Here is a 57,330-nt window from a genome sequence, read left to right as displayed (position 1 = left end):
TGCCCAGTGACCGATCGGCCCAGGCTTCGTTCCCCCGTACGGGGGAAGCGGAACTGAACTGAACCGAGGTGTTCACCATGACGGCCCCGCCGGACAACGATGTGCTGTGGGCACGGGCCCTGCACTTCTCGCACCACGGCTCGCCCGGACTCACGGGTGTCTCCCTCGGTGTGCGCGAGGGCGAGATCCTCGCCGTCAGCGGCCCGCGCGGCAGCGGCAAGTCCACCCTGCTGCGGCTGCTGTCCGGGCAGCTGCTGCCCGAGCCCGGCGGCGAGGTGTGGTTCGACAGCACCCCCGTGCACTCCATGAGCGCCCTCGCCCGGGAACGGCTGCGCCGCGACCGGTTCGGCTGGATCGAACCACGGCCCGGTCTGGTCCCCGAACTCAGCGCCTGGGAGAACGTCGCCCTGCCGCTGATGCTCGCCGGGGCGCCCCGCCGCGAGGCGAAGGCCGCCGCGCTGGAATGGCTGGCCCGCCTCGACATCGCCGCCCTCGCCCGCAAACGGCCGCACGCCCTGCTCCAGGCCCAGCGCCAGCGGATCGCGTTCGCACGGGCCCTGGTCGGGACCCCGGCGGTGCTGTTCGCCGACGAACCCACCGCCCCGCTGCACCTCGCCGACCGCGCCCATGTCCTGCGGACCCTGACCACCGCGGCCCGCTCGCACGGCATCGCCGTGGTGCTCGCCACCCACGACCCGGACACCACCGCCCTCGCGGACCGTACGGTGTCCCTGCTCGACGGCCGCCTCGTCACCACCGTCCACCTCCCCGGCGGAGGGACGGCCCAGGTGCCGGACGACGACCCGGACCCGGGTACGGACCACGGCACGGGCGGCGACCCGGACCACGGCACGGAAGGCCGGGCCGCGTGCTCGCTCTCCGTCTAGCGCGCGGCGCCCGCCCCTCCGTCCAGGCCCGCAGGCTCCTGGTCACGGTCGCGTCCGCGGGCACCGGATTCCTGCTGCTGTGCACCTTCGGCTACGCCCTCGGGCACCCCGGGGCCGCGTTCGGCTCCTCCCTGCGGCTCGCCTGGTGCGCCGCCCCGCTCGCCGCCACCGTGTACCTCGCGGTGGCCGTCGCCCGCACCGATCCGGCGACCCGGCCCCGGCCCGGACTCTCCGCGGTGGGCCTCGGCCCCGGCCGCCGCTCCGTCCTCGCCGCGGTGTCCACGGCCGCCGCCTGCGCCCTCGGCTCACTGATCGCGCTGACCGTCTTCCTCCATCTGCGCGGTGACCTCGGCGCACTGCCCCTCGGCGGGGCGGCCGGCGCGCTGCTCGCCGCCGACCAGGACCTGCCGTTCGCCGCCACCCTCACCCTGCTCACCCTCGTACCCGTGACCGCGTCCGTCACGGCCGCCCTCCTGCTGCGCCCACGCCCCGGGCGTCCCGCCGCCACCGGCCGGCCCGGGAGCCGCGCCGCGACCCGTGACCCGGGCGACGACACCGACCCCGACCGGCCCCTGCTGCCCTCGGCGACACCCACCGGGCTGCCCTGGGGCGTGGCGCTGCTCGCGGCGGGCCTCGCCGTGGAGTCGTACGCGAGCCGGTCGGACGCCGCGCTCGGGCTACGGCTGCCGGGCGGACTGGCGAGCGGCCCGCTGGGCGTCCTCGTGGGATGGGCCTGCACGGCGGTCGGGCTCGCGCTGGCGGGTCCCGCCCTGGTCCACGGCTGCGGCCGCGCCCTTCAGGCCGTACGGCCGGGGGCGGTACGGCTGCTGGCGGGCCGGGTCCTCCAGCAGGAGGCCCGGCGCATCGGCCGTCCCCTCGGGGTGGTGTGCGCGGTGGTGTCGGGCGCGTTCGCCGCCGCGGCGCTTTACACGGGCTCCGAGCCCGACACCGGGCCGCTGAGCGCGCTCGGCGCGGTGCTCGTGGTGGGGTGCGCGCTCGCCGCGCTCGTCCTCGCGGCGGTCGAGGCGAAGCACGCCCGGTCGCAGACCACGGCGGCGCTGCTGCGGCTGGGCGCGCCCGCGGTCGTGCTGCGGGCCGCGGTCGCGTTGCGGGCCGCGGCCCTGTGCGCGCTGTTCGCTCCGCTGACGTGGGGGATCGCGGAGCTGGCCGCCGCGCCGTTGGGCCGCTGATCCCCGTCCGGGGAGGTTCGCCAGTGCCCGTCGCCTTCGCTTGCGCTTCTGAGGTCTGCCCGGGTGGGCGTACTTCGTTCCTGTGCCGTCGCTCGGTGGGTGCGCAGTTCCCCGCGGGTCGCCTTCGCTTGCGCTTCCGAGGTCTGCCCGGGTGGGCGTACTTCGTTCCTGCGCCGTCGCTCGGTGGGTGCGCAGTTCCCCGCGCCCCTGGGGTCCCACACCTGGACGTAAGTGTTGCTGCGTCGTCGCTCCGTGGGTGCGCAGTTCCCCGCGCCCCTGGGGTCCCACACCTGGACGTAAGTGTTGCTGCGCCGTCGCTCCGTGGGTGCGCAGTTCCCCGCGCCCCTGGGGTCCCACACCTGGGCGCAATTGTTGCTGTGCCGTCGCTCCGTGGGTTCTGCGCAGTTCCCCGCGCCCCTGATGGGGCGCCCCCTGCGCAGTTGTTCGGCTGATGGGGCGTCCCTTGTGTTAGCCGCGTTAGCCGTTCTGCTGCGGGTGGCTTGATCCGACGGGGCTCAGGGAGTCGTGTTGTCCGGTTTGGTGTGGAGGATCTCGCGGGCCTGGTCCGCGGCGCGGGCGATGCTCTCGGCGACGAAGTCGACGAAGCGGGCGATGTTCTCCAGGCGGGCGGCGGCCGGGGTGTCGGGGCCGAGGACGCCGACGCCCTGCCGGGCGACCTCGCCGAGGTGGGCGGTCGATCGGGCGCCGGCCATCGTGGACTGGTACATGACGTCGTTGTCGACGATGTAGCGCTCGCGGCGGCGCTCGTCACGTTCCCGGCGGATGAGGCCCTGGCTTTCGAGGAACGTGACCGCTTTGGAGACGGACGCCGGGCTGATCCGCAGGCCCGCGGCGAGTTCGGCGGCGGTGAGGCTGCCGGCGTCCGTGGTGTAGAGGTTGACCAGCACCCGCGCCGTCATCTTGGGCAGGCCCGATTGCATGAAGACGGTCGTGAACGTCTCCTCGTACGCGCGGACGGCTTCGGCATCGCGCCCGTGGGCCTGCGGCGACGTGCCGGGATCCCCGGGCGCGGCCTTCCTGCGGCGATGGGCGCGGTGTTCGGTGGCGCGGTGGGCGAGTTCGGCACGGTAGGCGCCGGGGCCGCCGTTGCGCATCACCTCACGCGTGATCGTCGAGGTCGGACGGCCGAGACGCCTGGCGATCTCCGCGTAGGCGAGCCCGTCGGCCAGCCCCAGCGCGATCTGCTGACGTTCCTGCTGAGTAAGTCTGCCTCCAGGCATCGCGATCCCCTTCGTGGTCTGTCGATGCCTCCAGGGTAGCGTTCACCCGCAATCCATTGCAACGACCCGAGAGAGATTCATTGCATTAGATTCCAAATCATTGCAACGAAAACACCACTCTCACCTGCATGAACAACACTTCTACGCAACGAGTCACTTGCCGCTTCCGGAAAGGCAACGTAGCTTTTCCCTCATCGGAAACAACGAGCCGAAGGAAGACATCATGCAGAAGTTCGACACCCCCGCCCCCGTGACCGCCGTCCTCACCATCCCCGCCGGCCGCGTCCGCTTCATCGCCGCCGACCGGTCCGACACCACGGTCGAGGTCCTCCCCGCGAACGCCGCCAAGAGCCGCGACGTGCAGGCGGCGGAGCAGACCGAGGTCGCGTACGACGACGGTGTCCTGCGGATCAAGGCCCCGGAGGCGAAGAACCAGATCCTCGGCTCTTCCGGGTCCGTCGAGGTGACCGTCCAGCTTCCCGCCGGCTCCCGCGTCGAGGGAAAGGCGGCCCTCGTCGAGTTCCGGGGCGTCGGACGGCTCGGCGACGTCTCCTTCGAGGGCGCGCAGGGCTCGGTCAAGCTCGACGAGGCCGCGAGCGCCCGGCTGAGCCTCCAGTCCGGCGATGTCTCGGTCGGCCGTCTGGGCGGCTCCGCGGAGATCAGCACCCAGAAGGGCGACCTCCGTATCACCGAGGCCGTGCGCGGCGCGGTCACGCTGCGCACCGAGTCCGGCGAGATCTCGGTCGGCGCCGCACGCGGGGTCTCCGCGTCGCTGAACGCCGACACCTCCTACGGCCGGATCGACAACGCGCTGAGGAACACCGACGGTGCCGACGCCGCCCTGACCATCCACGCGACCACCGCCTACGGCGACATCAGCGCCCGGAGCCTGTAAGAGGAGCGCCTCCGCGGCGGTTCGGTCGGGAACCACCCTCCCGGCGCGGTCGCCCGGCTACGGGAGGGGGTGGGCGGGAATCTCTGCCCGCAGACTCCGACGCCACCGGTACGGCAAGGACATGTCGTACCGAGCGCGTTGGAGCGAGGACGGAGAATCCCGACCGGCACCGACCCGAAGAACAAACAGAACGCGCCCCAAAGGGGCGCGGGGAACTGCGCAAAGACGAGAACCGCCCCGCACCCGAAGAGCGACCCGAAGGGGCAGCATCCAGGGGCGCGGGGAACTGCGCAAACCCACCGAGCGACGGCACAGGAACAAGTACGCCCGCACAGGAAACAAAGGCGACCCACCAGCCAGGACCGGCCAGGTCACACGCGGCCCGCGTACTCCCAGAAGTCCCGCATGACCGCCGGAGGACGCGGTCCGGTCATCGCGACCTGGGTGAGCAGGATCCCGACCGCCCCCGTCGCGGGCACGACATGCGCGGTCGTCCCGGTACCGCCGGACCAGCCGTACCGCCCGGGGACGTTCCACGGTTCGACCGCGAGGACGTCCACGGTGCCGCCGTACCCCCAGCCCTGGCCCTCCAGGAAGAGGGCGCCCTCCGAGCGCTGCGCGGCGGTGAGGTGGTCCGTGCGCATCGTGCGTACCGAGACGGGGTCCAGCACCCGGAGGCCGTCGTCCGCGACCCCTCCCGCGAGCAGCATCCGGCAGAAGGCCCACCAGTCGTCGAGGGTGGAGACCAGTCCGCCCGCTCCGGACGGGAAGGCGGGTGGACGGCTCCACAGCCCGTCCCGCGCGTCCTTCAGTACGAGCCCACCGGCTTCGGCGGGTTCGTAGAAGCTGGTGAACCGGTCGAGCTTCGCGGGCGGTACATGGAACGCGGTGTCGGTCATCCCGAGCGGTTCGAACAGCCGCTCCGCCAGGTATTCGGGGAGCGGACAACCGGCGGCCCGGGCCACGAGGACGCCCTGGATGTCGGAGCTGGTGTGGTACAGCCAGGTCGTCCCGGGCTGGGCGAGCAGGGGGATGCGGGCGAGCCGGGCCGGCCATTCGTCGGGCGTCAGCACCATGTCGGGGTGGGGCAGGCCCTGGTACAGCTCGGTGATCAGCGGGGTGACCGCGGGCAGGGTGAAGTCCGACGGGAAGCCCCATCCGGCCCGCGAGCTCAGCAGGTCCTCGACGGTGATCGGCCGTTCGGCCGGCACCACGTCCTCCAGCGGACCGCGCTGGTCCCGGACGACGGCCGGGGAGGCCAGTTCCGGCAGCCAGGTGCCGACCGGGTCGTCGGGCGCCAGCTTCCCGTCCTCGATCAGGGTCATGACCGCGGCGGCGGTGACCAGCTTGCTGAGCGAGGCGATCCGGAAGAGGCTGTCCCGCGCCATCGGGGCGGTGCCCTCGGTGTCGGCCGTACCGGCCACCGCGATCTCGGTCCGGCCGCCGCGTGCCACCAGGGCGACGGCTCCCGGCACCGAGCCCTCGGCCACCCGGGCTTCCAGCAACGCGCTCAGTGGGGACGTGGACTCCGGCATACGCGCGGTCCTCTCACTCGTCGGTCGGGGTCCGCGGCTCGGCCCCCATCTCACCGTAAGGACTCGAAGCCCGGCCCGAACTGATCGCCGCTGGCGTATCCACGCCAGTCGCGGCGGACCGGTGCCGGGTCGCGTGGACACGGGACCGTCGCGCGGGTCAGCCGAAGGTGGCGACGTCCAGCCAGAGGTCCAGGAGGGCGCGGTCGCCGGTGACCGTGACCCGGCCGTCGTCCAGCGGGCGGCGGCGGTAGAAGGCGAGCAGCACATCGGTGAGCGGTCCGCTCAGCTCGACCGTGGCGGAACCGCTGCCCCGCCGCCAGCGGAACCCGTCGTCCTCGAAGGTGATGAGCCAGTGGGCGTCGAGGCCGTCCGGCGCGTCCGTGGCCCGCAGCAGCAGGCTCCGGCCGGAGCCACTCAGTTCGGGTGCCCGTTCGGCCTGCTCGCTGCGCTGGATGAAGTGGACGATCTCCAGCCACTCGTCGAGCGCGTCCGCCGCCACCTCCGGGCGGACCTCGAACGGCAGTCCCGCCGCGAGGGTCGCGTCCGCGCGGTGCACGACCAGTTCATGGGTCATCCGGCGGGCCCAGAACCCGGCCGTCCGCTCCCAGCCCCACGTCCATACGGGGGTGTCCGGTCCGGCGCCCCCGAGGGCGTCCGCCAACTCGGCGGCGGTCTGCGCCAGCCAGGCGTCAAGGGCTTCGACGGTGGACCCGGCGGGTCCCGCGGCCCCGGGGACCGTCTCCTCGGGGATGTTCTCCTGAGCCCGCTCCCGCACCAGATGTGTGGCCCAGCGGACGGCGCCGCCGGTGTGCCGCACCAGGTCGTCGAGGGTCCAGTCGGGGCAGGTCGGCACCTGGCGCGTCAGATCGGCGCCCGAGGCGAGCACCAGCCGCAACCGGTCGATCTCCCGGACGATCTCCTCGCGGTGGCGGACGTATCCGAGCCCCGTCGCGGGGACATCCAGGTTCTGCTCATCACTCGAACTGATCATGCGGGGCACCCTACGCACCCGTCCCCCCGGGACCCAGCGGTTTACCCGAGGACGGGGAGTCGCGCGGATTCCGTACGGCTCACCCGAGGACGACCGTCTCCGTCACCTCGAACGTCACACCGACCCGCCCGCCCTGCTCGGGCGCGTCCCGCAGTCCGCACGCGGCCTCCAGCTCGGGCCCCGACTCCGGCTGGAGGCGTACCGCGACATGCGTCCCCCGGAAGGTCCGCGCCGTGACCACGCACGCCAGCCCCGCGTCGGGGGCGACCAGCCGGACCCCGGCGGGCCGCACCAGCAGCGGGCGCCGACCCGCCGCCGTCCCCTCCGGTACGGGCACCTTGCCCCAGGGGGTGTCGGCCCACGGGCCGCTCACCGTCGCGGGGACGATGTTCCCGAAGCCGAGGAAGCGGGCCACGAACTCGTCCGCCGGGCGCTGCCACACGGCGAGCGGTGTCCCGCTCTGGGCGACCCGTCCGTCCCGCATGACGACGACCCTGTCGGCCAGCGCGAACGCCTCGCCCTGGTCGTGCGTGACCGCCAGTACCGTGGTGCCCAGCGCGGTGAACAGGTCCCGCAGCTCCACCACCAGACGCTCCCGCAGGGTCCGGTCGAGCTGCCCGAGGGGCTCGTCCAGCAGCAGCAGCCGGGGACTCGGCGCCAGCGCGCGGGCGAGCGCCACCCGCTGCTGCTCACCCCCGGACAGCGAGGCCACCGCCCGGTGTGCGGCACCCGGCAGCCCCACCAGGGACAGCAGCTCCGCCACCCGGGCGTCCCGCTCGGCGCGCCCCGCCCCCCGCACCCGCGGCCCGAACGCGACGTTCCCGCCGACATCGCGGTGTGCGAAGAGCTGATGGTCCTGGAACATCAGGCCCACCCCCCGGCGGTGCGCGGGCACCCCCGACTGGTCGCGGCCCCCGAGCAGCACCTGTCCGGCGTCCAGCTCCTGGAGTCCCGCGACCACCCGCAGCAGGGTCGACTTGCCGCTGCCGCTGGGGCCGAGGACGCACACGATCTCGTGCTCGGCGACATCCAGGGTGACGGAGTCGAGCGCGGCCCGGTCGCCGAAGCGGACGGTCGCCTCCGCGAGCCGCAGCGCGGACGCCGCCTCACTCGCCACCGCCGGGTCGCCGTCGGTGCGGTCGGTCCGGTCGGTCATCAGAATTCTCCCGCTTGGTCGGTCCGGAGCCGTTCCAGGACGAGCAGCGACACGGCGCACACCACCATCAGCAGCGTCGACAGGGCCATGGCCTGGCCGTAGTTGAGTTCCCCGGCGCGGCCGAGGAGCCGGGCGACGGCGACGGGCAGCGTCGGCTCGTCGGGCCGCGCGATGAACACCGTCGCGCCGAACTCCCCGAGCGACACCGCGAACGCGAACCCCGCCGCGATCAGCAGCGCCCGCCGTACCAGCGGCAGATCGACCTCGCGCCAGGCACGCCACGGGGACGCCCCCAGCACGGCGGCGGCCTCCCGCAGCCGTTCGTCGACCGACCGCAGCACCGGCAGCATCGTCCGCACCACGAACGGCACCCCGACGAGGGCCTGGGCGAGGGGCACCAGCCACCAGGAGGCCCGCAGATCCAGCGGCGGCTCGTCGAGGGTGATCAGGAAGCCGAAGCCGACGGTGACCGCGGACACCCCGAGCGGCAGCATCAGCAGCGCGTCGAACCCGCGCACCAGCCGTCCGGCGCGCCGGGTCAGGGCCGCCGCCGCGAGTCCGCCGACGACCAGCGCGATGGCGGTGGCGGCGAGCGCGTACAGCAGGGAGTTGCCGATGGCGTTGATCGGCGGCACCAGGAACGCGCCGCCCTCGGCGGAGGTCAGAGCGCGGTAGTAGGTGAGGGTGAGGCCGCCGTCGGCGTCCTGGAACGAGCGGGCGACGAGGACGGCGAGCGGCAGCAGGATCAGGGCGGCGACCGTCGCGAGGACCCCGGCGAGCAGCGCCCACTGCCCGGGGCCGCGCGGACGGCGCGCGGTGGTCGCGGCGTCGACCAGCCGCAGGGCGTCCTGCCTGCGCCGCACCGTCCAGGCGTGGACCAGCAGGATCAGTACGACGGCCGCGAACTGTACGAGGGTGAGCACCGCGGCGGCGGAGAGGTCGAAGATCTGCGAGGTCTGCCGGTAGATCTCCACCTCCAGCGTGGAGTACGCGGGTCCGCCGAGGATCTGGACGACACCGAAGGAGGTGAAGGTGAAGAGGAAGACCATCAGGGTGGCCCCCGCGACGGCGGGCCGCAGCGCGGGCAGGGTGACCCGCCGCCAGGCGGTGAACCGGGACGCGCCGAGGACCCGGGCGGCCTCCTCCTGCCGCGGGTCGAGCTGCGCCCACAGCCCGCCGACGGTACGGACCACGACGGCGTAGTTGAAGAAGACGTGGGCGAGCAGGATCGCCCACACGGTGGTGTCGAGCCGGACGCCCGCCGTCTCGTCCAGCAGTCCGCCCCGGCCGAGGAGTGCGAGGAACGCCGATCCGGCGACGACCGTGGGCAGCACGAACGGCACGGTCACCACGGCCCGCAGCACCTGCTTGCCGGGGAACGAGAACCGGGCGAAGACATACGCGCCGGGCAGCGCGATCAGCAGGGTGAGGGCGGTCGAAGCGAGCGCCTGCCAGGTGGTGAACCAGAGCACCTCACGGATCTCGGGCTGGGCCAGCACCTCACCGATACGCCCGAGTTCCCAGGCTCCGGCGGGCCGCAGCCCGCGCGCGACGATCGCGGTGACGGGGTAGGCGAAGAACACCGCGAAGAACACGACGGGCAGGGCCATCAGCCCGAACCGCAGGGCGCTCCCCCGGCGCCGGGCCCGCCGGGAGGCGGGGCCCGGGCGCACGCCGCGACGGGGCCCGGGGCGCTCGGCCCCGGCCCCGCCGCCGCCGTCCTCGACGGGGGCGTGCCGGTCGTCGGCTACTTCACTACGAGCGAGGTCCACTGCTTGACCCACTGGTCGCGGTTGTCGGCGATGCGCTGCGGGTCCATCGTCAGCGGCGCGTCGACCTTCACGGCGTACTTGGCGAAGTCGGCCGGGGGCTTCACGTCCTTGTGGACCGGGTCGACGAACATGTTCAGCGGCATGTCCTCCTGGAAGGCCTTCTCACTGAGGAAGTCCAGCAGCGCCTTGCCGCCCTCGGGGTTCTTGGCGCCCGCGAGCAGGCCCGCGTACTCCGCCTGCTGGAAGCAGGTGCCCTTGGCCACCCCGGTCGGCGCCTCGGCGGGCTTGGGGTCGGAGTAGATCGCCTCGACGGGCGGCGAGGACGCGTACGACACGACGAGCGGACGGTCGCCGCCCGCCTTCTTGCCGCCCGCGGAGCCGGAGAACTCCTCGTTGTACGCCTGGTCCCAGCCGTCGACGACCTTGACGCCGTTGTCCTTGAGCTTCTTCCAGTAGTCGGGCCACTCCACGTTGCCCTCCTGGGCGACGGTGCCTATCAGGAAGCCGAGGCCGGGCGAGGAGGTGGCGGGGTTCTCGACCACGAGGAGGTTCTTGTACTCGGGCTTCACCAGGTCGGCGAAGGTCTCCGGCGGGGTGATGTCCTTGTCGGCGAAGTACTTCTTGTCGTAGTTGACGCAGATCTCGCCGGTGTCGACCAGGGTGACGCGGTCCTTCTTGTCGAGCAGGGGCCGCTTGGCCAGCAGGACGCTGTCGGCGCCGTGCGCCTCGTAGACCTCGAAGAGGTCGTTGTCGAGGCCGCGGGACAGCAGGGTGTTGTCGATGCCGAAGAAGACGTCGCCCTGCGGGTTGCCCTTGGTGAGGATGGCCTTGTTGACGGCGACGCCCGCGTCCCCGTCCTCCAGGACCTTCAGCTTGTACCCGGACTCCGCCTCGAACTCCTCCAGGACCTTCTCGGAGGCGGCGAAGGAGCTGTGGCTGACGAGGGTGACCGTCTTGGAACCGCTGCCGTGCGAGTCGCCGCTGGAGCTCTCGGCGCACGCGGAGAGCGTGACGATACCGAGTCCGGCCGCGACGGCCGCTGCGGTGACCTTCTTGGTGGTGCTCACGTGGTTCTTCCTCCTGGGGGCGGACCAGGAAGAGACGCGGCCCTGTCCGCGCACCCGGACGGGGTGCGCGGACAGGGCGCAACAGCTTGAGTGGTGACCGAACTTCCTACCCGGAATGACCCGGGCGAGGTTCAGAGGGTCTGCGGCCCACCGGTGACCCGGCTGCCGCACTCTCAGCGCTGTGGCGCTCCCCTGTCGGAAAAATGCAGTTGTCTGTGTACGGGTGTGTCGGTGTACGGACCCTATGCGGGTGTACGGCCCAAGCGTACCGGTCTAACGTTCGGACGCCGCCAGCTGTCCACAGGCGCCGTCGATCTCCTGGCCCCGGGTGTCGCGGACGGTGACCGGCACGCCGTGCGCGGCGATGGCTTCCACGAACGCCTTCTCGTCCTCGGGACGGGACGCCGTCCACTTCGAGCCCGGTGTCGGGTTCAGCGGGATGAGGTTGACGTGCACCCGCTTCCCCTTGAGCAGCCGGCCGAGGCGGTCACCGCGCCACGCCTGGTCGTTGATGTCGCGGATCAGCGCGTACTCGATGGAGATCCGGCGGCCCGACTTCTCCGCGTACTCCCAGCCCGCGTCCAGCACCTCGCGGACGTTCCAGCGGGTGTTGACCGGGACGAGCGTGTCGCGCAGTTCGTCGTCGGGGGCGTGCAGGGAGATCGCGAGACGGCATGTGAAGCCCTCGTCGGCGAACCGGTGGATCGCGGGGACGAGACCGACCGTGGACACCGTGATCCCGCGCTGCGACAGCCCGAGGCCGTCCGGCTCGGGGTCGGTGAGCCGGCGGATCGCCCCGACGACGCGGTTGTAGTTGGCCAGCGGCTCTCCCATGCCCATGAACACGATGTTCGACAGCCGGGCGGGGCCACCGGGGATCTCCCCGTCCCGCAGGGCCCGGACGCCGTCCACGATCTGGTGCACGATCTCCGCCGTGGACAGATTGCGGTCGAGACCGGCCTGGCCGGTGGCGCAGAACGGGCAGTTCATCCCGCATCCGGCCTGGGAGCTGATGCACATCGTGACCCGGTCGGGGTAGCGCATCAGGACGGACTCGACGAGGGTGCCGTCGAAGAGGCGCCACAGCGTCTTACGGGTGGTGTCGTCGTCACAGCTGATGTGCCGCACCACCGACATCAGGTCCGGGAGGAGCGCCTCCTGGAGCTTGTCGCGCGCTCCGGCGGGGATGTCGGTCCACTGCGCGGGGTCATGGGCGTACCGCGCGAAGTAGTGCTGCGACAGCTGCTTGGCGCGGAACGGCTTCTCGCCGATCGCGGCGACGGCGTCCTTGCGCTCGGCGGGCGAGAGGTCGGCGAGGTGCCGCGGGGGCTTCTTGGCTCCGCGCGGGGTGACGAAAGTGAGTTCTCCGGGCTTGGGCATGGTGCATCCAGTGTCGCAGAGAAACGGTGAGGGGTCGGCCGCCCTGTGGACAACCGACCCCTCAGCAAGCTTTCCGCAGGTCAGACGTGCTGCGTGCGAACCGTTCCGTCAGCCTTGTCCGACGAAGACCACCAGCAGCAGCCAGACCACCGGGGCGGTCGGCAGGAGCGAGTCCAGCCGGTCCATGATGCCGCCGTGGCCCGGCAGCAGGGTGCCCATGTCCTTGATGCCGAGGTCCCGCTTGATCATCGACTCGCCGAGGTCGCCGAGCGTGGCACTCACGGCGACCGCGAGGCCCAGCAGCAGCCCCTGCCACCAGGTGCCGCCGTCGATGAGGAACTCCATGCACAGGGCGCCCGCGGCCATCGCGAACCCGATCGCCCCGAACAGGCCCTCCCGGGTCTTGCCGGGGCTGATGCGCGGGGCGAGCTTGTGCCTGCCGAAGCGCCAGCCGACCGCGTAGGCACCGGTGTCGCTGACCACGGTGAGCACGAGGAACGTCAGGACCCGCCAGTCACCGTCGTCCGCGGTGAGCATCAGCGCCACGAACGTCGCCAGGAACGGTACGTAGAACGCGGCGAAGACCCCCGCCGTGACGTCCTTCAGATAGCCGTCGGGCGGTTCGGTCATCCGCCACACGAGCACGGCCAGCGCGGTGAGCGCCGTCGCCACCCACGCGCCCTCGGGCCCGCGCGCGTACCCGGCGACGACCATGGCGGCGCCACCGACGGCGAGCGGCACGAGCGGGGCGTTGATGCCCTTGCGCTCCTTGAGCCGTGACGTCAGTTCCCACAGCCCGAAGACGACGGCGACGGCGACGACACCGACGAAGACCGCCTTCTGCACGAACAGCGAGGCGACGATCACCGCCCCGAGGCCCACCCCGACACCTATGGCCGCGCCCAGATCACGTCCCGCGGTCTTCTTCTGCGGTACGGGGGCCGGTTCCGGGACGATGGGCATGGGCTCCTGTGGCATCTGCGGCGCCGTGGGGTGCGTGGCCCGCCGCGGGCTCTGACCGCCCGGGGCTTGATACGGGGAGCCACCCGGCGAAGCGGCTCCCCAGCCGTCCGGTTCCCCGCCGCTCGCGGGCACACCGGGCACGATCGGCATGGGCTGTGTCTCTCCTGGACGCACGAGGTCTAGCGCATCGTACGCAGGAGCGGCCGGTGCCGCTTCGTGACGCGGCCCGGGAGTGGCGGGACGCGTGCCGGGGACGGTGACCGGGAGCGGGGCCCGCAGTTCGCCGGTGTACGGCTGCGCGGGCGCGCCGTACCCGGGGGCGGCCGGTGCCTGGCCCGGTACGGCCGGATACGGGACGCCGGGTCCGGGCGGGGCGGGAGCGAAGCCCTGGCCGGGGTCGTGGACGGACGGGGCCGGCGGATGAGCGGCGCGGCCCGGGGCAGGGTGGTACCCCTGGGCGACGGTGTGCCCGAAGGCAGCACCGTGACCCGGGGCGGGACCGCGGTCCTGAGTCGGCCCGTGGCCGGACCCGTCGGCGGGTCCCTGGTCGGTCGGGAGCCCCGGCCCGGCGTATCCGGCCCGCGAGGGCGCTCCCCAGGAAGAGTCGTTCATCAGACTTCGAGCAGCTCGGCTTCCTTGTGCTTCAGCAGCTCGTCCACCTGGGCGACGTACTTCGTGGTGGTGTCGTCCAGCTCCTTCTCGCCGCGGCGGCCGTCGTCCTCGCCGACCTCGCCGTCCTTGACGAGCTTGTCGATGGAGTCCTTGGCCTTGCGGCGCACGGCGCGGATCGAGACCTTGGAGTCCTCGGCCTTGCTCTTGGCGACCTTGATGTAGTCGCGGCGGCGCTCCTCGGTGAGCTCGGGGAACGTCACCCGGATGATGTTGCCGTCGTTGCTCGGGTTGACGCCGAGGTCGGAGTCCCGGATCGCCTGCTCGATGTTGCGCAGCGCGCTCTTGTCGAACGGGGTCACGATGGCCATGCGCGGCTCGGGCACCGAGAACGAGGCGAGCTGGTTGATCGGTGTCAGCGCGCCGTAGTAGTCCGCCACGATCTTGTTGAACATCGCCGGGTGCGCACGGCCGGTGCGGATCGCGGCGAAGTCCTCCTTGGCGACGACGACGGCCTTCTCCATCTTCTCCTCGGCTTCGAGGAGGGTCTCTTCGATCACCAGTTGCTCCTGCGTGTCTTGAGTAGGCCCGGCCCCGGTGGGGGTGCCGGCCGCGTCGCGTCTGTCCCCTGCACGGTGTACGACCGGCAGGGCTTTGTCCATCCCCTGTCGGGGCCCCGGCGGGGGACCCGACTGGCGGGGCCGACCGGGGTGATGGCCGGGCGGGTCAGGCCCGGGCGCCCTGGTCGCCCACCAGCGTGCCGATCTTCTCACCCCGGACCGCCCGGGCGATATTGCCCTCCACGAGCAGCTCGAAGACGAGGATGGCCAGCTTGTTGTCACGGCACAGGGTGATCGCGGTGGCGTCGGCGACCTTCAGGTCACGGGTGATGACCTCGCCGTAGCCGAGGGAGTCGAACTTGACCGCGTCCGGGTTGGTCTTGGGGTCGGAGTCGTAGACCCCGTCCACACCGTTCTTGCCCATCAGCAGCGCCTGCGCGTCGATCTCCAGGGCACGCTGGGCAGCGGTGGTGTCGGTGGAGAAGTAGGGCATGCCCATACCGGCGCCGAAGATGACGACGCGGCCCTTCTCCAGGTGCCGTACGGCCCGCAGCGGGATGTACGGCTCGGCGACCTGGCCCATGGTGATGGCGGTCTGGACCCGGGAGTCGATGCCTTCCTTCTCCAGGAAGTCCTGGAGGGCGAGGCAGTTCATCACGGTGCCGAGCATGCCCATGTAGTCGGAACGGGCCCGGTCCATACCGCGCTGCTGGAGTTCGGCGCCCCGGAAGAAGTTGCCGCCGCCGATGACGACGGCGATCTCGAAGCCGTCACGCACGACGGCCGCGATCTCCCGGGCGATCTTGTGCACCACGTCGGGGTCGACACCGAGACCCCCGCCGCCGGCGAACGCCTCACCGGAAAGCTTGAGCATAAACCGCCCGGCGACCGTGCCGTCATCGCTCTTCGCGCTCTTCGCGCCCTTCTCACCGGTACCGGCCTTGGTGGTCATAGCGTTCTCCTCGTGGTGCACATACGAAGAAGGCCACTGCCGATGGGGTGTCGATGGCATCCCATGCGCGGCAATGGCCTCCTCGTCAGATCTGCGGTGGTCCGTCGCGTACGCGGTCGGTACGCGAGCGACCGCTGTAGACCCTAGCGGGGTCTACCGGCGATCGCCGTACGGACTCAGATGCCGACCTTGATGCGCGAGAAGCGCTTCAGGGTGACACCGGCCTCGTTCAGGACCTGCTGGACGGACTTCTTCTGGTCGAGCGCGTATGCCTGACCCAGAAGGGTGGCTTCCTTGAAGAAGCCGTTGACGCGACCCTCGACGATCTTCGAGATGGCCGCCTCGGGCTTGCCCTCGTTGCGGGTGGTCTCCTCGGCGACGCGGCGCTCGCCCTCGACGATCTCCGCCGGGACGTCCTCACGGGAGAGGTACTTCGGGGCGAACGCGGCGATGTGCTGCGCGATGCCCTTGGCGACCTCGGCGTTCGGCTTGTCCAGCTCGACCAGGACACCGATCTGCGGCGGCAGGTCGGGCATGGTGCGGTGCATGTACACGGAGACGTAGGCGCCGGTGAACTGCGCGAAGCGGTCCAGGACGATCTTCTCGCCGAGGTTGGCGTTGGCCTCGTCCACGTACGCCTGGACGGTCTTGCCGGCCTCGATCTCGGAGGCGAGCAGCGCGTCCAGGTCGGCCGGGGAGGTCTTGGCGACGTGCTCGGCCAGCGCGGCGGCGGCGGCCTGGAACTTCTCGCCCTTGGCGACGAAGTCCGTCTCGCACTTCAGCTCAAGGATGACACCGGAGGTGTTGTCGTCGGCGATGACCGAGACCACGGCGCCGTTCTCGGCGGAGCGGCCCTCGCGCTTGGCGACGCCCTTCTGGCCCTTGACGCGCAGCAGCTCGACGGCCTTGTCGACGTTGCCGTCGGCCTCGTCGAGAGCCTTCTTGCAGTCCATCATGCCGGCGCCCGTGAGCTCACGGAGCTTCTTGACGTCGGCGGCGGTGTAGTTCGCCATGAGTCTGAATCTTTCTCGAAGTCTGGAGGTATCGAGCGTCCACGAGGGTCACCGGCGGCGATGGCCGGAGCCGGGTGTGCTCCCGTGGAACCGAAACCGACGGGCGGGGGGCCGGTGGGGCGTGGGTTGTCGTACCCACGCCCCACCGTTCCGACCTGTCGGTCCTCTACTGGGTGCGGTCAGCCCTGCTCGGCGTCGGCGGCGGGCGCCTCGGCGGCGGGGGCGTCAGCGGCCGGAGCCTCGGCGGCGGGCGCCTCGGCAGGGGCCTCGGCCTCGGCGGCGGGCGCGTCGGCGGCGGGGGCCTCGGCCTCAGCGGCGGGGGCCTCGTCGGCCGGAGCGTCGGCGGCGGGGGCGGCCTCGTCGGCCTTCTTCTCGCCCTCCAGGAGGTCGCGCTCCCACTCGGCCAGCGGCTCACCGACGGCCTTGTCGCCCGGCTTCGAGTCACCGGTGGCGACACCGGAACGGGAGATGAGGCCCTCGGCGACGGCGTCGGCGATCACGCGGGTCAGCAGGGTGACGGAGCGGATCGCGTCGTCGTTGCCCGGGATCTTGTAGTCGACCTCGTCGGGGTCGCAGTTGGTGTCGAGGATCGCGACGACCGGGATGTTGAGCTTGCGGGCCTCGCCGACCGCGATGTGCTCCTTCTTGGTGTCCACGATCCAGACGGCGCTGGGCACCTTCTGCATCTCGCGGATACCACCAAGGGTCTTCTCCAGCTTGGTCTTCTCGCGGGAGAGGACGAGGAGTTCCTTCTTGGTCAGACCGGAGGCGGCGACGTCCTCGAAGTCGATCTGCTCAAGCTCCTTGAGGCGCTGGAGGCGCTTGTACACGGTGGAGAAGTTGGTGAGCATGCCGCCCAGCCAGCGCTGGTTGACGTAGGGCATGCCGACGCGGGTGGCCTGCTCCGCGATGGCCTCCTGCGCCTGCTTCTTCGTGCCGACGAACATGACCGTGCCGCCGTGGGCAACGGTCTCCTTGACGAACTCGTAGGCGCGGTCGATGTACGACAGCGACTGGAGCAGGTCGATGATGTAGATGCCGTTGCGCTCCGTGAAGATGAATCGCTTCATCTTCGGGTTCCAACGACGGGTCTGGTGACCGAAGTGGACGCCGCTTTCCAGCAGCTCCCGCATCGTGACGACGGCCATGGCCGTGTTCTCCTTGGACTCGGTTGTCGCATCCGCCGGACGGCGGTCGCGCCTGACGCCCCGGCGCGCTGTGCCACGAGGGACCGAGGAGCGCGGACACTGCCGTGTTGAGCGGCAGATGTCGGGGCGTGCGAAGTCGACCCGGTGACCCGGGTCGCCACATGAAGTGTACGGGACCTTGACCCCCTCGGATGACGCCGCTGTCCACAACCACCCGGTACTCCACAGATCGGCCTCGCGGCGGCCACGGAGCGTCATGACCAGGCACCGTGGAGCACATGGCCCGAGCGGGCGGGAACGGGGGACGGGGATGCGCGCACACGGTGACGGACCGGATGACGGGCCGGATGACGGGCCCGGTGACGGACTCTGTTCGGCGAGGGCGAGGGCGAGGGCGGGGGCGGGGGTGCGGAGGCGAGTACGGGTACGGGTCCGCGTGCCGGCTTGGGTACGGGTGCCGCTACGGGTACGGGCGGGAGTGCCGGCACCGGTGAGGGCACGTGTGCCGTTTCCGACCCTGCTGCCGGTACTGACGCCGGTACTGCTGCTACTGACGTTGACGCTGGGGGCATCACCCGCGGCCCTGCGGACGGCGGCAGCCGGGGACGCGGGCCCGGGCGGGAGCGGTGGCGGGAGCGGAAGTGCGCGCACCATCCCGGCGGCCGACTCCACCGCGCGGTCGGATCACCGGCCCGACAGCCCCGTCGGGCACCTCCAGCGACCACGGACCGCGCGCCCGGTACCGCCGCCGGTGGCCATATGGCCACTGGCGGCAAGTCCCCGACCACTGGTACTGCGCGGCTGGCTCCCTCCGGCCACCGCGTACACGGCGGGGCACCGGGGTGTGGACCTGGCGGCTCCCCCGGGCACCCCGGTACGGGCGGTGGCCCCGGGGCGGGTGACGTTCGCGGGCCGGGTCGCGACCAGGAACGTGATCACGCTGGAACTGACGGGTACGGGCACCCCACCGCTGCGTCTGACCCATGAACCCGTGCGCCCTTCGGTCCGCCGGGGCGACCACGTCACCGCAGGCCAACTCCTGGGCCGGACGGAAGCCATCGGGTCCCACTGCGCCACCGGCTGTCTCCACTGGGGGCTGCGCCGCGCCGACCAGTACCTGAACCCCTTGTCGCTGCTCCCACCCGCCCTCCTGCGAGCCCCCTCCCCCCGCCTGCTCCCCCTGACCACCGGACGACACCCCCCGGCACCCCGAAGCCCCGTACAACCCGCACCCGAAGAACCAAGCGACTGAGGCTCCCAGCGCTCCAAAGGGGCGCGGGGAACTGCTGCGAAAGGCGCGGCATCCGCAGCAGAAAGACAACCACCAGAGGCACCGGCAGCCGCACCACGACCAGACAGCGGCACCCACCGAGGCCCAGGCGCACAGCACCCCGCGCGCACAGCCGAAGGGCCCGGTACCGACACGACACACGCACCCGACAGAGGCACAGGAGCAGCCCCCAACGAGGGGCCACACCGCAGCCGCAGGGAAGGGGAAAGGGAAGGGGGAGACAGCACAACGGGGCGGCACAGGCCCCGCCACACCAGCCGAAGAACCCGCGACGGGGCCCGAGGCCCTAGCCGCGCACCCCGCGCAACGCCATCGAGACCGCCGCGTCGGCGACCGCCGACGGCTCCTCCGCACCCAGCTCCACCCGCCGGGCCGCCGCGTCCACGACGCCTTGGAGCAGCATCGCCGCGAGGCGCGGTTCCGTGTGCCCCATGTCCCGCAGGGCCTCCGCGAGGATGGCCACCAGCCCGCCGTGCGCGGCGCGGATCTTCTCCCGGGCGCCGGCGTCCAGCTCACTCGCGGAGATCGCGACGACGGCGCGGTGCCGGCGGTCCCCGACGAGGTCGAGCTGGCGTCGCACATACGCCTCGATCTTGCCCTCGGGACCCTCGCCGAGGGCCATGGCACCCTCGACCTCGGCGGCCCAGACGGGGAAATCGACCGCACAGAGTTCCTCGACGACCCCGGCGCGCGACTTGAAGTACTCGTAGACCGAGGACCGGGCGAGGCCGGTGCGCTCGGCGAGGGCGGGGAAGGTCAGCGCCTCCGTCCCTCCTTCGGACAGCAGGGACCGCGCGGCGTCCAGCAGGGCGGCGCGCTGCATCGAACGGTGCTCGGCCACTGAGGCCGCTCGAATCCTTGGCACCCCCCCACTCTACGGACGCCGGGGCCGTCGCGGGAGGCGGTCACCCCCTCCGGCACGTCGCGGACCGGCGCGTTCCCGGCGCGGTCGGCCTACGGAGGGGGTGATCCGGCCGTGGGACGAGCGCTCAGCGGCCGAATCCGGCCAGTTTCGCGCGAAGCTGGAGTACCGACTTGGTGTGGATCTGGCTGACCCTGCTCTCCGTCACCCCGAGCACATGGCCGATCTCGGCGAGTGTCAGGCCCTCGTAGTAGTAGAGGGTGACGACGGTCTTCTCCCGGTCGGGCAGGGTGTTGATGGCGCGGGCGAGGAACCGGCGCAGCTCGCGGTCCTCGGCGACCTCGACCGGGTTGTCCGCGCCGGTGTCCTCCAGGGTGTCCATGAGGCTCAGCCGGTCGCCGCTCTCCCCGCCGACATGCAGGAGCTCCTCCAGGGCGACCACATTGGCCAGGGACAACTGGCTGAAGACCCCGTGGAGTTCCTCCAGGGCGATCCCCAGCTCGGCGGCCACCTCGCTCTCCGAGGGCGTGCGCCTGAGCTTGGCCTCCAGGGTGGCGTAGGCGCGTTCGACGTTGCGCGCCTTCTGCCGGATGGAGCGGGGAATCCAGTCCAGCGCGCGCAGTTCGTCGATCATCGCGCCGCGGATACGGGTGATCGCGTAGGTCTCGAACTTGATCGACCGCTCGATGTCGAACTTCTCGATCGCGTCGATCAGCCCGAAGACCCCGGAGGACACGAAGTCGGCCTGCTCGACATTGGGGGGCAGTCCGACGCTCACCCGGCCCGCGACGTACTTGACCAGCGGCGAGTAGTGCAGGATCAACTGCTCGCGCAGCCGGCCGTCGCCCGTCGTCTTGTACGACCTCCACAGCTCGTCGAGCGTCGAGGGGGCGGGAGGCCGCACGCTCCCGCGGGCTGCGGGGGGAGCAGCCGCCCGGTCAGACCCGGAGGTGTGCTGGGGCATTCGTCGCCTTGTGCCGTTCTGCCGTGAACTGGGTGGGAATCCATGTGAGCGTAGCGTGACTGGAGTGTCGCGGTGTGCGAGGGGTCTGGGATCATCTGTGCGCAGATACGTTCCGTTGATGCCCCGCAGGAGTCGCGGGCGTCGTTCCGGAGGGCACCCGCGAACCCCCGAGGCCCTTGGTGTGCGGGGGTACGGCACACGTGCGGGTGACACGCGTGGCGTCAATTCGGACTCCTCCCCTGGCCTCGCCCGGGCGTGTTCCCCGCCTGGCGTGTCAACTGCCAGCCGTCGCCGTGTCGTTCGACGAACCCCAGCGAGTGGAGCTCGTAGAGCCTGCCGACGGCGTCGTCCTCGGTGGTGGCGGCCTCCCGCGCGATCTCCCGCGCGCCGGCGGCGCTGCCCGCGGGCAGCGCGGCGAGCACCCGGGCGGTGGCGGTGCTGAGCAGGTCGCGGGGAAGGACGGGGCCTTGGCGGCGTGGCGCGAGCTGACCGATCTCCCCGACCAGTTCCACGATCTCGGCCGCGTCGGTGACCAGGACGGCACCCTCCCGCAGGAGTTCGTGCACACCGGCGGACTGCGCGCTGCTCACCGGTCCGGGCACGCCCATGGTGAACCGGCCGAGGCGGGCGGCGGAGCGTACCGTGGCGAGGGCGCCGCTGCGGTGGGCGGCCTCCACGACGACGGTGCCGCGGGTGAGTGCGGCGATCACACGGTTGCGCAGGATGAAGCGCGAGGCGGTGGGGTGCTCGCCGGGCGGTAACTCCCCGACGAGCAGGCCCTGTTCCGCGATACGGCCGATCAGTGCGCGGTGGCCCTGCGGATAGGGCCGGTCGACCCCGCAGGCCAGCACCGCGACCGTGGCGCCGCTCGCGGCGAGGGCACCCCGGTGGGCGGCGCCGTCGATCCCGTACGCGCCCCCGGAGACGACCACCCAGCCGCGTTCCGCGAGGTCGGCGGCGAGCCGGGCGGCGGTGTGGGCGCCGTACTCCGTGCACGCGCGGGCGCCGACGACGGCGACCGAGCGGAGCGCCCAGATCCGCAGGCCGGGGTGGCCGCGCACCCACAGCCCGAGAGGCCGGGCGAGGCCCAGGTCGTCGAGCTGGGCGGGCCACTCACCGTCCCCGGGGCACAGGAAGCGCGTACCGGTGTCCCGGGCAGTGGCCAGGTCCCGCTCGGGGCGCATGCGCTCGGCCCGGGAGCGGAGTCCGGCCCAGCGCCGGGGGGACGCGCCGGGCAGTGGCTCACCGCCCTCGGCGAGCCGTCGGGCGACCTCCATGGGCCCGAGCTCCGCCAGCCAGCGGCCCGCGCGCTCGTCGCCCGGTTCGAGGACACGGGTCAGGGCGGCCCGGGCCAGCCGCTCCTCGTGGTCCGCGCTCATGCCGGGGCCTCGACGGCGAGCGGGACCCCACGGGGCACCCCGGTGCGCAGTTGCAGGGCGAGGGCCACGTCGGCGGTGCTGGGACGGTCGTGGCCGGTGAGGTCCGCGACGGTCCAGGCGACCCGCAGCACCCGGTCGAGGCCGCGGGCGGTGAGCAGGCCGCGTTCCATCCCGCGCTCGGCCTCGTCCAGCGCGCCGGGGACGGGGCGCCAGCGGGTGCGCAGTTCATGGCCGGGTACCTCGCCGTTGGCCCGCCAGGGGGTGTCCGCGAGGCGGTGGGCGGCCCGCTCACGGGCGGCGCGGACCCGCTCGGCGACGGCCTTGGTGCTCTCGCCGCGCTCCCCCAGCGCGGTGAGCTCGGCCCGGGTCACCGCGTCGACCCGTACCCGCAGGTCGACGCGGTCGAGGAGCGGGCCGGACAGCCGGGACTGGTAGCGCCGGATCGCCTGGGGCGCGCATTCGCAGGCGATGCCCCGCTGACCGAACCGGCCGCAGGGGCAGGGGTTGGCGGCGAGGACCATCATGAACCGCGCGGGCAGCCGGACCATCCCGGCGCTGCGGGCGATCACCACATGCCCCGATTCCAGGGGCTGGCGGAGCGCGTCGAGCACATGCCCGCTGAACTCCGGGGTCTCGTCGAGAAAAAGTACCCCGCGATGGGCGAGGGAGACGGCCCCGGGCCGGGCCACCCCCCGGCCGCCGCCCACCAGGGCCTGCATGGTCGCCGAGTGGTGCGGGGCGCAGTAGGGCGCGCGGTCGACCAGGGGCTGGCCCGGCGGGAGCAGTCCGGCGACGGAGTGGATCGCGGTCACCTCCAGGGACTCCTGGCGGCCCAGCGGCGGCAGGATCGCGGGCAGCCGCTCCGCCAGCATCGTCTTGCCCGCGCCGGGCGGGCCCTGGAGGAAGAGATGGTGTCCGCCCGCCGCGGCGATCTCCACGGCCGTACGGGCGGAGCGCTGGCCGACGACATCGGCCAGGTCGGGTACATGCTCCCGGCCGCCCGATCGCGGCGCCGCCAGACCGCTGCCGAAGCCCTCGCCCGGCAGGGTCAGCCCGGCCAGCAGGGGGTCCGGGCGGCCGGGCTCGTCGGGCTCCTCCTCGGGGACCGGCTCGCCGCTGAGGACCGCGATGAGCTGGCGCAGACTGCGCACCCCGAGGACCGCGACCCCGGGGACCAGGGCCGCCTCCGCCGCCGAGGACTCGGGGACGACGACCTGCCGGTATCCGGCGTCGGCCGCCGCGAGGACGGCGGGGAGCACCCCGCGCACCGGACGGACCCGGCCGTCCAGGCCCAGCTCACCGACCATCACCAGGTCGGCGAGGACCTTGGGGTCGACGCGTTCGGCGGCGCCGAGCACCGCGCTGGCCACGGCGAGGTCGAAGCCGCTGCCGCCCTTGGGCACGGACGCGGGGCTCAGCCCGACCGTGAGCTTCTTCTGGGGCCACTGGGCGCCGGAGTTGACGACGGCGGCGCGGACCCTGTCCCGGCTCTCCGTCAGGCTCTTGTCCGGCAGGCCGACCAGGGTGAAGGCGGCGACACCGGGCTCCAGATCGGCCTGGACCTCCACGACGACGCCTTCGACGCCGACCAGCGCCACCGAGCAGGTGCGGGCGAATCCCATCAGGCCACCCCCCGCACATGCTCGACCACGGGGGCGCCGCGCCGGGGCACGAGCACGCCGACCACATCGATGCGGACCCCGCCGGGCGGTGCTCCGCCGTGCTCCTGGAGCCAGGCCTGGGCGAGCTCCCGCAGCCGCTCGGTCTTGCCCCGGGTCACCCCGGCCAGCGGCTGCTGGAAGGTGCCCGCGCGACGTGTCTTGACCTCGCAGACGACCAGGACGTCCCCGTCCCTCGCCACGATGTCGATCTCCCCGGCCCTGCCACAGCGCCAGTTGCGGGCGAGGACCGCCCATCCCGCCTCGGTCAGCCGCCGCGCGGCCAGCCCTTCCCCGTACCTGCCGAGCGCGCCTCGTGCGTTCATGTCGGCATCACCTCCGACGCCCACGGTGAGGCAACCGCCGCTCAGAAGTGGATCTTGGTGGACAACTCGGGAAAGGTGGAAAACCGTCTCACTCGATCGAGTGAAGCCCGTCCCCACGACCGACCCGGCGGACCGACCCGACGGACCGACTGAGCGGACCGACTCCGCGACCTGATGACGACGCGCCCGGCGACCCCGATGACCCCAGTGACCCGGCCGACGCGAGTGACCCCAGTGACCCGGTCGACCCCGCCCCCACTGCCGGTCAGCCGCCCCGGCAGCTCCGGCAGCTCCGGACGGTCAGCTGCCCGGCAGCTCCAGATCGCTCTTGTTCAGCTCCTCGATGTTCACGTCCTTGAACGTGAGCACCCGTACCTGCTTGACGAAGCGGGCCGGGCGGTACATGTCCCACACCCAGGCGTCGGCCATCGTGACCTCGAAGAAGACCTCGCCCTGGACCGAGTGCACCTGCATCTCGTAGTCGTTGGTGAGGTAGAAGCGCCGCTCGGTCTCGATCACATAGGTGAACAGCCCGACGACGTCGCGGTACTCCCGGTAGAGCTTCAGCTCCATCTCGGTCTCGTACTTTTCGAGGTCCTCGGCACTCATGGCATGTTCCCCTTCAGCCGTGCGTCCCCCCATTGTGCGGCAGCCGGGACGCCCCTAGACGATTTCGGTGTCCAGGACCTCGGGAGCGGCCGGGGGGCCTTCGTCGAGCAGCCTGCGCAGCAGCTCGGCGAGTCTGGTCGGGTACACCGTCTCATGCGCCCCGGCGAGTTCCCGGCACGTCCACCAGCGTGCTCCGGCGACGCTGCGCTGTTCCAGCTCGGTGAGCCCGGCGGCCACGGTCGTGGTCTGGGCGGTGCGCGCGAGGTAGTACCACTCGTCCTGGTCCCAGCGCCGTCCGTCGAACGGGAAGGAGCAGGTCCGCCGCCACAGCACCGGGCCCAGCTCGACATCGGTGACCCCGGTCTCCTCGGCCAGCTCCCGCAGCGCGGCCTCCTCATGGGTCTCGTCGCCCTCCAGGCCGCCGCCCGGGGTGAACCACCAGTCGTCGTCGGGATCGTCCGGCTCATGGCCGTGCAGCAGCAGTACGCGGTCCTCGGGGTCGAGGAGGACGACCCGCGCCACCCTGCGCAGCGGTGCCGCGCTCATCGGGCGCCCGCCGACGGGGACGCCACCGGACGGCGCCGGGCCGACCGCCGGGCCAGCGGACCGTACGCGGCCCCGCCGAGGATCAGTACCGCGCCGACGGCCACCGAGGTCAGCAGCGGCGCCAGCGGGCCGGGGCGGGAGATCCCGCCGGGCATCGCGGCGAAGCCGGTGGGGCGGGTGAGCGTGCCGTCCATCGGCCAGACGACGGCGTCGACCCGGGCGACCACGGCGTCCCGGGACACGGAGCCGCCCTGGGCGTCCTGGAGGTGGGCCGTGGAGTCGAGCGAGCCCAGGCGTTCGTCACCGAGCAGGAACAGCCGTCCCTCGGGGACGACCGTGCGGCTGATCCCGTTCGTGGACGCCTGGGTGCCGGGGGCGAGATAGGGCTCGGCCACGGGCCGGCCGTCGACGGTGAGCGCGCCGTCCGTGCAGCAGGCCACCGTGTCGCCGCCGACCCCGACGACGCGCTTGACCATCGGCAGATCGCCCCAGTCGGCCTGCTCGAAGACGACCACGTCACCGCGGCGCACCTGGTCGCCGTCGATCCGCTGGGCCAGTACACGGTCGCCCGCGCCGATGTTCGGGGACATGGAATCGGTGGGGACGGTGTAGGGGCGGTAGAGGACCGCGCCCCAGACGAAGCCGCCGAGGAAGAGCACACAGCCGAGGGCGACCACCGCGCCCGCCAGCATCGCACCGCGCCGCGCGCGTGGAGCCCCGGGGGGCGGTGGCCCGACGTCCGGACCGCTCGCGGTCCGCGGTCCGGCGTCGGAGCCGCCCGTACCGTCCGTCGCGCTCATCGCACACCCCCTGTGTTCGGTGGAGCGGCCCGCCTTCCGGGCGCGTGGTCGCGCGCCCGGGACCGGCGGTCCGGACCGCACCCTACCCGGCGGTACGGCCCCCGGACAGCCGCGCGGGGCGCGCGGTCACCTTGAGCACGGCCTTGCGGCGCGAGAGCACGAGCGGCACCGCGCCCGCGAGACCCAGCACGCCCGGGGCGGCGCCGAGAGCGGCGTTCAGACCGGGCTGGTCGAAGGTGTCGGGGACGGGGAGCGTGGCCCAGCGGGTGGGCGGCCAGGCGATGACCACGGCACGGCCGACGACACTGTCGACGGGGACGAAACCCTTGTTCTTGTCCTGCTGGTGGTACCGGGAGTCCATGGAGTCCTGCCGGTGGTCACCCATGACCCACAGCATGCCGTCGGGAACCTTGACCTTGAACTGGCCGCCGTTCTTGTCGACGGTGCACGGGGTGTTGCCCGGCATGACGTACGGCTCGTCGAGGGGCTTGCCGTTGAGGCGGACCGGGCCGGTGCCGTTGCACTCGACGGTGTCACCGCCGACCCCGATGACCCGCTTGATCAGGTCCTTCTCCTCGGCGGACGGCATCAGACCGATCCAGCTGAGGCCCTTCTGGACGAAGTTGGTCTCCGGGACGGGTTCACCCTCCAGCCAGCCGGCCGGATCGTGGAAGACGATGACCTCGCCGCGCTCCGGCTCCGAGCCGAACCACGGGGTCAGCTTGTCCACCAGGACCCGGTCACCCTCCTTGAGGGTGTTCATCATCGAGGCCGACGGGATCGAGAACGCCTGTACCAGGAACGTCTTGATCAGCAGGGCCAGTACCAGGGCGATACCGATGAGCAGCGGCAGTTCCTTCCAGAAGGACCGCGGCTTCTTCGGCTGCCCGCCGCCCGCCGACTCGTCGTCCCCTGGTGTGTCCCCGCCGTCACCGTGACCGGCAGCGTGGTCCCGCTGCCGCCGCGGCTCAGGACCCGTGCCGTCCGCGCCGTCGGGCAACCCGTCCGGGCGCCCCGGGCGCTCCTCGGGGCCGTCGTGACCGGATCGCGCGCCGAGCGCCAAATCCCCCACATCCACTCCTCAGTCCGTACCGCTGCCTGCCCCACGCGCGACGCAGGCCCACCACTCCCATAACGATCGGGAGTTCCGCAGGGGTCGGGAGGGGGATCAATCCGTCGAGATCCGCGGGGGACACCCTATGCGACGTAGCTGTGGTGGACACCGGGGCGTCCGGGGCGTCGGGGACCGAGGCGTAGGTGTCGCGCTCTTCGAGACGCTGCCAGCGGTTCAGCGGCCAGGCGATCACCAGGGCGCGGCCGACGACACCGTCCTCGGAGACCGTGCCACCGAACTCCTTCTCGTGGTGGTAGCGGGAGTCCGCGGAATCCGCGCGGTGGTCCCCCATCACCCACAGCCGGCCTTCGGGAACCTTCACGTCGAAGGCGAGTTCGGAGGGTTTGTCACCGGGATTGACGTACGACTCCTCCAGGGGGACGCCGTTGACGGTGACCCGGCCGGACGCGTCGCAGCACTTCACGGTGTCGCCGCCGACCGCGACGACCCGCTTGATCAGGTCCTGTTCGTCGTCGGAGGGCAGCAGTCCGACGAAGGTGAGGCCCTGCTTGATCTGTTTGACGCCCACCGGGTCGTCGTCCGGTTCGGGCTTCTCGTCGCCCAGCCAGCCGCCGGGGTCCTTGAACACCACGACGTCCCCGCGCTCCGGCTTGCCGCCGAACCACGGGGTCAGCTTGTCCACCAGGACCCGGTCACCGATCTGGATGGTCTGTTCCATGGAGCCGGACGGGATCACGAACGCCTGCACCAGGAAGGTCTTCAGCACCAGCGCGATCAGGGCGGCGACCCCGATCAGCAGCGGTATCTCCCTGAGCGTCGAGCGGCGGCGGCGCCGTTTCACCTTGCGGGCGAGTTTGCGGCGTTCGGCCCGGCCGGGGCGCGGCGGGCCTGAGGTGGGCCGGGTCCCGGTCGGCAGCCGGGTGTCGACACCGGCCTCGGAGCGGGGCCGGCCCCGGTTACCCATGCGCACCGCCGGTGGGGGCGGGGACCCGGCCGAAGGTCCCGGGCCGGTCGATACCGGTCAGCCGGTCGAAGGGCCAGGCGATCCACTCGGCGCGGCCGACGACCGCGTCCACGGGGATCATGCCGCCGCCGGGAGAGCCGAGGTGGTCGCGGGAGTCCCGGGAGCCGGAGCGGTGGTCACCGAGCAGGAAGAGCCGGCCAGGGGGCACGACCACGTCGAAGGGCACGTGGGAGGGGGCCTCACCGGCGGGCAGATAGTCCTCGTCGACGGCTTCGCCGTTCACCTCGATCCTCCCCTGCCGGTCGCAGCAGACCACCCGGTCCCCTTCCGTGCCGACCACGCGCTTGATGTAGTCCGCGGCACCGAAGTAGCCGGTGCCGTCGAACACGACGACATCGCCGCGCCGCGGCTCCGCCCCCAGACGGTACGCCAGCTTGTTGACGAGGACCCGGTCCCCCACCCGCAGTCCGGGTTCCATGGAGGTGCTGGGGATCTCGAAGGGCTTGAGCACGAAGTTGCTCAGCAGCAGGAGGAAGAGCAGACAGAGCAGCGTGGTGAGGGTGATCCGGCCACCGGGCAGCCACTCGGCGAGCGCGGAGCGGGAACGGGGATGGGCGTCCGGTTCCGGTTCCGGTGCGGACCCCGGCTGCGGTACGGACCCCGGTCCCGGTGCGGGCCCCGACCCGGGCTCCGGCTCGGACATCGCCTCCGGCTCATCGCAAACAGAACGCGACCGCGCCCGCGGGTCCGCCGGCTCCGGGGGCTGCCCGGGGTCGGCGGAACATGCGGGGCGGTCGCGTTCCGAGTGCTGTGCTGCGGTGTCCATCGGTGCCTGATGCTATCCGGCGCCGAGGGGCCATCGCGTGCGAGTCGAGCCGTGACGCACACCACCCGGACCGGCCGTGGCACCGGGGGTGCGGTGGCCGGGGCGGACGGTGGCGTGGTGGGCTCAGTTGTCGCGCTTCTCCTTGATCTTCGCGGCCTTGCCGCGGAGGTCGCGCAGGTAGTAGAGCTTCGCACGGCGCACGTCACCGCGGCTGACGAGCTCGATCTTCTCGACGATCGGGGTGTGCACCGGGAAGGTGCGCTCGACGCCTACGGAGAAGGAGACCTTGCGGACCGTGAAGGTCTCACGGACGCCCGAGCCCTGGCGACGGATGACGACACCCTTGAACTGCTGCACACGGGAGCGGTTGCCCTCGATGACACGCACGTGGACGTTGACGGTGTCACCCGGGCGGAACGACGGGAGGTCGGTACGCAGCGACGCGTTGTCGACGACATCGAGCAGGTGGGTCATGATCGTCTGCTTCCTCGCCGATGCCACAGGTCATCAGCGGTACTAGCGGGAGGTATGGAGGATGCGGTGCTCACCGGGGCGGGCGTCGTGTCCCCCCATGGCAGGGGCGCACGCCGGGCGACGCACAACAGCGGCCTATTCTTCCACGGCGTACGGGGTCCGCCCAAATCGGCCGTCGGGGCCAGGGGCCCAGCCCAGCAGCGAGAGGGTCTCGCGGTCCTTCTTGTCGAAGGCGGCGGGGTCGGTGCGCTCGATGAGGTCGGGGCGGTGGCGGCTGGTGCGCCGCAGGGCCTCGTCGCGTCGCCAGCGGGCGATCCGGCCGTGATGGCCGCTGACCAGCACCTCGGGGATGCCCCGGCCCCGCCACTCGGGGGGCTTGGTGTAGACGGGGCCTTCGAGGAGGTCGGCCATGGCGCCGGGCGCGAAGGAGTCGTCGCGGTGGGAGTCGGCGTTGCCGAGCACCCCGGGCAGCAGCCGGGCCACGGCCTCGGTGACGACGAGGACGGCGGCTTCCCCGCCCGCCAGCACATAGTCGCCGATGGAGACCTCGTACACCGGCATCCGGGTCGCGTACTCGTCCATGACGCGCCGGTCGATGCCCTCGTAGCGGGCGGGCGTGAAGATCAGCCAGGGCCGCTGGGAGAGTTCGACGGCGAGTTCCTGGGTGAAGGGCCGTCCGCTGGGGGTGGGGACGACGAGGACGGGGCCGTGGGCACCGGACTCGTAACCGTCGGCGACGGCGTCGTCGAGGGCCTCGCCCCACGGGTCGGTCTTCATGACCATGCCCGGACCGCCGCCGTACGGGGTGTCGTCGACCGTGTGGTGGCGGTCGTGCGTCCAGTGCCGCAGATCGTGGACGCGCACATCGAGCTGTCCACGGGCACGGGCCTTGCCGACCAGGGACACGTTCAGCGGTTCGAGGTACTCGGGGAAGATCGTGACGACGTCGATCCTCATCGGCCGGCGTCCTCCGGGGCGCTGTCGTCACCGTCGGCGGACGCGGCGGTCTGCTCGGCCTCCGCCTCGGCGTCGCGGGCCGACGCGACCTCCGCGCGGTCGTCGATCAGACCGGGCGGCGGGTCGATGACCGCGCGCTGCTCGTCCAGGTCGATCTCGACGACGATCTCCTCGACGAACGGGACCAGCACCTCGTCGCCGTCGGGGCGCTCCACCACGAACAGATCCTGCGACGGCAGATGCGAGACCTCGGTGATCCGGCCGATCTCCGTGCCGTCGACGGTGACCACGTCGAGGTCGATGAGCTGGTGGTCGTAGTACTCGTCCGGTTCCTCGGGACGCTCCTCGGGGTCCACGTCCGCGATGAGGAGGGTGTTGCGCAGGGCCTCGGCCCCGCCGCGGTCACGCACCCCGGCGAACCGCAGCAGCAGCCGGCCGCTGTGGACCCGGCCGGTCTCGATGGTGAGGGGGCCCACGGAGGACGGTTCGGTGGCGAGGACGGCACCGGGTCCGAGCCGCTTCTCCGGCTCGTCGGTGCGGACCTCGACGGTGACCTCACCCTTGATCCCGTGGGCGCGGCCGATCCGCGCGACTACGAGCTGCACGTGTGTTGCTCCTGGTGAGAGGACGGTACGGGGGAAAAGTACAAGGGCCGGGGGCGGCTCACGCCATCCCCGGCCCCAGTACTTCAGCCGTCACTACGGGGAACCGCACCGGCGGCTTCGCCCCGGCCCTGGACGGGCCGGGCCTCGCAGCCGGGCGGATCAGACCTGGTCGACGTCGACCAGGTCGACGCGGATGCCGCGGCCGCCGATGGCGCCCACGACGGTCCGCAGCGCACGCGCGGTGCGGCCGTTGCGGCCGATCACCTTGCCGAGGTCGTCGGGGTGGACCCGGACCTCCAGCACACGCCCGCGGCGCAGGTTGCGAGACGCGACCTGCACGTCGTCCGGATTGTCGACGATGCCCTTCACGAGGTGCTCAAGAGCCTCCTCAAGCATCTCGTCAGCCCTCGGTCGACTCAGACTCGGCCGCGGCCTCGTCCTTCTTCTCAGCCTTGTCAGCCTTCTTCTTCTGCGTGATGGCCTCGCCCTTGCCCTCTACGTCGCCACCGAGGGCTTCGAAGGAGGGGCGCGCGGCCTTCTCGGCGGCGACGAGCAGCGGAGCCGGGGCGGGCTCGCCCTTGTACTTCTGCCAGTCGCCGGTCTTCTTGAGGATCGCGAGCACGGGCTCGGTCGGCTGGGCGCCGACACCCAGCCAGTAGGCCACGCGGTCCGCGTCGACCTCCATGCGCGAGGGGTTCTGCACCGGGTGGTACAGGCCGATCTCCTCGATGGCCCTGCCGTCACGGCGGGTACGGGAGTCGGCGACGACGATGCGGTAGTGAGGCGAACGGATCTTGCCCAGACGCTTCAGCTTGATCTTGACTGCCACGGGAGTGGTGTCTCCTGGTCTTGACGAGGTGGGCACGGGCGGGATTGCCGCGTGGGGTTGCGGTACCCGAGTTGCCCGATGGACGCGTCAGCCGGAGGAGAGAGGGGTCCTGTGCGGCCGTCGAGTACAGCTAGTCATTGTGCCATACGAGAAGGGGGCCTCCGAACGGTGTCCGGACGCCCCCACCTGCCCGCGGCGGCGGATGCCGCGCTGCCGGGTCGCGGCCCGCCGCCCTGTGCGGCCGGCCGCGGTGACCGCGGGGCGCGGGCCGGTCGCTCCGTGCGATCCGTCCGCGCCGCGCGCTGAATTCTGATGTGGCCCCCTGGTCGAGCCCCGGCGCCCCCAGCATCGGGTCGGCGCGCCCCCGGTGGTCGTCCGCGACGTCCCCACGTCGCTTCCGGCACCCGGACGCTCCGGACGGTCATCGCCGCGGCGGGTGCCGACGGGTGTCCGTCCTCATTCCGCCGTGCCGCTAACTGGCCACGGCGACGGGTTCGGGGATGCGGAACGGTTTGCCGCATCCCCCGCAGACGATCGGCGCCTGCGCGAGGACCGAGGGAACCACGCGGACGTTGCGCCCGCAGTCGCAGACCGCCTTGACGCGGACACCGCCCCCGGAGGAGCCGTGCCGCGCGGCCGGTCCGCGGAAGGTACGGGCGATGTTGTCGGACTCGGTGGCCGCCGTGTGCGCCTTGAGGGCGCGCTGGAGGCGGTCGATGGTCGAGCGGTAGCGCTTCTTGGCGTCGGTGTTCAGGGTGACCAGGGAGAAGCCGCTGCTCGGGTGCGGTTCCTCCGGATGGTCGAGGCCCAGCTCCTCGGCGATCGCGAGGAACCTGCGGTTGTGATAACGGCCGGCGCGTGAGGTGTCCCGGACACCTCTCGCGGCGGCGATGCCGTGGACTGCCTCATGGAGGAGTCGTTCGAAGGAGAGTGCGTGCCCGCAGGCGGACGACGACTCCCCGATCAGGGATTCGGGCGCGGCGAGATCTGGCAGCTCGGGGTGGTACCGCTGAATATCGGCCCACGCGGCTGCCAGCTCTGCGGCGAGAACTGGTGGTGTCGTGCTCACGTCGTGACAACGAGCCGGAGTGCCTCTGTGTTCCTATTCCGGGGCATCCCAAATAATTTGCACGTACCCGTCAGTTTCCGTTGTTCTGCGGCTGTTCCATAGCTGATGCACAGGGACGCGGGCGGGTGCGCTGATCTGCGGATATCTCCGGAGATGCACCCCGCTCGCGACCACGGCGGAACGCCGCGCGCGGTACGGCGCGAAGTGGGGGGAGGGTGTGTGCGGCGGTCCGGTGGGGCCGGACCGGGGTGTGCAGCGGGCTCGGGCCAGGACGGCGATGTCACCCGGGGCCGTCGTCGGCCAGGGGTACCGAGCCGTCCTCGGCGACCGGACAGCGGACGGTCACCCGTGTCCGGCAGGCTCTCTCCCGCCGTCGGCACCGGGGGCGGCCCAGGGGATTCGGGCCCGGCTGCCTGCGGTGACGGCCTCCACGGCCCCGGCGACGCTGGTCACGTCCGGGGTACGGGAGGTCGGGCGCTCTGGTGCCTGGTCGAGCGGGAGCGCCTGGTCCCCGGCCAGGGTATCGGCTGTCACCGCGGACAGCGCGTCCGGTGCGACGGGTTCTTTCTCGCCATGGACACGGCGGACCGGCGTGCCGGTCCGGTCGGCGAGGTTCCGGCCGCGGCGGGGGAAGTCATCGGCCCGGGGCGTGGGAACGGATGCCTTTGCCATAACGGGCATCGTACGGGGCCGGACGCGAGGAGCCGGAAGGGTCCCCCGCGCCGGGCGTGGCGGCGGGGGCCGGTCCAACTGCCGCTCACGCGAAGGGAGTCGGCCCCGCCCGGCGGGGCGGGGCCGGGACCTCCCGGCGGTACGGGGCGCGCGGCCGTGTCAGCTGTGCCGGCCACGCGCCCCGGTGCCGGACGGGACGGTGTCAGCCCATGAACTTCTTGAACTCGTCGGGCAGTTCGAAGTTCTGCGGGGCCTGGGGCAGGCCGGGCGCGCCGCCCTGCTCCCGCCGCGCGGCCTCGTCCTGCTCCTGCTGCTTGCGCTTCATCGGGTTGCCGGAACGCTGCTTGCCCTTCGCGGCCTTGACCTTCTTCTTCTGACGGCCGGGGCCGCCGCCCATCCCGGGGATGCCCGGCATCCCGGGCATGCCGCCGCCCTGGGCCATCCGGGACATCATCTTGCGTGCCTCGAAGAACCGCTCCACCAGGTTCTTGACGGCGCTGACCTCGACCCCGGAGCCCTTGGCGATACGGGCCCGGCGCGAGCCGTTGATGATCGTGGGGTCCTGGCGCTCGACAGGGGTCATCGACTTGATGATCGCGGCGGTGCGGTCGACGTCCCGCTCGTCCAGGTTGTTGATCTGGTCCTTGATCTGCCCCATCCCCGGCAGCATGCCGAGCAGCTTGCTGATGGAGCCCATCTTGCGGACCTGTTCCATCTGGGCGAGGAAGTCGTCCAGCGTGAAGTCCTTGCCCTTGCTGGACGCCAGCTTGGAGGCCATCTCCTCGGCCTCCGCCTGGGAGAAGGTCTGCTCGGCCTTCTCGATCAGCGTGAGGACGTCACCCATGCCCAGGATGCGCGAGGCCATCCGGTCCGGGTGGAACGCGTCGAAGTCGTCCAGCTTCTCGCCGTTGGAGGCGAACATGATCTGGCGGCCGGTGACATGCGCGACCGACAGCGCGGCACCACCGCGGGCGTCGCCGTCGAGCTTGGACAGGACGACCCCGTCGAAGCCGACGCCGTCGCGGAAGGCCTCGGCGGTGTTGACCGCGTCCTGGCCGATCATCGCGTCGACGACGAACAGGATCTCGTCCGGGGAGACCGCGTCACGGATGTCGGCGGCCTGCCGCATCAGCTCCTGGTCGATACCGAGCCGGCCGGCGGTGTCGACGATGACGATGTCGTACTGCTTGGCCCGCGCGTGCTCCAGGGAGTCCTTCGCGACCTGGACCGGGTCGCCCACGCCGTTGCCGGGCTCGGGGGCGTAGACGCCGACCCCGGCGCGCTCGGCGACGACGCTGAGCTGGTTGACGGCGTTGGGGCGCTGGAGGTCGCAGGCGACGAGCAGCGGTGAGTGGCCCTGGCCCTTCAGCCACTTGCCGAGCTTTCCGGCGAGGGTGGTCTTACCGGCGCCCTGGAGACCGGCGAGCATGATCACGGTCGGCGCGGTCTTGGCGAACCGCAGCCGGCGGGTCTCGCCGCCGAGGATGCCGACGAGCTCCTCGTTGACGATCTTGATGACCTGCTGGGCCGGGTTGAGGGCCTGCGACACCTCGGCGCCGGCCGCCCGTTCCTTCACCTGCTTGATGAAGGCGCGCACGACGGGCAGCGCCACATCCGCTTCGAGCAGCGCGATCCGGATCTCCCGCGCGGTGGCGTCGATGTCCGCCTCGCTCAGGCGACCCTTGCCGCGGAGGTTCTTGAATGTCGCTGCGAGGCGATCCTGGAGAGTGTCGAACACGGCGGTCGCGAATCCTCGGGTCGAAGGGGGCGGGCAGGTCGTCCCCCAGGGTAATCGGTCCGGCCTGGGCCGGAGCCCTTCGTACGGGTACCGGGTACACCTGGTACGGCCCGACTACCCCCGCAGGGCGGCTTCCAGGGTCCCGGCGACGCCGGTGGCCCGCTCCGCGGTGAGGGGGGCGCCCGCGGTGTCGGTGACGTAGAAGGCGTCTACGGCGTTGGCCCCGAGGGTACTGATGTGCGCGCTGCGCACCCGTACCCCGGCGTCCTCCAGGGCCCGCCCGATGCGGTGCAGCAGCCCGGGGGCGTCCTGGGCGCGTACCTCGATGACGGTGGCGTGCCGGGACGCGGCGGGGGCCACCGACACCCGGGGCGCGGGCGGGGCGGCGCCCCGGCGGCGGGGGTGGGCGGCGTCCCGTTCGGCGAGCCGGGCGGCGATGTCGAGGGTGCCGTCCAGGGCCCGGACGAGATCGGCGCGCAGCCGGGCGCCCTGCGGCAGTGCGCCGTACTGGGCGGATACCCGCCAGCGCAGCAGCAGGACGGGGGCGGGGTCCGTGCCGAGGACGGCGGGGAGGGCGAGTTCGCCGAGTTCGGCGGTCCGGACGGTGAGCCGGTGGGTGGCGAGGACCCCGGCGACGGCGGGGAGCACCCCGGGCCGGTCGGGGACGGCGATCAGCAGTTCCACGCCGAGGGGTTCCGTACCGGGGTCGGCGGGGGCGGTGGGCGGGTGCTGGGTGCTGAGGGTGAGGGCGGGTCCGCCGGTGCGGTGGGCCTCGATCGCGAGGCGTTCCTGTTCGGCGGTGGGCGCGGCGGGCTCGGCGGACCACGGGCCCGCGGGGGCGGGGTCGCCGGTGAGCCGGGCGGTGACCCGGCGGGCCAGGTCGTCCACGAGGTGGCCGCGCCAGGACGACCAGGCGGCGGGGCCGGTGGCGAGCGCGTCGGCCTCGGTGAGCGCGTGCAGCAGTTCCAGGGTCGGGACGGTGCCCACGGCGTCGGCGACGGCGTTCACCGTGGCGGGGTCTTCGAGGTCGCGGCGGGTGGCGGTGTCGACGAGCAGCAGATGGTGGCGGACGAGGGTGACGAGCACGTTGGTGTCGGCGGGGTCGAAGCCCATCCGGACGGCCATGTCGCGGGCGATGACGGCGCCCGCGACGCTGTGGTCGCCGGGCCAGCCCTTGCCGATGTCGTGCAGCAGCGCGGCGACGAGCAGCAGATCGGGCCGGGAGACCCGCCGGGTGAGGGCGGCGGCGCGGACGGTGGTCTCCACGAGGTGGCGGTCCACGGTCCAGGTGTGGACGGCGTTGCGCTGGGGGCGGCAGCGGACCCGTTCCCAGTCGGGCAGCAGCCGGGTGATCAGGCCCTCGGCCTCCAGCGCCTCCCACACCTCGACGGTCGCCCGGCCCGCGCCGAGCAGGGTGACGAACTGTTCGCGGGCCTCGGCGGGCCAGGGGGCGGGCAGGGGCGCGGCGGTGGCGGCGAGGTGGCGTACCGCGTACGGGGAGAGCGGCAGGCCCGCCTGGGCCGCGGCGGCGGCGGCGCGCAGCGGGAGGACCGGGTCGCGTTCGGGGCGGGCGCCGCGGGCGAGTCCGGCTTCCCCGTCCTGTTCGACGACGCCTTCGGCGAGCGGTGAGCGGACGGCCGCCGCCCGCGCGGCCCGGCCGCCGCCGAGGACGGCCCGCAGCCGGGGCCGGGCGGCGCGGGAGCGCAGCACCCGGCCGACCTCGCGCCAGGTGACGTCGCCGGCGTACGCGATGACGCGGGCGGCCTCGTACACCTGGCGGAGCAGGGTGTCCGCGTCGAGGAGGCCGAGCGCGGCGGCGACCTGGTCCTGTTCCTGGAGGGCGAGCCGGTCGGTGGCGCGGCCGGTGGTGAGGTGGAGGGCGTCGCGTACGTCGAGGAGGGTGCGGCGGGCGTCGGCGAGGCCCGCGCGGGGGGCGTCGGCGAGCCAGGAGGCGGCGACGGCGGACAGGGCGGTGGCGTCCCGCAGTCCGCCGCGGGCCTCCTTGAGGTCGGGTTCCAGGAGGTAGGCGAGTTCACCGAGGCGGGCGGCGCGGTCGGCGCACAGTTCCTGGAGGGCGGGCAGCCGGGCGGCGGCCTGGTTGCGCCAGTCGGTGAGGACGGTGGTGCGCAGGGCGGCGGTGAGGGCGGGGTCGCCCGCGAGATGGCGGGCGTCGAGCAGGCCGAGCTGGACCTTGAGGTCGTCGGCGGCGGTGCGGCGGGTCTCGGCGGGGGTGCGCACCGCGTGGTCGAGGGCGAGGCCGAGGTCCCAGACGGGGTACCAGAGGCGGTCGGCGAGGGCCGCGGTCCGCCGGGAGTCGCCGCCGCTGTGCAGCAGGAGCAGATCGAGGTCGCTGCGCGGGGACAGTTCGCCCCGGCCGTAGCCGCCGACGGCCACGAGGCTGATGCCCCGGGGCTCGTCGGCGGCGGCGTCGAAGAGGTTCCTCAGCCAGTCGTCGGTGAGGTCGGAGAGCGCCGCGCGGCGGACCGGCCCGGCACTCTCCCCGCTGTGCAGCAGCCGCAGCCGGGCCGCCGCGTAGCCACTGGGCGCGCGGTCGCCGCCGGGGCCGCCGGCCCTGTCGGTGTCCTCGGGTTCCGGGGTGTCCCGGTGTGCGTCCACGGTGGTCACCCGGCGGCTCCGTTCTCTCGTCCCTGCGATGGCGTCCCTGCGATGGCGTCGCTTCGGCGGCGTCTCTTCGACGGCGTCTCTTCGACGGCGTCGCGGCGATGACGTCGCTTCGGCGGTCCCTGCGGTGGGGCGGACGTCCGGTCAGAGGGCGTCCGGTCCCCGTTCGCCGGTCCTGACCCGTACGGCGGTCTCGACGGGCAGCGACCAGACCTTGCCGTCACCGATCTTGCCGGTGCGGGCGGCCTTGACGATGACCTCGATGAGCTGTTCGGCGTCGTCGTCCTCGACCAGCACCTCGATACGGATCTTGGGGACGAGGTCGACGGTGTACTCGGCGCCCCGGTAGACCTCGGTGTGACCGCGCTGGCGGCCGTATCCGCTGGCCTCGGTGACGGTCAGGCCGTGCACGCCGAACGCCTGGAGCGCTTCCTTGATCTCGTCGAGGCGGTAGGGCTTGACGACGGCGGTGATGAGCTTCATGCGTCCACCTTCTTGTTCCGGACGGGGTCGTTCACCGGGAGGGGCGCGGCGGCGCGGCTGACGGTGCCGCCACCGGCGCCGCTGAAGTCGTACGCGGTCTCCGCGTGCTCGGTCTGGTCGATCCCGGAGACCTCGACGTCCTCGGGGACCCGCATCCCGATGGTCCGGTCGAGCAGGAAGGCCAGCACGGCGGACGCGACGAGAGAGTACGCGAGCACCCCGCCGACCCCGGCGAGCTGCTTCCACAGCTGGTCCAGGCCGCCCCCGTACAGGAGCCCCTTGACCTCGGACTGTCCGCCGCCGGTGGCGAAGAAGCCGATGAGGACCGATCCGGCGATACCGCCGACGAGGTGGACACCGATGACGTCGAGGGAGTCGTCGTACCCGAAGCGGTACTTCAGCCCGACGGCCATGGCGCACAGCAGTCCGGCGATCGCGCCGATGGCGAGGGAGCCGAGCGGGGAGCTGGAGCCGCCTGCCGGGGTGATCGCGACGAGTCCGGCGACCGCGCCGGAGGCGGCGCCCAGTGTGGTGAAGGCGCCGTGGCGGATCTTCTCGTAGAGCAGCCAGGCGAGCATCGCGGCGGCGGTGGCGACCTGGGTGTTCAGGAACATCAGCGCGCCGACGCCGTCGTCGTTGCCGAGCCAGGAGCCCGCGTTGAAGCCGAACCAGCCGAACCACAGCAGTCCCGCGCCGAGCATCACCAGCGGCAGGGAGTGCGGACGCATCGGGTCCTTCTTGAAGCCGACCCGCTTGCCGATCACGAGGATCACACCGAGGGCGGCGGCACCCGCGTTGATGTGGACGGCGGTACCGCCCGCGAAGTCGATGACGCCCATCTCGAAGGCCCAGCCGCCGGTGCCCCACACCCAGTGCGCGACGGGGAAGTACACGACGGTCGCCCACAGCGCCACGAACAGCGCCCAGGCCCCGAACTTGACCCGGTCGGCGAGCGCTCCGCTGATCAGGGCCGGGGTGAGCACCGCGAACATCAGCTGGAAGACGGCGAAGACGTACACGGGGACGGTGTAGCCGTCCCACAGCTCGGTCAGCCCGATCCCGCTGAGGCCGACGTAGTCGGAGGACCAGCCGATCAGACCGCCGGTGTCCGTGCCGAACGCCATGGAGAAGCCGTACAGCACCCACAGGACGGTGACGATGCCGAGGCTGATGAAGCTCATCATCAGCATGTTGAGGGTGGACTTGACGCGGACCATTCCTCCGTAGAAGAAGGCCAGCGCGGGCGTCATCAGCATCACCAGGGCGGAGCAGATGAGCATGAAGCCGGTGTTGGCGGCAGACAGCGCCGGGGCGTCTGCGGCGAGCGTGATGCCTGGGGGCATCGGCGTCTCCTCGTGGTGGGTACGGGCCCCGAGCGGGCGGAGGCTGAGGGTGGTGTGAGGGGTGGCCGGGGCCGGACATCCGGCCCTCGCGGCCGGTCGTCCCCCTAGGCCAGAGGCTGACGCAGCCCCGTTTCCACCACCGCCACCCCGTGTTTCCCGCCGGTGACGAACCCCCCACAGGTGTTACACCCACATGAACACCCCGCACAGGCACAAGTACGCCCAGCACCCGCGAACCCAGCCGCGCGAGCGAAGGTGCCCCGCACAGGCACAAGCACGCCCAGCGCAGGAAACCCGGGCCGCCACCAAGGGCGACCCGGGGACGAAGACCGCTCAGGCAACCGTCACACGGCTTCCGCGCTCTCAGGCAGCTGCACAGCGAGCCGCTCGGTCAGCTCGACCACCTCCGGCAGATGCCCGTACTCCCGCACGGCCGTGTCCACGGTCTTGCGGATACGTGTGTTCACCCGCTCGGACCGCACGCTGCGGGCCACCCCCAGCGCGTCCCCGGCCAGCCGCGCGCTCTGCTCCGGCTCCTTCTGGAGCAGATGCACCGTGGCCATCCCAATGAGGTTCAGCGCGTACGACCGCTGGTGGTCCTTGTCCTGCGCGAACAGCTCCACGGCCCGGCTCATCACCGGCTCCGCGAGCGCGGCGTACGTGGGGCTGCGCCCGGCGACGTACGCGAGATCGCGGAACGAGTGCGCGTTCTCGCCGTTGAGCTCGGCCTCGGTGAAGAAGCCGATCCAGTCGGGTTCGTTCTCGTCGCCCTCCTGGGCGTCGGAGAAGCTCTCCTCGGCCATCCGTACGGCCCGCTTGACCTTGCCCGGCTGGCCCATGTTGGCGTACGCGCGGGCCTCCATCGCATACAGCATCGCCTGGGTACGCGAACCGGCGCTCTCCCGGCTGCCGTACTGGGCGAGGTGGATGAGTTCCAGGGCGTCGTCGGGGCGGCCGAGGTGGATCATCTGGCGGCTCATGCTGGACAGGATGTACGAGCCGAGGGGCTTGTCCCCCGCCTCCTTCGCCGCGTGCAGGGCGAGCACGAAGTACTTCTGGGCGGTGGGCTGGAGACCCACGTCGTAGCTCATCCAGCCGGCCAGTTCGGCGAGTTCGGCGGCGACCTTGAAGAGCCGTTTGCTGGTGGCCTCCGGCTGCGGCTCCTGGAGCAGGTCGGTGACCTCGTGGAGCTGCCCGACGACGGCCTTGCGGCGCAGCCCGCCCCCGCACTGGGCGTCCCACTGGCGGAACATCACCGTGGTGGACTCCAGCAGGTCGAGCTCCGGCTGGGACAGCCGGTTGCCCCGGCGCAGCGACGCGGGGTCGGGTTCGGTGCGCTGGGCACCGGGCGAGGGCACCAGCCACCGCTGCATGGGTTCGATGAGGGCGGGACCGGCGGACAGCGCCAGCGAGGTGCCGAGGAAGCCGCGCCGGGCGAGCATCAGATCGCTGCGGGAGAACTCACCGATCAGGGCGACGGTCTGGGGCGCCGTCCACGGCAGGTCCACCCCGGAGACCGAGGGCGACTGGTGGGGGGCGCGCAGCCCGAGGTCCTCGACGGCGACGACACAGCCGAAGCGCTCCGAGAACAGCTCGGAGAGGATGCGCGGGATCGGCTCGCGCGGGTTCTCGCCGTCGAGCCAGCGGCGGACCCTGGAGGTGTCCGTGGAGATGTGGTTCGCGCCCAACTGCCGTGCTCTGCGGTTGACCTGGCGCGCCAGTTCACCCTTGGACCACCCGCTTCGGGTGAACCACGAGCCCAGCATCTCGTTCGGACGCTTCTCAGCGTTCGAACCGCCCTCGCCGTTGCCGCCCACCGGAACGCCCCCATCCGTCATGCAGTCTGCCCGTCACGTCGTCCGTGCACAGTTCTGGTCAAGCCCTATCAGCATGCCGTGCGTCACAGCTGCTTGTCCGGTGCTTGTCACCCGTCGAACGGGAATCCGGCTCGTCCGCGTCACTCCCGCGGGCACGGAACCTCCCAGGGTTCATGCACCGAAAGTAATCCTACGATCACCCATTTCGCGAGGCCGATCGGGGAAACGCCACCATTCGCCACCCCTTCGAATGAACCCGACTGCCTTTTCACACGCTTGACTTGACGCAGAAACGACCGCGCCGGACGAAGTGATGCACGCCGGAGCGCGTGAATCCCGGTGCGCCACCCGAAATGCTTCCGAGCGCCGTCACCATCCTTGAGTGGCGGGGCCGAGGCAAACGTACGGTCACCGTACGCATCCATATCGTGATCGATGCTTGACCGTGACGTCGTAACCACCGGCGCGCCGGAACTGTTGGAGGAGGCATGGACTTCACGATCGGCGGCATCCGTGACATCCGGTCGGGTTCACGCCGCCGCGGACGCACCAGTGAGTGCACCGCGGCCGCTGAGTTCACCGGACTGCGCGGCTGGGACGTCGTACCTGGTGCCCGGCTCTCGTCGGGGCGCTGCTCCTGCGGACGGACCGGCGGGGACGGCGGGGCGCGCTGCGCGGAACCCGGCGCGCATCCCCTGGACCTCGCCCCGGTGATCCCCGCCGGGGCCACCCTCGACCAGGTCGCGCGGGCCTGGGAACGGTTCCCGGCCGCCACGGTGATGCTGCCCGTGGGCCGCGCCTTCGACGTCCTGGAGGTCGGTGTCACGGCGGGGCGCCGCGCGCTGGTGCGGCTGGAGCGGATGGGCCTGCCGCTGGGACCCGTCACGGCGACCCCCGACGGCCGCGCGCAGTTCCTCGTCGCGCCGGGCGCCGCGGCGGGGCTGCCCAAGCTGCTGTACCGGACGGGCTGGGACGGCGCGGCACTCGATCTGCGCGCACTCGGCGAGGGCGACCACATCACGGCGCCCCCGTCGGACCGCGGCGGCCTCGGTGCCGTCCGCTGGCTGCGGGCCCCCGCCCTGGACTCGGCCACCGGTCCCCCGGAGGCCCGTCTGCTGCTGGGCGTCCTCGCCTACGCGGCCCATCGCTCCCGCCCCTGAACGTACGAAGGGCCCGGCGGACCGGGGCGGCCATGGTGGCCGGTACCCGATACCGCCGGACCCGGTGGTCCGGCACCCGCCCGGTGGCGGCGTGCCCGGCACGCCGCCCGGTCCGGGCTACTCCCCGATAAGCGCATCCACGAACGCCTCGGGTTCGAAGGGGGCGAGGTCGTCCGCGCCCTCGCCGAGGCCGACGAGCTTCACGGGGACGCCGAGCTCACGCTGCACCGCGATGACGATGCCGCCCTTCGCGGTCCCGTCGAGCTTGGTCAGCACGATGCCGGTGATGTCCACGACCTCCGCGAAGACACGGGCCTGGACGAGGCCGTTCTGCCCGGTCGTCGCGTCGAGGACGAGCAGCACCTCGTCGAGCGGCGCGTGCTTCTCGATGACGCGCTTGACCTTGCCGAGCTCGTCCATCAGCCCGGTCTTGGTGTGCAGCCGCCCGGCGGTGTCGATGAGGACGACATCGGCGCCGGTCTGGATGCCCTCCTTGACGGCGTCGAACGCGATGGACGCGGGGTCACCGCCCTCGGGGCCGCGCACGGTACGGGCGCCGACGCGGTCGCCCCAGGTCTGGAGCTGATCGGCGGCGGCGGCCCGGAAGGTGTCGGCCGCGCCCAGCAGGACGTGCTTGCCGTCGGCGACGAGGACCCGGGCGAGCTTGCCGGTGGTGGTGGTCTTGCCGGTGCCGTTGACCCCGACGACCATCACGATGCCGGGGGTGTCGAGACCCGAGTCGGTGTTGACCGCGCGGTCGAATTCGGGAACGAGGAGGGTCAGCAGCTCCTCGCGCAGCAGGGTGCGCAGCTCGTCCGGGGTACGGGTGCCGAGGACCTTGACCCGCTCGCGCAGCCGCTCCACCAGTTCCTGCGTGGGCTGGACGCCCACGTCGGCGGTGAGAAGGGTGTCCTCGATCTCCTCCCAGGTGTCCTCGTCCAGGTGCTCACGGGACAGCAGGGCCAGCAGGCCCTTGCCCAGCGCGTTCTGGGAGCGGGACAGCCGGGTCCGGAGCCGGACGAGGCGTCCGGCGGCGGGCTCGGGTACCTCGACCTCGGGCGCCGCCTCGACGGCGGGCGGGGCCTGGGTGCCGGGCTCCGCGGGGGCGCCCGGGAGGTCGACCTCCTCGATGGTGCGGCGGGGTTCGTCCCGGGGCGTCCCGGCCTCTTCGCCGACACGCGGCTCGGCCGGAGGGGCGGTGATGTCGGGCGTGGTGGGCGGCGGCGGGGGCAGGGGCTTCTTGCGGCGGCTGCCGATGATGAGTCCGCCGATGGTCCCTAGCGCGACCACGGCGATGACTACGGCGAGGATGACGATTTCCATAACCCACCCAGTATCATCCACGGGTTCTGGCGGGGGCGCCTTGACGGGTCGCTGGGCGTACTTGTCCCCGTGCGGGTCGCCTTCGCTTGCGCTTCCTAGGTCTGTCCGGCTGAGCGCACTTGTCCCCGTGCGGGTTGTCCGTGGGTGCGCAGTTCCCCGCGCCCCTGAGGTGCTGCCCCCTTGCGGTCGCCCTTCGGGTGCGGGTCGGCCCTCGTTTTTGCGCAGTTCCCCGCGGGTCGCCTTCGCTTGCGCTTCCTAGGTCTGTCCGGCTGAGCGCACTCGTTCCTGCACAGGTTGTCCGTGGGTGCGCAGTTCCCCGCGCCCCTGGGTGGTGCCCCCTTGCTGTCGCTCCTCGGGTGCGGGCCGGTTCTCGTCTTTTGCGCAGTTCCCCGCGCCCCTGAAGGGGCGCTCCTCTCCTCTCGCGGTCGCGGTGCTGCGGGAGGGGGTGGGCGGGAATCTCTGCCCGCAGACTCCGATGCTCTTCAGTCGGGTCACTGGACGTGTTACCGAGCGTGTCGGATCGAGGACGGAGAATCCCGACCGGCACCGACCCGAAGAACAAGCAGAACGCGCCCCAAAGGGGCGCGGGGAACTGCGCGAAACCCACGAGCGACGGCACAGGAACGAAGTACGCCCCGCACAGGAAACCCAGGGGGGCGAGGAACCGCCCCACAGAGAAAAAACCCGAATGACCCACCCCGGGGCACCGGGTTAGCGTCGGGGAATGACCGCCATGGAGTACCGCACCATCCCCGAGGCAGACGTGCAAACGGCACTGGACCTGCACTACCTCGTGTTCCTGGAGAAGGCCCCGGAGGACGACACCCGGGAATCCCACCGCGATGTCCTGCTCCACTGCGACCGCGTCGGCGCGTACGAGGGCGACGACCTCGTGGGCCTGCTGGCGGCCCACCCGCTGGACCTGTCCGTACCGGGCGGCACGCTCCCCGCCGCCGGCGTCACCTTCGTCTCCGTGGCCCCCACGCACCGCCGACGGGGCGTACTCAGCGGCATGATCGCCGAACTGTTCCGCCGCTGCGCCGACCGCGGCGTACCCCTGGCCTCGCTGTGGGTGTCGGAGGCGGCCATCTACGGCCGCTTCGGCTTCGACCCGGCGACCCACTCGTACACGGTGACCATCGACGCCACCCATCCCCTGGACCTGCGGATCACCCCGGACGAGCGGCCCCTGCGGCTGCTCCCCTTCGCGTCGGCGGCCCCGGTGATCACGCCCCGCCACGAGGCGGCCCGCCGGGACCGCGCCGGCCGGGTGGCCCGGGACGACTGGTGGTGGCGTACCCAGGTGCTGCCGGAGACGTTCGAGGAGGACGACGAGATGTCGGAGCCCCGGGTGGTGGTCCTGGGCGACCCGGGCGAACCCCCGGCCGGTTATGTCGTGTACCGCACGAAGACCGACGACGAGGGCCGGGGCACGGCGCATGTCGAGGAGCTGGAGGCCGAGTCCCCGGAGGTGGCCGCCGCCCTGTGGCGCTACACCGCGTCGATCGACCTGGCCGACAAGGTACGGGCGTGGGGCCGCCCGCTGGACGATCCGCTGCTGCGATTCGCGGGCGACCGCGACCAGGTGGACGTCACCCGGGAGTTCCCCGGCCTGTGGCTGCGGCTGGTCGACGTCCCGGCCGCGCTGACCGGCCGGACCTGGTCGGCGCCGGTGGACCTGGTGCTGGAGGTCACCGACGCGGGGGTGCCGCGGAACGCGAGCCGCTACCGTCTGACGGCGAAGCCGGACGCCGGGGGCGCCCACCGCGCCGAGGTGACCCGTACGGACGACGCGCCGGACCTCACCCTCGACGTCCGGGAGCTGGCCGCCTGCTACCTCGGTGGCACGGACCCCGCGGAGCTGGTGCGGGCGGGGCTGGTCGAGGAGCACCGGCCGGGTGCCGCGGCCCTGCTGGGCCAGGCGTCCCGTACCGAACTGCTGCCGCACACCACGGACGAGTTCTGAGCCCCGGCCCCCGCGCGAGCCGTCCACCCGGCCGCGCGGGGCGCCTCGCCACCCACGGACGGCAACGCACCCGCGACGGGACCCCGCACCGGGCGAACGGGAACAGGAACGGGAACCGCACCGGGTTCAGCCCATCTCCTCCAGGGCCTTGCCCTTGGTCTCCTTGACGAATTTGAGGACGAAGGGGATGGAGAGCGCGGCGAAGCAGGCGTAGATGATGTAGGTGGCGGACAGGTTCCAGTCGGCGAGCGACGGGAAGCTCGCGGTGATGGCCCAGTTGGCGATCCACTGCGCGGAGGCGGCGACACCGAGCGCCGCCGCGCGGATGCGGTTGGGGAACATCTCGCCGAGGAAGACCCAGACGACGACGCCCCAGGACATCGCGAAGAAGAACACGAACCAGTGGGCGGCGATCAGCGCCACCCAGCCCTGGGTGGCGGGCAGCTTGCCGTCCACCAGGTCGTAGCTGAACGCCCATGCCTCCAGGGCGAGTCCGATACACATACCGACCGAGCCGATCAGGGCCAGCGGCCTGCGGCCGACCCGGTCCACGAAGATCATCGCGACGACCGTACCGATGATGTTGATGATCGATGTGGTGAAGGAGTAGAAGAACGAGTCCGTCGGATTGACGCCGACCGACTGCCACAGGGTCGACGAGTAGTAGAACGCGACATTGATGCCGACGAGCTGCTGGAACGCGGAGAGACCGATACCGACCCAGACGATCGGCAGGAACCAGAACCGTCCGCCCAGTAGATCCTTGAACGTCGGCTTGTGCTCCCGGTGCAGATTCTCCTGGATCTCCGCGACCCGGGCGTCGAGGTCGACATGCTCGCCCTCGACCTCGCGCAGCACCGCGCGGGCGCGTTCGTCCTTGCCCGCCGAGACCAGATAGCGCGGCGACTCGGGGATGGCGAACGACAGCATCCCGTACAGCGCGGCCGGTACGACCATCACACCCAGCATCACCTGCCAGGCCTCCAGCCCCAGGACCTCGCCGCGCTGGTCGCCGCCGGCGGCCTGGAGGATGCCCCAGTTGACCAGCTGGGACATGGCGATGCCGACGACGATCGCCGCCTGCTGGAAGGAGCCGAGCCGTCCCCGGTACGCGGGCGGGGACACCTCCGCGATGTACGCGGGGCCGATCACGGAGGCCATGCCGATCGCGAAGCCGCCGACGATCCGCCAGAACGCCAGGTCGTACAGGGCGAACGGCAGCGCCGAGCCGATGGCGCTGACCAGGAACAGCACCGCCGCGATCTGCATGCAGCGGATACGGCCGATGCGGTCCGCGATCCGGCCCGCCGTGGCCGCGCCGATCGCACAGCCGATCAGCGCGATCGCGATGACCTGGGCGAGCGCGGCGGACCCGATGTCGTAGCGGCTGCGGATCGCCTCGACCGCGCCGTTGATGACGGAGCTGTCGTAGCCGAACAGGAATCCGCCCATCGCCGCCGACGCCGCGATGAAGATGACATGCCCGAGATTGTCGGGATGGGCTTCACGCGCTCCGGACGCGCTCGGTGTACTGGTCACGTATCACTCCTCGGGCCACCGGGGCGGGGCGGGCCCTTCCAGTGGCGCACAGGCGCACACGGCCCACCACCGGAGGAACCCGCGTGCCACCGGAAGGTGACGCCGCCTCACTCCATGGGGTGACCGGATACCCCGGACGCGCGCGGCCACACCGGTGCGCCGGCCGGCCGGGCGGAGGTTCAGCGCAGCCGCTGGCTGATCACCTTGGAGACCCCGTCGCCCTGCATCGACACCCCGTACAGCGCGTCCGCGACCTCCATCGTCCGCTTCTGGTGCGTGATGACGATGAGCTGGGACGCCTCCTGGAGCTCCTGCATGAGCCGGATGAGCCGCTGGAGGTTGGTGTCGTCCAGGGCGGCCTCGACCTCGTCCATCACATAGAAGGGACTCGGCCGGGCCTTGAAGATGGACACGAGCAGCGCCACGGCCGTCAGGGACCGCTCACCGCCGGACAGCAGCGACAGCCGCTTGACCTTCTTGCCCGGGGGCCGGGCCTCGACATCGATCCCGGTGGTCAGCATGTTGTCCGGGTCGGTGAGGACCAGCCGCCCCTCGCCGCCGGGGAACAGCCGGGAGAAGACCCCCTCGAACTCACGCGCGGTGTCCCGGTACGCCTCGGTGAACACCTGTTCGACCCGCTCGTCGACCTCCTTGACGACCTGGAGCAGATCGGTACGGGTCTTCTTGAGGTCCTCCAGCTGTTCGCTGAGGAACTGATGGCGTTCCTCCAGCGCCGCGAACTCCTCCAGCGCCAGCGGATTGACCTTCCCCAGCTGCTGATACGCCCGCTCGGCGGCCCGCAGCCGCTTCTCCTGCCCGGCCCGGTCGAACGGCAGCGGCTGGTTGCGGGGGTGCGCGGGGTCCTCGGGCAGTTCCTCGCCGTCGGCGGGCGGCGACGGCGGCACGGGCTGGTCGGGCCCGTACTCCGCGATCAGCCCGGCGGGCTCGACGCCCAGTTCCTCCAGCGCCTTCGTCTCCAGCTGCTCGATCCGCATCCGCTTCTCGGCGCCCAGCACCTCGCCCCGGTGCACCGAGTCGGTCAGCTTGTCGAGTTCCGCCTTCAGTACCCGGCCGGTGTCCCGGGCGGCGGCCAGGTCCCGCTCGCGGACGGCCTTGGCGCTCCCGGCGGCGGACTGCTCGGCCTCGGCGCGCAGCAGGGACACCTCGGCGTGCGCGAGGAGCTGCCGGGCGCCGGAGGCGACGGCGGCGGCGACGGCCGCCTCGTGCCGCAGCCGCGCCACCCGCTGCTCGGCACGGGTCCGGGCCTCGCGTTCGGCGCGGGCGGCCCGGTCCAGGCCGTCGGCCCGGCCCGCGAGCGCCTTGACCCGTTCCTCATGGGTGCGCAGCTGGAGGCGGGCCTCCATCTCGGTCTGCCGGGCGTTGGCGCCGTCGGCGGCGAGCCGGTCGCGTACCGAGGTGTCGGGTTCCTCGCCCTCGTCGGCGACGGCCGCGCTCTCCTCGGCGACGACGAGCCGTTCGGCCCGTTCCTCGACGTCCATGAGTGCCTGCTCCAGCGCCTCCTGGGCCGCCTCGGCGGCGGCCCGGGCGCGGTCGGCCTCCCCGGCGGCGCCGCGCGCCTGCCCGGCGAGCGCTCCGAGCCGCTGGGCGACCGACGACCGGGCGCGGTCCGCGGTGCGCCGCAGGGTGTCCAGTTCCTCGGCCCGGGCGGCGTGGGTGCGGCGCAGTTCCCCGGCGGTGCGCTGCTCGTCGGCGAGTGCGGCGCAGCGCTGTTCCAGCTCGGTGAGCTCGGCCGCCGCCTCGTCCACGGACGCCTGTACTTCGAGCAGGCTGGGTGCCCCGGCCGAACCGCCGTGCGCGAAGTGGGCGCTCAGCAGATCGCCCTCGGCGGTGACGGCGGTCAGCGCGGGCCGCGCGTGGACGAGGTCCTCGGCGTCCTCCAGGGTGCCGACGACGACGAAGCCGCGCAGCAGCCGCCGGACGGCGGGCATCAGTTCCTCGGGGCCGCGCACCAGATCGGCGGCGCGCGGCGGGTGCCGGCCCGCCGGGACGGGGTCGGGGTCCGGGTCCGGGGCGTGGGTGAGCAGTATCGACGCCCGGCCGCCGTCCTGTTTGCGCAGTCGCCGGATGGCCTCGGCGGCCTGTGCGGTGGAGGTCATGGCGACGGCGTCGGCGGCGGCGCCGAACGCGGCGGCGACGGCGACCTCGTGACCGGGGGTGACGGTGAGGAGTTCGGCGGCGGGGCCGAGCAGTCCGGTGAGGCTGTCCCGGGCGGCGAGCAGTGCTCCGGTGCCGTCCTTGCGGCGCAGTCCGAGGGACAGTGCCTCATGGCGGGCGGCGACGGCGGCGCGGCGGCGTTCGACGGCGGTGGCGGCCTCGCGGGCGGTGGTGAGCGCGGTGTCGGCGGCGGCGAGCTCGGCCTTGGCGTCCTCGTAGCGGTGGCCGAGTTCCTCGTCGCCCGCGTCGAGTCCGTCGACCTCGGCCTTCAGGTTCTCGTACTCGGCCTGGGCGGTGGCGGAGCGTTCCTGCGCGGCGTCGCGGGCGGTGGCCAGCCGGTCGATCTCGGCCTGGGCTGAGGCGGCGCGGCTGCGGGCGGCGGCGACCTGGCCGCTGAGCCGGGCGAGCCCTTCGCGGCGGTCCGCGATGGCGCGGGCGACGTCCTTGAGACGGCGTTCCTCGTCGGTCAGGGCGCGTTCCAGTGCGGCGCGGTGGGTGATGGTGTCCTCCAGCGCGAACGCGGCGGCTTCGAGGGCGGCGTTGAGTTCGGCCTCCTGTTCGCGGACGCGGGCGGCCTCACGTTCCATGTCCTCGGGGTCCCGGCCGCGCCGCTCGTCGGGCGGGGCGGAGGTGGCGCTGGTGACCCGGGCGTCGGCGAGGGAGACGGTGCCACGGACGCGTTCGGTGAGCCGGGAGAGGTCGAACAGGGTCTGCTGGGCACGCTGGAGGCGGGGGGTGAGCCGCCGGACCTGGTCCTCCAGGTCCTCCTCGCGGGCGGCGGCCGCCTTCAGTTCGGCCTCGGCGCTCTCCTTGCGGCGCTTCAGTTCGGCCTCGTCCGCGATCTCGGTACGCAGCGCCTCGCGCAGCCGCACCAGGTCGTCCGCGAGCAGCCGCAGCCGCGCGTCCCGCAGATCGGCCTGGATGACGGCGGCGCGCCGGGCGACCGCGGCCTGCCGTCCCAGCGGCTTGAGCTGGCGGCGCAGTTCGTCGGTGAGGTCCTGGACGCGGGCGAGGTTGGCGCGCATCGCGTCGAGCTTGCGCAGCGCCTTCTCCTTGCGCTTGCGATGCTTGAGGACTCCGGCGGCCTCCTCGATGAAGGCGCGGCGGCCCATCGGGTCGGCGTGCAGCACGGAGTCGAGCTGCCCCTGGCCGACGATGACATGCATCTCGCGGCCGATACCGGAGTCGGACAGCAGTTCCTGGAAGTCCAGCAGCCGGCAGGTGTCGCCGTTGATCTGGTACTCGCTGCCGCCGTTGCGGAACATGATCCGGGTGAGGGTGACCTCGGCGTACTCGATGGGCAGCGCGCCGTCGGAGTTGTCGATGGTGAGGGAGACCTCGGCGCGGCCCAGCGGGGGGCGTCCGGTCGTCCCGGCGAAGATGACGTCCTCCATCTTGCCGCCGCGCAGGGACTTCGCGCCCTGTTCGCCCATGACCCAGCTCAGGGCGTCGACGACATTGGACTTGCCGGAGCCGTTCGGTCCGACGACGCAGGTGATGCCCGGTTCGAATCGCAGCGTCGTCGCGGACGCGAAGGATTTGAAACCGCGCAGGGTGAGGGCCTTGAGGTGCACGCCGCCGGACTCTACCTTCCCGCGTCGGCCCGTCCGGTGACCGCCGTGCGTCACGATCGGGGACCGTTATGTCTCCTTGCGTGAACCCCCGGTTTCGTCGATCAATGCGGAGGGCACATCAGACGGTAAGGAGAGGGGGTGCCACGGAAAAGGACCCTCCGGCGGGACGGTACGGCCCGGGTGCTTCCGGAGCGCGCGGCTGTCGGCCCCGCCCAGGAGCCGTTGATGACAGAAGGGACGCCGAAACGTCCCTTGCGGATCGGGCGAGCGGTTGACGGTTGACAGGGCAGCCCGACCACGTCGGACAGGGGTCCGGCGGAAGTGGTCAGGTGAGCGCAGGCTCCGCGTGGGGTACGTCGATGCTGTGCAGAAGCGAGTCGCCGTCGTGAGAAGCGGCAGCCGCGAGCGCGTCGTTCTCGGCCTGAATCCGTACGAGCTCGGACTCAAGATCCTGGACGCGCTGCTGGAGCCGTCGCATCTCGGCGAGGAGTCGCGGGTCGGAACCGCCGACGTAACCGAGAAGCGCCTTTGCCATGATGGATGGTCCTCCACAATGAGTGACCGACCGAAGCGGTGTGGGTCGTGAGGGAATCGCACCCGCGGTGCTTGGCACTCTTGAGTTGTCGCTGCCGTTCTTACATGCCAAACAGGTAAGGTGCGCGGGGCTTCCAGAGTCTCACCAAAAAGTTTGACGGTCAACACGATCACGCCCCGGGCGGCGGGCGGCCCGGGGGCTCTCGGCCGGGAGATGTCCGGCCGGGCACCGACGGCGGGGCCCTGGGGGCGTGTCGATCATCCTTCTCCGCGCGAGCCTTCCACGGCACGGCTTTCTTGGCAACCACCAGGAACTTTCCCTCCTCCGGGAGGGCTCGGGAGCACTCCCGGAGGGCCCTTCACAGCGCTGCCGGCCCGGTTCCGTTCAGCGGATCGCGAAGCCGTCGTAACCGGCGCGCGGAGTGCCCCATATCTCGGTGACTCCGTCCACACGCCCCGGCGTGTCGCCGTTCCTCAGCCATTCCAGCAGCGCCGAACAGACGTGCCGTTCACCCTCCGCTACGACCTGTACGCGCCCGTCGTCCAAATTGAGAGCAAAACCACTCAGCCCTCCGAGCTCCAGCGCCTTGGCCCGCGTGTACCAGCGGAAACCCACTCCCTGTACCCGACCGCGTACCCACGCGGTGAGGCGCACCTCTTCATCCATGCCCGCACGTTAACGGGCCAAATGCCCTGGACACACTTTCGCCCCGAACGGCATGGGGTAGCGTCGCGACGCGATGGGCCTCACCCGTATGGGTGAGCCCATTGACCGTATGGGACGAGGAAGGCCAGGTCAGGACATGGGACGCCACCGACGCTCCGACGCCGGACGTGCTTCCGGTACTGATGGTTCGGCGCGCGAGGGATCCGCCGCGGTTCCCGGCGGCCCGGCCGCCGAACCACCGACAGCCGCGTATCTGCGGGCCGACGCCCCGGGGCCGGACCCGGTGACCGGGCCGGACACCGACGCGTACCCGGGAACCACCGGGCACCGGCCGGGCGGCGACTGGACCACTGGCCCCGAGGCCGCCGGGCCCGCCGCCCAGGACGGTCACTCCGCGTACACGGCTCCGGTGGAGCCCGGCACGACGGCCCGCCCCTCCATACCCGGCGCCCCCGGGCACCCCTCCCCCGCAGCGACCCACGCGGAACGCTACGAGCAGCGGTACGCACACGGCGACCACGACCACTCCGGTCCCGCTGCCCCCTCCGCCCCCGGCGGCACCTTCGGGTACGACGCCTCTCCTCTGTACGACGGGACCACCACCTCCCACGAGACGGCAACCCACCGTTACGACGAGACATACGGCGGCGGCTCCGCGTACGGCCGCGGCCTCGGCGGCTACGGCACGGGGGCGGCAGCCGCGCATCCCGTGGGTCCGGGCGGTCCGGGCGGTCCGGGCGGTCCGGGGGCGGACGGTCGGAGCGCGGCCGACGGCTTCCCCGGTCTGACAGCGCCGGGCGCGTTCCCGCAGGCCGCTCCCGAGCACAGCCCCTCGGACCCCGCGGAACTGGCCGCCGTCTTCGACAAGAACGACGCCGCCACGACCGCGACGATGGCGGTGCTTCCGGCCGACACCGGGACCACGGGTACCGGCCGGAAGAGGTTCCGGCCGGGCGGCGGACGGCCCAAGGGGCGCAAGCGGTCCCGCAGGGTACCGGTACCGGTACGCACCGGACTGCTCGGGGTCTCGGCGGCCGTCGCGATGGGCGCGGTCGCCGTGGCGGCGGGGGTGCTGCCCGGGAACGACACCTATTCGATCGGCGGCGGGTCCTCCGACAAGGTCCAGGCGGGCGGCGGTCCCACCGCCACGGAGAGCCGGGGTCCCACGGGCACGGCGCCCGCCCCGGCTCCGCCCGAGCGACCGGGAGGCGGGGCCGGAACCGGTAAGGGCTCCGCCGGGCCCGCGTCGCCGTCGCCCTCCGCGACACCGTCACGGCCGGCCACGAAGCCGGTGGCGCCGCCCGCCGCGAAGCCCACTCCGTCGCGGACCGAGCCCACCCGGTCCACCCCTACGGCACCCGAGCGGACCACGACCCCCAGCGCCTCGCCGTCCAAGGCCGCGCCGTCGACCCCCGCCGCCCCGCCCCCGGCGCCCTCCGCCCCGTCGGCGCAGGGGTCACCCGAGACGCAGGTCGTCACCCTGGTCAACCAGGAGCGGGCGAAGGTCGGGTGTTCCCCCGTCAGCGCGGACACCGGACTGGCGCGGCTCGCCGAGGCGTTCAGCCAGGACATGGCGGCCCGGGGATTCTTCGACCACACCGATCCCGATGGTGACAGTCCGTGGGATCGCGCGGAGGCCGCGGGGATCGACGATCTCGGCGGGGAGAACATCGCGCGCGGGCAGGCGGACGCGGCGGCGGTCATGGCCGCGTGGATGGACAGCCCCGGCCACCGGGCCAACATCCTGAACTGTGAGTTCACGACGCTGGGTGTCGGAGCGCACTTCGGGTCCGGGGGACCCTGGTGGACCCAGAACTTCGGGTTCTGACGGGCCTTTGGCGAACCGGGGTCTTCCGGTGGCCGGATGCTGCCTGGCCCGGACGCCCTTCGGGTGCGGGGCGGTTCTCGTCCTCGCGCGGTTCCCCGCGCCCCTGTCGGGGCGTCGGCGTCCGTGGTCGGTAACGGGCCGGCGGGCTAGGCCCGTGGGGGGCGTTGGCAGTGGGGGCAGTAGTAGCTGGAGCGGTTCATCCAGGCGCGGCGGGCCATGGGCGTGCCGCAGCGGTGGCAGGGCAGTCCCTCCCGTCCGTACGCGTCGAGGGACCGGTCGAAGTAGCCGGACTCGCCGTTCACATTGACGTACAGGCTGTCGAAGCTGGTGCCGCCGACGGCGAGTGCCGCGTTCATCACGTCCCGGACATGGCCGAGGAGCTCGGTGGTGCGGGGGCGGGTGAGTGTCGCGGTGGGCCGGTCGTAGTGCAGCCGGCTGCGCCACAGCGCCTCGTCGGCGTAGATGTTGCCCACTCCGCTGATCAGGGACTGGTCGAGCAGCGCCCGTTTGACCGTCGTCCGGCGGCGGCGCAGCGCGGCGTGGAACGCGTCGTCGTCGAAGAGCGGGTCGAGGGGGTCGCGGGCGATGTGCGCGATGACGTCCGGGAGGCCGTCCGGGGTGGTCTCGTGCAGGCTCAGACCGCCGAAGGTGCGCTGGTCGACGAAGCGGAGTTCCGTGCCGGTGGTGTCGGCGAACCGGACCCGGACCCGCAGATGCTTCTCGTCGGGCGTGGTGGCGGGCTGGACGAGCAGCTGCCCGCTCATCCCCAGATGCGCGAGGATCGCGACCCCGTGGTCGGCGCCCTCCAGCGGCAGCCACAGATACTTGCCCCGGCGCTGCGGGGCACCGATCCGCTCACCGGCCAGCCGGGCGGCGAAGTCCTCGGGTCCGGCGAGATGACGCCGTACCGCGCGGGGGTGCCGGACCTCGGCCTCGGCGACGGTGCGGTGGGCGACCCAGCGGTCGAGCCCCCTGCGTACGACCTCGACCTCGGGCAGCTCGGGCATCGGTGTCCTCCGGGTCGGGCGCGAGGGCGGGTCGGGGGGAGAGACGTGAGGAGCGCCCGCCCCGTCGGGGGTGGGCGCTCCTCACGGAACTGCTTCGCTCAGGCGTTCGAGGGGGTGTCGGCGTTCCCCTCGGCCAGGGCTTCCTGCTCGTCGGCTTGCTGCTCGCCGGCTTCCTGCTCGTCGGCTTCCGGTTCGGCCTCGGCGGCGGCTGCCCGCCGGTCCGCGTCCGCCCGGATCGCCCGCCAGGCCGACTCGGCGGCCTGCTGCTCCGCTTCCTTCTTGCTGCGGCCGGTACCGGTGCCGTACGAGACACCACCGACGCGGGCAGCAGCGGTGAAGGTCTTCTCGTGGTCGGGCCCGGTCTCCGTGACCAGGTACTCGGGGACCCCGAGGCCCTCGGTCGCGGTGAGTTCCTGGAGGCTGGTCTTCCAGTCCAGTCCGGCACCGAGATTCGAGGACTTCTCGATCAGCGGGTCGAAGAGCCGGTGGACAAGCTCCGCCGCCGCTTCGAGACCCTGGTCGAGATAGACGGCACCGATCACCGCTTCGAGCGTGTCGGCGAGGATCGAGGCCTTGTCACGGCCACCGGTCCCCTCCTCACCCCGCCCGAGCCGGATGAAGGCACCGAGGTCGAGTCCACGGCCCACCTCCGCCAGCGCACGCGAATTGACCACCGCGGCCCGCAGCTTGGCGAGCTGCCCTTCGGGCAGATCGGGATGGCTGCGGTACAGGGTGTCCGTGACGACGAGGCCGAGCACGGAGTCCCCGAGGAACTCCAGCCGCTCGTTCGTCGGCAGACCGCCGTTCTCGTACGCGTACGAGCGGTGGGTCAGCGCACGCACGAGAAGGGCGGACTCCAGCTGATAGCCGAGCCGCCCTTCCAGAAGCGTGTGGGACGAAGCCGTCGAGCCACCCCCGTGCAGACCGGGGTCACTCTTCTTGGCGTCTGGCATCGTGCCCCTCACCAGCCGCTCAGACCTCGAGGACCTGGCGCTTGTTGTACGTGCCGCAAGCGGGGCACGCGATGTGCTGCAGCTTGGGCTCGTGGCAGCGCTCGCACGCAACCAGGTTGGGGACCGCAGCCTTCCACTGCGACCGGCGGTGGCGCGTGTTGCTGCGCGACATCTTCCGCTTCGGAACAGCCACGGCTACTTCTCCTGCTTCTCGTCGACGCCCGCTTCGGCGCCGCTCATGTCGTCCTTCTCGCCGTCCTGGATGGAATCAGCGAGTCCTTGCAGTGCCGCCCAACGGATGTCGACGGCGTCGTGGCGGTGGTCCGGGTTGTCCGCCAGCCGTACTCCGCATTCGGAGCACAGTCCCTGGCAGTCGTCCTGGCACACCGGCTGCATGGGCAGCGTGAGCACCACCGCGTCGCGCAGCACTGATTCGAGGTCGAACATTCCGTCCTCGATGAAGAGCCTGTCCTCGTCGTTCTCGGTGTCGTCGCCCGGTTCCGTGATCGCACGGCCCCGCTCATCGCCATCGGGGTACGAGAACATCTCCTGGAAGTCCGCTTGGAGCTCAAGCTCCAGCGACTCCAGACACCTTACGCACTCCCCTTCGGCCGTCGCATGGGCGGTGCCTGTGACAAGCACCCCTTCCATGACCGACTCAAGGCGTATCTCCAGCCTGACCGGGGCGCCCGCGGGCACTCCGATCACACCGGGGATACCGAAGACGGCGTCCCCGGAGGGCGCGTCGATCGTGCGGGTCAGCCGCTGGAGCGCACCAGGACGCCGACCCAGCTCGTGCGTATCGAACACGAGGGGATCGCGGTGGTCGAGGCGGGCTTTCAGGGCCATTCCTGCTTTCGATCATTCGGAGCGGCTGCCGTAGCCCATGGCAATGGGGTCCGGCGAGCTGCGAAGGGAGCGGTCGTACGCATGCAGCACACGACCGAAGAGCCAGGATACTGGACCTTTCGCTCTCCTCCCAATCGGCCCCATGCCTCCCCGTCCGGGAGGCCGGGAGCCGGGCCGCGCGCGGGCGGCGCCCCGGGCCGGGAGGGCCCGGCCCGCCGCCCTACGGCCGGTCCTGCTCGTACTGGCGCAGCTGCTCCGGCGTGATCATGGTCGTGTCGAAGAGACTGGTCTCGTCCAGTGTCGTGGGCTGCGGGGCGGCCTGCTGGCCGGGCACCTCGTAGCCGCCGTGCGCCGGGGCCGCCCCCTCGTACGTCTGCGGTACGGGCTGCTGCTGCGCGTAGCCGTAGGGGTCCTGGTCCTGGTAGCCGTACGTGTGCTGCTGCTGGCCGTAGACCTGCTGGTATCCGTACGGGTCCTGCTGCTGCGC

Annotated in this window: 52 protein-coding genes (1 of these 52 only partly in view); 7 read left to right on the top strand and 45 right to left on the bottom strand. The window is 72.1% G+C overall.

Going from position 1 to position 57,330, the window contains the following annotated elements:
• The first annotated feature begins 77 nt into the window (after positions 1-77).
• Positions 78-887 carry an ABC transporter ATP-binding protein gene (locus AB852_RS29900; protein WP_073793427.1) on the top strand — a complete coding sequence of 270 codons (810 nt, stop codon included), beginning with the start codon at positions 78-80 and terminating at the stop codon, positions 885-887.
• Positions 869-2,077, top strand: coding sequence for a hypothetical protein (locus AB852_RS29895; RefSeq protein WP_073793344.1), 1,209 nt, complete (start codon positions 869-871; stop codon positions 2,075-2,077). The genes AB852_RS29900 and AB852_RS29895 overlap by 19 nt, the downstream gene beginning before the upstream one ends.
• Before the next feature lie 515 nt (positions 2,078-2,592).
• Here AB852_RS29895 and AB852_RS29890 read toward each other — a convergent pair.
• Entirely contained in the window at positions 2,593-3,318 is a 726-nt protein-coding gene (locus tag AB852_RS29890; RefSeq protein ID WP_073793343.1) for a MarR family transcriptional regulator, read from the bottom strand.
• 223 nt (positions 3,319-3,541) lie between these two features.
• On the opposite strand from AB852_RS29890, the gene AB852_RS29885 reads away from it, so the two are divergent.
• A complete protein-coding gene (locus AB852_RS29885) occupies positions 3,542-4,213 on the top strand; it encodes a DUF4097 family beta strand repeat-containing protein (RefSeq protein WP_073793342.1) in 672 nt (223 codons plus the stop codon).
• A gap of 371 nt (positions 4,214-4,584) precedes the next feature.
• Here the strand turns inward: AB852_RS29885 and AB852_RS29880 are convergent, their stop codons facing one another.
• The 11 genes from AB852_RS29880 to rpsB form a co-directional block, all read right to left on the bottom strand.
• A complete protein-coding gene (locus AB852_RS29880; protein ID WP_073793341.1) occupies positions 4,585-5,748 on the bottom strand; it encodes a serine hydrolase domain-containing protein in 1,164 nt (387 codons plus the stop codon).
• A 157-nt stretch (positions 5,749-5,905) separates the two neighbouring features.
• Entirely contained in the window at positions 5,906-6,739 is an 834-nt protein-coding gene (locus tag AB852_RS29875; protein ID WP_073793340.1) for a maleylpyruvate isomerase family mycothiol-dependent enzyme, read from the bottom strand.
• Positions 6,740-6,818: 79 nt separating this feature from the next.
• Positions 6,819-7,895: an ABC transporter ATP-binding protein gene (locus AB852_RS29870; protein ID WP_079185013.1), complete on the bottom strand. Its 1,077-nt coding sequence runs from the start codon at positions 7,893-7,895 to the stop codon at positions 6,819-6,821.
• On the bottom strand, positions 7,895-9,505 hold the full coding sequence (locus AB852_RS29865) for an ABC transporter permease (protein WP_079185012.1): 1,611 nt from the start codon (positions 9,503-9,505) through the stop codon (positions 7,895-7,897). Before AB852_RS29865 ends, AB852_RS29870 begins: the two co-directional genes overlap by 1 nt.
• Before the next feature lie 137 nt (positions 9,506-9,642).
• Positions 9,643-10,734, bottom strand: a complete 1,092-nt coding sequence (locus AB852_RS29860; protein WP_073793338.1) for a thiamine ABC transporter substrate-binding protein — start codon at positions 10,732-10,734, stop codon at positions 9,643-9,645.
• 273 nt (positions 10,735-11,007) lie between these two features.
• Complete coding sequence (gene rlmN / locus AB852_RS29855; protein WP_073793337.1) at positions 11,008-12,114, bottom strand: dual-specificity RNA methyltransferase RlmN; 1,107 nt, start codon at positions 12,112-12,114, stop codon at positions 11,008-11,010.
• A 108-nt stretch (positions 12,115-12,222) separates the two neighbouring features.
• Positions 12,223-13,356 (bottom strand): phosphatidate cytidylyltransferase, encoded by a 1,134-nt coding sequence (locus tag AB852_RS29850; RefSeq protein ID WP_073793425.1) that lies wholly within the window; start codon positions 13,354-13,356, stop codon positions 12,223-12,225.
• A 332-nt stretch (positions 13,357-13,688) separates the two neighbouring features.
• On the bottom strand, positions 13,689-14,246 hold the full coding sequence (frr, locus tag AB852_RS29845; protein ID WP_073793336.1) for a ribosome recycling factor: 558 nt from the start codon (positions 14,244-14,246) through the stop codon (positions 13,689-13,691).
• A gap of 166 nt (positions 14,247-14,412) precedes the next feature.
• Complete coding sequence (gene pyrH, locus AB852_RS29840; RefSeq protein WP_073793335.1) at positions 14,413-15,198, bottom strand: UMP kinase; 786 nt, start codon at positions 15,196-15,198, stop codon at positions 14,413-14,415.
• Between the two features lie 176 nt (positions 15,199-15,374).
• Complete coding sequence (gene tsf / locus AB852_RS29835) at positions 15,375-16,211, bottom strand: translation elongation factor Ts (protein ID WP_073793334.1); 837 nt, start codon at positions 16,209-16,211, stop codon at positions 15,375-15,377.
• A 179-nt stretch (positions 16,212-16,390) separates the two neighbouring features.
• On the bottom strand, positions 16,391-17,359 hold the full coding sequence (rpsB, locus tag AB852_RS29830; RefSeq protein WP_073793333.1) for a 30S ribosomal protein S2: 969 nt from the start codon (positions 17,357-17,359) through the stop codon (positions 16,391-16,393).
• 256 nt (positions 17,360-17,615) lie between these two features.
• On the opposite strand from rpsB, the gene AB852_RS29825 reads away from it, so the two are divergent.
• Positions 17,616-18,611: a M23 family metallopeptidase gene (locus AB852_RS29825; protein ID WP_342748509.1), complete on the top strand. Its 996-nt coding sequence runs from the start codon at positions 17,616-17,618 to the stop codon at positions 18,609-18,611.
• Positions 18,612-18,936: 325 nt separating this feature from the next.
• Here AB852_RS29825 and AB852_RS29820 read toward each other — a convergent pair whose 3' ends face one another.
• The 23 genes from AB852_RS29820 to nsdA form a co-directional block, all read right to left on the bottom strand.
• Positions 18,937-19,491, bottom strand: a complete 555-nt coding sequence (locus AB852_RS29820) for a TetR/AcrR family transcriptional regulator (protein ID WP_073793331.1) — start codon at positions 19,489-19,491, stop codon at positions 18,937-18,939.
• A 148-nt stretch (positions 19,492-19,639) separates the two neighbouring features.
• Complete coding sequence (whiG, locus tag AB852_RS29815) at positions 19,640-20,476, bottom strand: RNA polymerase sigma factor WhiG (protein WP_073793330.1); 837 nt, start codon at positions 20,474-20,476, stop codon at positions 19,640-19,642.
• Between the two features lie 221 nt (positions 20,477-20,697).
• The gene (dprA, locus tag AB852_RS29810; protein WP_073793329.1) at positions 20,698-21,855 is read right to left on the bottom strand and encodes a DNA-processing protein DprA; all 1,158 of its coding nucleotides are present in this window, start codon (positions 21,853-21,855) and stop codon (positions 20,698-20,700) included.
• Positions 21,852-23,477 carry a YifB family Mg chelatase-like AAA ATPase gene (locus AB852_RS29805; protein ID WP_073793328.1) on the bottom strand — a complete coding sequence of 542 codons (1,626 nt, stop codon included), beginning with the start codon at positions 23,475-23,477 and terminating at the stop codon, positions 21,852-21,854. Before AB852_RS29805 ends, dprA begins: the two co-directional genes overlap by 4 nt.
• Complete coding sequence (locus AB852_RS29800; RefSeq protein ID WP_073793327.1) at positions 23,477-23,839, bottom strand: YraN family protein; 363 nt, start codon at positions 23,837-23,839, stop codon at positions 23,477-23,479. Before AB852_RS29800 ends, AB852_RS29805 begins: the two co-directional genes overlap by 1 nt.
• Before the next feature lie 300 nt (positions 23,840-24,139).
• Complete coding sequence (locus AB852_RS29795) at positions 24,140-24,448, bottom strand: DUF2469 domain-containing protein (protein ID WP_073793326.1); 309 nt, start codon at positions 24,446-24,448, stop codon at positions 24,140-24,142.
• 54 nt (positions 24,449-24,502) lie between these two features.
• Positions 24,503-24,994, bottom strand: a complete 492-nt coding sequence (locus AB852_RS29790; protein WP_073793325.1) for an NUDIX hydrolase — start codon at positions 24,992-24,994, stop codon at positions 24,503-24,505.
• On the bottom strand, positions 24,991-25,686 hold the full coding sequence (gene lepB / locus AB852_RS29785; RefSeq protein ID WP_245876977.1) for a signal peptidase I: 696 nt from the start codon (positions 25,684-25,686) through the stop codon (positions 24,991-24,993). The genes AB852_RS29790 and lepB (AB852_RS29785) overlap by 4 nt, the downstream gene beginning before the upstream one ends.
• Before the next feature lie 190 nt (positions 25,687-25,876).
• Positions 25,877-26,866 carry a signal peptidase I gene (gene lepB, locus AB852_RS29780; protein WP_073793323.1) on the bottom strand — a complete coding sequence of 330 codons (990 nt, stop codon included), beginning with the start codon at positions 26,864-26,866 and terminating at the stop codon, positions 25,877-25,879.
• Positions 26,763-27,833: a signal peptidase I gene (gene lepB / locus AB852_RS29775; RefSeq protein WP_073793322.1), complete on the bottom strand. Its 1,071-nt coding sequence runs from the start codon at positions 27,831-27,833 to the stop codon at positions 26,763-26,765. The genes lepB (AB852_RS29780) and lepB (AB852_RS29775) overlap by 104 nt, the downstream gene beginning before the upstream one ends.
• Positions 27,826-28,659: a signal peptidase I gene (lepB, locus tag AB852_RS29770; RefSeq protein WP_079185010.1), complete on the bottom strand. Its 834-nt coding sequence runs from the start codon at positions 28,657-28,659 to the stop codon at positions 27,826-27,828. The genes lepB (AB852_RS29775) and lepB (AB852_RS29770) overlap by 8 nt, the downstream gene beginning before the upstream one ends.
• A 123-nt stretch (positions 28,660-28,782) precedes the next feature.
• On the bottom strand, positions 28,783-29,133 hold the full coding sequence (rplS, locus tag AB852_RS29765; protein WP_073793320.1) for a 50S ribosomal protein L19: 351 nt from the start codon (positions 29,131-29,133) through the stop codon (positions 28,783-28,785).
• 135 nt (positions 29,134-29,268) lie between these two features.
• Positions 29,269-30,090, bottom strand: a complete 822-nt coding sequence (gene trmD, locus AB852_RS29760; protein WP_073793319.1) for a tRNA (guanosine(37)-N1)-methyltransferase TrmD — start codon at positions 30,088-30,090, stop codon at positions 29,269-29,271.
• Positions 30,087-30,695, bottom strand: a complete 609-nt coding sequence (gene rimM / locus AB852_RS29755) for a ribosome maturation factor RimM (protein WP_073793318.1) — start codon at positions 30,693-30,695, stop codon at positions 30,087-30,089. The genes trmD and rimM overlap by 4 nt, the downstream gene beginning before the upstream one ends.
• A gap of 159 nt (positions 30,696-30,854) precedes the next feature.
• Positions 30,855-31,091 (bottom strand): RNA-binding protein, encoded by a 237-nt coding sequence (locus AB852_RS29750; protein ID WP_040247777.1) that lies wholly within the window; start codon positions 31,089-31,091, stop codon positions 30,855-30,857.
• A gap of 4 nt (positions 31,092-31,095) precedes the next feature.
• Positions 31,096-31,524, bottom strand: coding sequence for a 30S ribosomal protein S16 (gene rpsP, locus AB852_RS29745; protein ID WP_073793317.1), 429 nt, complete (start codon positions 31,522-31,524; stop codon positions 31,096-31,098).
• A 472-nt stretch (positions 31,525-31,996) separates the two neighbouring features.
• Positions 31,997-32,593 (bottom strand): hypothetical protein, encoded by a 597-nt coding sequence (locus AB852_RS29740; protein ID WP_073793316.1) that lies wholly within the window; start codon positions 32,591-32,593, stop codon positions 31,997-31,999.
• 342 nt (positions 32,594-32,935) lie between these two features.
• Positions 32,936-33,265, bottom strand: a complete 330-nt coding sequence (locus AB852_RS39340; RefSeq protein ID WP_143201299.1) for a hypothetical protein — start codon at positions 33,263-33,265, stop codon at positions 32,936-32,938.
• A gap of 202 nt (positions 33,266-33,467) precedes the next feature.
• Positions 33,468-35,003 (bottom strand): signal recognition particle protein, encoded by a 1,536-nt coding sequence (ffh, locus tag AB852_RS29735; RefSeq protein ID WP_073793315.1) that lies wholly within the window; start codon positions 35,001-35,003, stop codon positions 33,468-33,470.
• Between the two features lie 114 nt (positions 35,004-35,117).
• Complete coding sequence (locus tag AB852_RS29730; RefSeq protein ID WP_245876968.1) at positions 35,118-37,628, bottom strand: [protein-PII] uridylyltransferase; 2,511 nt, start codon at positions 37,626-37,628, stop codon at positions 35,118-35,120.
• Positions 37,629-37,769: 141 nt separating this feature from the next.
• Complete coding sequence (locus AB852_RS29725; RefSeq protein WP_073793313.1) at positions 37,770-38,108, bottom strand: P-II family nitrogen regulator; 339 nt, start codon at positions 38,106-38,108, stop codon at positions 37,770-37,772.
• A complete protein-coding gene (locus AB852_RS29720; RefSeq protein WP_073793312.1) occupies positions 38,105-39,451 on the bottom strand; it encodes an ammonium transporter in 1,347 nt (448 codons plus the stop codon). The genes AB852_RS29725 and AB852_RS29720 overlap by 4 nt, the downstream gene beginning before the upstream one ends.
• 344 nt (positions 39,452-39,795) lie before the next feature.
• The gene (gene nsdA / locus AB852_RS29715) at positions 39,796-41,268 is read right to left on the bottom strand and encodes a transcriptional repressor NsdA (RefSeq protein ID WP_073793311.1); all 1,473 of its coding nucleotides are present in this window, start codon (positions 41,266-41,268) and stop codon (positions 39,796-39,798) included.
• A 488-nt stretch (positions 41,269-41,756) separates the two neighbouring features.
• Here nsdA and AB852_RS29710 point away from each other — a divergent pair, with 488 nt between their 5' ends.
• Positions 41,757-42,428 carry a bifunctional DNA primase/polymerase gene (locus AB852_RS29710; protein ID WP_073793310.1) on the top strand — a complete coding sequence of 224 codons (672 nt, stop codon included), beginning with the start codon at positions 41,757-41,759 and terminating at the stop codon, positions 42,426-42,428.
• Between the two features lie 117 nt (positions 42,429-42,545).
• Here the strand turns inward: AB852_RS29710 and ftsY are convergent, their stop codons facing one another.
• Positions 42,546-43,751, bottom strand: a complete 1,206-nt coding sequence (gene ftsY, locus AB852_RS29705; protein ID WP_073793309.1) for a signal recognition particle-docking protein FtsY — start codon at positions 43,749-43,751, stop codon at positions 42,546-42,548.
• A 724-nt stretch (positions 43,752-44,475) separates the two neighbouring features.
• On the opposite strand from ftsY, the gene AB852_RS29700 reads away from it, so the two are divergent.
• A complete protein-coding gene (locus AB852_RS29700; protein ID WP_073793308.1) occupies positions 44,476-45,717 on the top strand; it encodes a GNAT family N-acetyltransferase in 1,242 nt (413 codons plus the stop codon).
• Positions 45,718-45,843: 126 nt separating this feature from the next.
• Here AB852_RS29700 and AB852_RS29695 read toward each other — a convergent pair whose 3' ends face one another.
• From AB852_RS29695 to AB852_RS29680, 4 genes are all read right to left on the bottom strand, one after another.
• The gene (locus AB852_RS29695; RefSeq protein ID WP_073793307.1) at positions 45,844-47,256 is read right to left on the bottom strand and encodes a sugar porter family MFS transporter; all 1,413 of its coding nucleotides are present in this window, start codon (positions 47,254-47,256) and stop codon (positions 45,844-45,846) included.
• 179 nt (positions 47,257-47,435) lie between these two features.
• Positions 47,436-51,005 (bottom strand): chromosome segregation protein SMC, encoded by a 3,570-nt coding sequence (gene smc / locus AB852_RS29690; protein ID WP_073793306.1) that lies wholly within the window; start codon positions 51,003-51,005, stop codon positions 47,436-47,438.
• Between the two features lie 325 nt (positions 51,006-51,330).
• Positions 51,331-51,540, bottom strand: coding sequence for a hypothetical protein (locus tag AB852_RS29685; RefSeq protein WP_073793305.1), 210 nt, complete (start codon positions 51,538-51,540; stop codon positions 51,331-51,333).
• 384 nt (positions 51,541-51,924) lie between these two features.
• Positions 51,925-52,206 carry an acylphosphatase gene (locus AB852_RS29680; protein WP_073793304.1) on the bottom strand — a complete coding sequence of 94 codons (282 nt, stop codon included), beginning with the start codon at positions 52,204-52,206 and terminating at the stop codon, positions 51,925-51,927.
• Between the two features lie 136 nt (positions 52,207-52,342).
• Here AB852_RS29680 and AB852_RS41520 point away from each other — a divergent pair, with 136 nt between their 5' ends.
• Positions 52,343-54,034, top strand: coding sequence for a CAP domain-containing protein (locus AB852_RS41520; RefSeq protein WP_342748508.1), 1,692 nt, complete (start codon positions 52,343-52,345; stop codon positions 54,032-54,034).
• Between the two features lie 146 nt (positions 54,035-54,180).
• Here the strand turns inward: AB852_RS41520 and mutM are convergent, their stop codons facing one another.
• The 5 genes from mutM to AB852_RS29650 all read right to left on the bottom strand — a co-directional run.
• The gene (mutM, locus tag AB852_RS29670; RefSeq protein ID WP_073793303.1) at positions 54,181-55,041 is read right to left on the bottom strand and encodes a bifunctional DNA-formamidopyrimidine glycosylase/DNA-(apurinic or apyrimidinic site) lyase; all 861 of its coding nucleotides are present in this window, start codon (positions 55,039-55,041) and stop codon (positions 54,181-54,183) included.
• Between the two features lie 98 nt (positions 55,042-55,139).
• Complete coding sequence (rnc, locus tag AB852_RS29665; RefSeq protein ID WP_399504443.1) at positions 55,140-56,006, bottom strand: ribonuclease III; 867 nt, start codon at positions 56,004-56,006, stop codon at positions 55,140-55,142.
• 7 nt (positions 56,007-56,013) lie between these two features.
• A complete protein-coding gene (rpmF, locus tag AB852_RS29660; protein ID WP_033321093.1) occupies positions 56,014-56,187 on the bottom strand; it encodes a 50S ribosomal protein L32 in 174 nt (57 codons plus the stop codon).
• Between the two features lie 2 nt (positions 56,188-56,189).
• Entirely contained in the window at positions 56,190-56,843 is a 654-nt protein-coding gene (locus tag AB852_RS29655) for a YceD family protein (protein WP_073793301.1), read from the bottom strand.
• A 220-nt stretch (positions 56,844-57,063) separates the two neighbouring features.
• Positions 57,064-57,330, bottom strand: partial view of a F0F1 ATP synthase subunit B family protein gene (locus AB852_RS29650; protein ID WP_073793300.1) — the final stretch only. 864 nt of this gene lie beyond the right edge of the window; the window shows 267 of its 1,131 coding nt (coding positions 865-1,131); the start codon falls outside the window, past its right edge — the gene reads right to left on this strand; it ends in the stop codon at positions 57,064-57,066.

The organism is Streptomyces uncialis (genome assembly GCF_001905345.1).
Lineage (GTDB): Bacteria > Actinomycetota > Actinomycetes > Streptomycetales > Streptomycetaceae > Streptomyces > Streptomyces uncialis.
Note: the sequence above shows the minus strand (reverse complement) of the source record. Positions and strands in the feature narration are given on the sequence as shown.

What these genes read in the sequence shown, in the direction of transcription:
- AB852_RS29900 (WP_073793427.1), top strand. Translation starts at nt 78, where the DNA reads ATGACGGCCCCGCCGGACAACGATGTGCTGTGGGCACGGGCCCTGCAC.
- AB852_RS29890 (WP_073793343.1), bottom strand. Translation starts at nt 3,318, where the DNA reads ATGCCTGGAGGCAGACTTACTCAGCAGGAACGTCAGCAGATCGCGCTG.
- AB852_RS29885 (WP_073793342.1), top strand. Translation starts at nt 3,542, where the DNA reads ATGCAGAAGTTCGACACCCCCGCCCCCGTGACCGCCGTCCTCACCATC.
- AB852_RS29880 (WP_073793341.1), bottom strand. Translation starts at nt 5,748, where the DNA reads ATGCCGGAGTCCACGTCCCCACTGAGCGCGTTGCTGGAAGCCCGGGTG.
- AB852_RS29875 (WP_073793340.1), bottom strand. Translation starts at nt 6,739, where the DNA reads ATGATCAGTTCGAGTGATGAGCAGAACCTGGATGTCCCCGCGACGGGG.
- AB852_RS29870 (WP_079185013.1), bottom strand. Translation starts at nt 7,895, where the DNA reads ATGACCGACCGGACCGACCGCACCGACGGCGACCCGGCGGTGGCGAGT.
- AB852_RS29865 (WP_079185012.1), bottom strand. Translation starts at nt 9,505, where the DNA reads ATGGCCCTGCCCGTCGTGTTCTTCGCGGTGTTCTTCGCCTACCCCGTC.
- rlmN (WP_073793337.1), bottom strand. Translation starts at nt 12,114, where the DNA reads ATGCCCAAGCCCGGAGAACTCACTTTCGTCACCCCGCGCGGAGCCAAG.
- pyrH (WP_073793335.1), bottom strand. Translation starts at nt 15,198, where the DNA reads ATGACCACCAAGGCCGGTACCGGTGAGAAGGGCGCGAAGAGCGCGAAG.
- tsf (WP_073793334.1), bottom strand. Translation starts at nt 16,211, where the DNA reads ATGGCGAACTACACCGCCGCCGACGTCAAGAAGCTCCGTGAGCTCACG.
- rpsB (WP_073793333.1), bottom strand. Translation starts at nt 17,359, where the DNA reads ATGGCCGTCGTCACGATGCGGGAGCTGCTGGAAAGCGGCGTCCACTTC.
- AB852_RS29825 (WP_342748509.1), top strand. Translation starts at nt 17,616, where the DNA reads ATGACCAGGCACCGTGGAGCACATGGCCCGAGCGGGCGGGAACGGGGG.
- whiG (WP_073793330.1), bottom strand. Translation starts at nt 20,476, where the DNA reads ATGCCCCAGCACACCTCCGGGTCTGACCGGGCGGCTGCTCCCCCCGCA.
- dprA (WP_073793329.1), bottom strand. Translation starts at nt 21,855, where the DNA reads ATGAGCGCGGACCACGAGGAGCGGCTGGCCCGGGCCGCCCTGACCCGT.
- AB852_RS29805 (WP_073793328.1), bottom strand. Translation starts at nt 23,477, where the DNA reads ATGGGATTCGCCCGCACCTGCTCGGTGGCGCTGGTCGGCGTCGAAGGC.
- AB852_RS29800 (WP_073793327.1), bottom strand. Translation starts at nt 23,839, where the DNA reads ATGAACGCACGAGGCGCGCTCGGCAGGTACGGGGAAGGGCTGGCCGCG.
- AB852_RS29795 (WP_073793326.1), bottom strand. Translation starts at nt 24,448, where the DNA reads ATGAGTGCCGAGGACCTCGAAAAGTACGAGACCGAGATGGAGCTGAAG.
- AB852_RS29790 (WP_073793325.1), bottom strand. Translation starts at nt 24,994, where the DNA reads ATGAGCGCGGCACCGCTGCGCAGGGTGGCGCGGGTCGTCCTCCTCGAC.
- lepB (WP_245876977.1), bottom strand. Translation starts at nt 25,686, where the DNA reads ATGCTGGCGGGCGCGGTGGTCGCCCTCGGCTGTGTGCTCTTCCTCGGC.
- lepB (WP_073793322.1), bottom strand. Translation starts at nt 27,833, where the DNA reads ATGGGTAACCGGGGCCGGCCCCGCTCCGAGGCCGGTGTCGACACCCGG.
- lepB (WP_079185010.1), bottom strand. Translation starts at nt 28,659, where the DNA reads ATGGACACCGCAGCACAGCACTCGGAACGCGACCGCCCCGCATGTTCC.
- rplS (WP_073793320.1), bottom strand. Translation starts at nt 29,133, where the DNA reads ATGACCCACCTGCTCGATGTCGTCGACAACGCGTCGCTGCGTACCGAC.
- trmD (WP_073793319.1), bottom strand. Translation starts at nt 30,090, where the DNA reads ATGAGGATCGACGTCGTCACGATCTTCCCCGAGTACCTCGAACCGCTG.
- AB852_RS29750 (WP_040247777.1), bottom strand. Translation starts at nt 31,091, where the DNA reads ATGCTTGAGGAGGCTCTTGAGCACCTCGTGAAGGGCATCGTCGACAAT.
- AB852_RS39340 (WP_143201299.1), bottom strand. Translation starts at nt 33,265, where the DNA reads ATGGCAAAGGCATCCGTTCCCACGCCCCGGGCCGATGACTTCCCCCGC.
- AB852_RS29725 (WP_073793313.1), bottom strand. Translation starts at nt 38,108, where the DNA reads ATGAAGCTCATCACCGCCGTCGTCAAGCCCTACCGCCTCGACGAGATC.
- AB852_RS29720 (WP_073793312.1), bottom strand. Translation starts at nt 39,451, where the DNA reads ATGCCCCCAGGCATCACGCTCGCCGCAGACGCCCCGGCGCTGTCTGCC.
- AB852_RS29710 (WP_073793310.1), top strand. Translation starts at nt 41,757, where the DNA reads ATGGACTTCACGATCGGCGGCATCCGTGACATCCGGTCGGGTTCACGC.
- ftsY (WP_073793309.1), bottom strand. Translation starts at nt 43,751, where the DNA reads ATGGAAATCGTCATCCTCGCCGTAGTCATCGCCGTGGTCGCGCTAGGG.
- AB852_RS29700 (WP_073793308.1), top strand. Translation starts at nt 44,476, where the DNA reads ATGACCGCCATGGAGTACCGCACCATCCCCGAGGCAGACGTGCAAACG.
- AB852_RS29685 (WP_073793305.1), bottom strand. Translation starts at nt 51,540, where the DNA reads ATGGCAAAGGCGCTTCTCGGTTACGTCGGCGGTTCCGACCCGCGACTC.
- AB852_RS29680 (WP_073793304.1), bottom strand. Translation starts at nt 52,206, where the DNA reads ATGGATGAAGAGGTGCGCCTCACCGCGTGGGTACGCGGTCGGGTACAG.
- AB852_RS41520 (WP_342748508.1), top strand. Translation starts at nt 52,343, where the DNA reads ATGGGACGCCACCGACGCTCCGACGCCGGACGTGCTTCCGGTACTGAT.
- mutM (WP_073793303.1), bottom strand. Translation starts at nt 55,041, where the DNA reads ATGCCCGAGCTGCCCGAGGTCGAGGTCGTACGCAGGGGGCTCGACCGC.
- AB852_RS29655 (WP_073793301.1), bottom strand. Translation starts at nt 56,843, where the DNA reads ATGGCCCTGAAAGCCCGCCTCGACCACCGCGATCCCCTCGTGTTCGAT.